Genomic DNA, 56346 nt, shown 5'->3' with positions numbered 1-56346 from the left:
AGGGCGCTGTTCCAGGTCCTAAGGGCGCAATCGTTCTCGTCCGTTCGGCAGTGAAGGGAGCCTGATAATTATGGCAAACGTAACTCTGAACGTCACTGATACTAAGGGCAATGCAAGCGGAACCGTTGAAGCTCCTGCTGAAATTTTCGGCATCTCCAACGAAGACGTTTTAGCTCACGGTCCACTGGTTCATCAGGTCGTAATCGCTCAGCTTGCTGCTGCTCGTCAGGGCACCCATGCTGTGAAGAATCGTGCTAATGTTTCCGGCGGCGGTAAGAAGCCATGGAAGCAGAAGGGCACCGGTCGTGCTCGCCAGGGTTCCATTCGTGCTCCTCAGTGGGTACATGGTGGCGTTGTTCACGGTCCAGTTCCTCGTAAGTACGATCAGCGCACCCCGAAGAAGATGAAGGCAGCTGCTCTTCGCTACGTTCTTTCGGATCGTGCAAATGCTGGACGTATTGCTGTAGTTGACTTTGGTATTAAGGATGTTCCATCCACCAAGACAGCTGTTGCAGCACTTACTCCTGTGACCAATAACCAATTCACTACTGTTGTTCTTTCTCGTGAGAACATCAATGAGTGGATGTCTGTACGCAACATTCCAACTGTTCACGTGATCTTCGCTGATCAGCTCAACACTTACGATGTTGTTACAGCTCAGTACGTCGTCTTCTCCAAGGAAGGCTTCGAAGCCTTCGTTGCTGCTAAGACCGAGCCTGTCGTTAAGGAGGCCTGATTTAAATGGTCGCAGTCCATAACCCAGCACATGACGTAATTCTTAAGCCAGTTGTTTCTGAAAAAAGTTACGCAGCTTCTGATCGTGGTCAGTACACTTTCGTAGTGGCTCCAGATGCTAACAAGGTTCAGATCAAGCAGGCTATCGAAGAAATCTTCAAGGTCAAGGTGACAAACGTTAACACTTTGAACCGCGCTGGCAAGTTGAAGCGCTCTCGCACCGGTTTCGGCCGTCGTGTGAACCAGAAGCGTGCTATTGTCACCGTGGCTGAAGGTCAAACGATTGACATCTTTGGTAACTGAAGGCTAGCCGAGAAAAGTAAAGGAATACTATATTATGGCTATCCGCGTTTATAAGCCGACGACTGCAGGCCGTCGTAACGCTTCGGTTTCGGATTTTGCCGAGATCACGCGTTCTACGCCTGAAAAGTCGCTGGTACGCAAACTCAGCAAGACTGGTGGTCGTAACTCTTACGGCCGCATGACTTCTCGCCATCGCGGCGGCGGTCACAAGCGTCAGTATCGTCTCATCGACTTCAAGCGTTGGGACAAGGATGGCGTGCCAGCAAAGGTCGCTCATATTGAGTATGACCCTAATCGTTCCGCTCGCATCGCTTTGTTGCATTACGCAGACGGTGAGAAGCGTTACATTATCGCTCCTGAAGGCGTTGCCCAGGGTGATGTTATTGAGACCGGCGCTCAGGCTGATATTAAGCCAGGCAACAACCTGCCTCTGAAGAATATCCCAACCGGTACCGTGGTTCACGCAATTGAACTTCGTCCACTTGGTGGTGCGAAGATTGCTCGTTCCGCTGGTGCCGCTGTTCAGCTCGTCGCTAAGGATGGTGCTTATGCGCAGTTGCGTATGCCGTCTGGCGAAATTCGTAACGTGGACGCTCGTTGCCGCGCTACTGTTGGCGAAGTAGGTAACTCCGATCACGCCAATATCGAGCTTGGTAAGGCAGGTCGCGCACGTTGGCTTGGTCGTAGACCAATCACCCGAGGCGAATCCATGAACCCTGTGGACCATCCACATGGTGGTCGCACCCGTGGTGGTAAGCCACCAGTTTCTCCATGGGGCAAGGGCGAGGTTCGTACACGTCGTCCAAAGAAGGCTTCGAACAAGATGATTGTTCGTCGTCGCCCGAATGGTAAGAACCGCAAGTAAGGGAGTGTCGAATAGATGACTCGTAGCATCAAGAAGGGCCCTTTCGTCGACGCCCACTTGCAGAAGAAAGTCGACGAGCAAAACGACAAGGGTACGCACAATGTCATTAAGACTTGGTCGCGTCGTTCGATGATCACTCCTGATTTCATTGGACACACCTTTGCCGTACATGATGGCCGCAAGCATGTGCCGGTATTCGTTACCGAAGCCATGGTTGGTCATAAGCTCGGTGAGTTCGCCCCGACCAAGACCTTTAAGGGTCACGTGAAGGACGACAAAAAGGCACGCCGCTAAAGGAGAGTTAGGACACATGGAAGCTAAAGCAATCGCTCGTCACGTTCGCGTGACGCCGCGCAAGGCTCGCCGCATGGTCGACCTCATCCGAGGCAAGCGTGCAAGCGAAGCTATTACCATTTTGAAGTTTGCTCCTCAGGACGCATCATTGCCGGTGCGCAAGGTTCTTGAAAGCGCGATCGCTAACGCTCGCGTTAAGGCTGAAAAAGCCGGTGAACCATTCCGTGAGCAGGACTTGGTCATCAAGGAAACCTATGTGGACGAGGGTGTAACGCTTAAGCGTTTCCGTGCTCGTGCACAGGGTCGCGCTGCGCGCATTAACAAGCGCACAAGCCATATCACTGTTATCGTCTCGCTTAAGGAAGGAGCCCGCTAAAGATGGGTCAGAAGATCAATCCTTTCGGCTATCGCCTGGGCATCACCGAGAATCATCGCTCTAAGTGGTTCTCTGACTCCAACAAAGCTGGCGAGCGTTATCGTGACTTCGTCCTTGAGGATGACAAGATTCGCAAGGAAATGAGCCATGACCTCGAGCGTGCTGGCGTATCTCGTATCGTTATCGAGCGCACTCGTGATCGCGTTCGTGTAGATATTCACACTGCTCGTCCGGGTATTATCATCGGTCGTCGTGGCGCTGAAGCTGAGCGCGTTCGCGCAAAGCTCGAGAAGCTCACAGGCAAGCAAGTACAGCTCAACATCTTCGAAGTGAAGAATGCTGCACTTGACGCTCAGTTGGTTGCTCAGGGAATTGCGGAGCAGTTGACAAACCGTGTTACATTCCGTCGTGCTATGCGTAAGGCACAGCAAGATGCAATGCGTGCAGGTGCCAAGGGTATCCGTATCAAGCTCTCCGGTCGCCTTGGTGGCGCCGAAATGAGCCGCTCTGAGTTCTATCGCGAGGGTCGCGTTCCACTGCAGACTCTTCGTGCCTTGATTGATTACGGCTTCTTTGAAGCTAAGACCACATACGGCCGTATCGGCGTAAAGGTCTGGATCTACAAGGGTGATATGACCGAGCGTGAGTTCGAAGAGCAGCAGGCTCAGCAGGGTAAGCGTGAAGGTCGTCGTGGTGGCGATCGTCGTCCACGTCGTGGCGCACGTCCTGCTAACCAGCAGAAGGCTGCTGAAGCACAGGCTGAAAAGCCAGCTGAAGCTGCAGCTGCTGAAGCTCCTGCCGCAACGGAAACGAAGGAGTGAGCAGATGCTTATCCCAAAGAGGACTAAATATCGTAAGCAGCACCGTCCTACCCGTAGCGGCATGTCTAAGGGTGGCACCGAGATCGCTTTCGGCGATTTTGGTATTCAGGCGCTGGCTCCGGCTTACATCACTAACCGACAGATCGAGGCAGCTCGTATCGCAATGACTCGCTACATTAAGCGTGGCGGTCGTGTGTGGATTACGATCTTCCCAGATCGTCCATTAACCAAGCACCCGCTTGGTGCGCGAATGGGTTCCGGTAAGGGTGCTCCAGAATTCTGGATTGCCAACATCCACCCAGGACGCGTAATGTTCGAGATCGGTGGTGTTTCTGAGGACATCGCTCGCGAGGCTTTGCGCCGCGCTATCGATAAGCTCCCAATGAAATGCCGTGTTATTGCGCGTGAAGGCGGTGACATCTGATGCCAGTCGGAACTGCAGACTACACCATCAAGAATTTGAACGAGAAGACAAATGCTGAGATCGAAGGCTTCTTGAAGAAGTCTAAGGAAGAGCTATTTAACTTGCGCTTCCAGGCAGCAACTGGTCAACTCGAAAACAGCGCTCGCCTCAAGGCGGTCAAGCACGACATTGCCAGGATGTATACTATCCTGCGTGAGCGTGAACTCGGCATCAGCCAAGAGCCTGGCGCCACTGAGGTCAAGGAGAAGTAAGCATGGCTGAGAACCAAGAGCGCAACTTCCGCAAGGTTCGTCGCGGCTACGTCGTGTCCGAGGCCATGGACAAGACAATCGCCGTTGAGCTGGAGCAGCGTTCGACACACCCGCTTTACGGTAAAGTCGTTCGCTCCACCCGCAAGGTCAAAGCCCATGATGAACACAATGAGGCACATATTGGCGACCTCGTGAGTATTATGGAAACTCGGCCACTGAGCAAGACCAAGCGTTGGCGTCTCGACTCGATTATCGAGCGCGCCAAGTAAACAAGTTCGGCAAGGCTCCGCGCTTCACCTGTGTCTGCTACTGTGGTAGACACAGGTGAGTGGGGAGAACCAGCTCGGCTAAGGAGAATCAATGATTCAGCAGGAAACGCGGCTTCATGTCGCCGACAACACGGGTGCTAAGGAGTTACTTGCCATCCGCGTGCTCGGTGGATCGAAGCGACGCTATGCCGGCATCGGCGACATCATCGTCGCCTCCGTCAAGGACGCGATCCCTGGCGGGTCGGTCAAGAAAGGCGACGTAGTTAAGGCTGTCGTCGTCCGTACTGTCAAGGAACATCGCCGTGTCGATGGTTCCTATATTAAGTTCGATGAGAACGCCGCCGTAATTCTCGGCTCCGGTCGTGAACCAAAAGGCACTCGTATCTTCGGACCAGTCGGTCGTGAATTGCGCGATCAGCGCTTCATGAAGATTGTGTCCCTTGCTCCGGAGGTGATCTGATATGGTAGCCAAGATTAAGTCCGGCGACCAGGTGAAGGTCATTCGCGGCAAGGATCGCGGTAAGGAAGGCAAGGTAGTTCGTGTACTAGCCGATGACCGTTTGATCGTAGAAGGCGTTCAGGTCGTTAAGAAGCACGTTCGCGCCACCCAGCAGGGTCAGCAGGCGGGCATTGTTTCGGTTGAGGCTCCAATCCATCGCTCTAATGTGATGGTTATTGATCCAGAGACCAAGCAGCCTACACGCGTTGGCGTGATTGTTAAGCAAGAGGCTCGTGACGGCAAGGTTAAGACCGTGCGCGTGCGTGTCGCCAAGAAGTCCGGAAAGGAGCTGGCATGACCGATACTACAGTTGAGTTGCCGGCAACTCCGCGCTTAAAGCAACAATACAAGGATGAAATCGTACCAGCCTTGGAGAAAGAATTCGGCCACACTAATCCTATGCAGGTGGCTCGCGTGCAGAAGGTTGTCGTCTCTATGGGCGTCGGCGCTGCAGCTCGTGATTCTAAGCTCATCGAAGGTGCGATTAAGGATCTCACTTTGATTGCCGGCCAGAAGCCAAAGGTAACTAAGGCAAAGAAGTCTGTCGCTCAGTTCCATTTGCGCGAAGGTCAGGCTATCGGTGCTTACGTAACTCTTCGTGGCGATCGTATGTGGGAATTCTTGGATCGTTTGCTCACTCTGGCTTTGCCTCGTATCCGCGATTTCCGTGGTATCAATGGCAACCAGTTTGACGGTCAGGGTAATTACAACTTTGGTCTTACGGAACAGTCTATGTTCCATGAGATCGATCCTGACTCGATTGATCATCAGCGTGGTATGGACATCACCGTGGTGACTACCACCAAGGACGATGTGGAGGCCAAGTCTTTGCTTAAGCACCTCGGTTTCCCATTCAAGGAGAACTGAAATGGCAAAAACCGCTCTGAAAAACAAGGCGGCCGCCAAGCCGAAGTTCAAGGTACGCGCTTATACGCGTTGCCAGGTTTGTGGTCGTCCTCACTCCGTGTATCGCAAGTTCGGTCTGTGCCGCATCTGCCTTCGTGAGAAGGCTCATCGCGGTGAGTTGCCGGGTGTTACGAAGTCCAGTTGGTAAATATCGACGCTGAAGGTCCACTGCTTGAAGACAAAGTTCTCATATAGAGGCGGTGGAAACCACGGCGAGAAAGGGCGTTAGCCCACATGACAATGACAGATCCAATCGCAGACATGTTGACACGTCTGCGTAATGCGAGCGCGGCAAAGCACGATACCGTGGAAATGCCGTACTCCAAATTCAAGGCGAATATCGCCGAGATTCTGAAGCACGAAGGCTATATTAAGGACTTCGCTGCTAAGGAAGCTAAGGTTGGACAGACGTTGGAAATTACGTTGAAGTATGGCTCCAATGGCCAGCGTTCTATCCAAGGCATCAAGCGCATTTCTAAGCCAGGCTTGCGTCGTTACGCAAAGTCTGATGCTTTGCCAATGCCTCTTGGTGGCCTCGGTATTGCTATTATCTCGACCAGCTCGGGATTGTTGACTCAGAAGGAATGCCTCGATCGAGGCATTGGCGGCGAAATCGTCGCCTACGTATGGTGAGAAAGGAGAGCTGAAGATGGCATCGCATATTGGTAAGCTCCCCGTCGACATTCCTGCAGGCGTGGAAGTAAAGATTGAAGGTCAGTCCTTCAGCGTCAAAGGCGCTAAGGGTTCTGATTCTTATGAAATTCCAGAGGGAATCACCGCAGCAGTCGCTGACAATCAGATTGTTCTGACTCCAGTTGACGATTTGCGCCCAACTCGTGCAAAGCATGGTTTGGCTCGCGCAATTGTTGCTTCTATGGTGAAGGGTGTGCATGACGGCTACACCAAGACTTTGGATATTGTCGGTACCGGTTATCGTGCAGTGATGAAGGGCAAGGGCATTGAGTTCTCGCTCGGTTATTCTCACACTATTACCGTTCAACCACCGGCAGGTATTGAGTTCGAGTTGCCAAATCCTAACCAGGTAATCGTAAAGGGCACCGATAAGCAGACTGTTGGCCAGGTTGCTGCTAACATTCGTAAGCTTCGTGCTCCAGAACCTTACAAGGGTAAGGGTATTAAGTACACCGATGAACGTATCCTGCGCAAGGCTGGAAAGGCTGGTAAGTGATATGAGCGTTAAGATTTTCGGTAAGGGTACCAAAGTCGCACGTTTGCGTCGTCACGCCCGTCTTCGTAAGCACATTGCCGGCACATCTGAACGTCCTCGTTTAGTTGTTTCCCGTTCTAACCGTCATATGGTTGCTCAGATTGTGGATGATACCAAGGGAATTACTTTGGTAAGCGCTTCCACTTTGACTGCTGACTTCGCTGGTTTCACTGGCACGAAGACTGAAGCTGCAACCAAGGTTGGCGAATTAGTAGCGGCTAAGGCGAAGGAAGCGGGTATCACCGCTGTAGTCTTCGACCGTGGCGGTAACAAATATCATGGTCGCGTCGCAGCAGTGGCTGAAGGCGCCCGTCAGGGAGGTCTGGCACTGTGAGCGACAACGAAAAGGAAACCCAAGTGGCTGAAGAAACTCAGAACACTCAGGCATCCGCTGAGGAGCGTAACGATGATCGTCGTTCTCGCCGTAACAAGGGCGAGGGTAAGCGCGGCGAACGTCGTAATCGTCGTGAAGAAAACCGTGGCGAAGAGCTTCTGGATCGCGTAGTTACTATTAACCGTGTTTCCAAGACCCACAAGGGTGGTCGTACCTTTAGCTTTGCAGCACTTGTTGTTGTTGGCGACGGTAAGGGCACTGTTGGTGTTGGTTACGGCAAGTCTCGCGAAGTTCCAGCTGCTATTGCTAAGGGTCAGCTTGACGCTAAGAAGCATATGTTCACTGTTCCACGCATTCGTGGTACCGTCACTCATCCAGTGCTCGGTCACGATGCTGCTGGTACTGTGTTGCTCCGTCCAGCTGCTCCAGGTACTGGTGTAATTGCTGGTGGTGCTGTGCGCGCTGTTATGGAATGCGCCGGCATTACGGACATCCTCACCAAGTCCATGGGCTCTGCAACTGCTGTAAACGTAGTGCGTGCTACTGTGGACGCTTTGAAGAAGCTCGAAGAGCCAGAAGAGATTTCTGCTCGTCGTGGTCTTTCTCTTGAGGAAGTCGCTCCTGATGCTTTGCTCCGTGAGCGTGCTGCCGGCATTGCCGAAGCTCGCAAGGCTCGCGAAGAAGCTCAGGCCGCCAAGGCATCTGAAGCAAAGGATGGTGAGTGATGTCAAATTTGAAGATCACTCTGGTGCATGGTTTAGTTCATACAACTGAGCGCCAGCGCGCGAATGTTCATACGCTCGGCCTTCATAAGATTGGTCACAGCGTAGTTCGCGAGGACACCCCCGTCAATCGTGGCTTGGTTATGGCCGTTCGCCACTTGGTGAGCGTCGAGGAGGTCGACTGATTATGGCTAACGAAGAACCAATGCTGCATATGCACACGTTGCGTCCAGCTCCAGGAGCTAAGAAGGATCGCATCCGTGTAGGTCGTGGTGAAGGCTCTAAGGGTAAGACCTCAGGTCGTGGTGATAAGGGCACAAAGAAGCGTTATCAGGTTCGTCCTGGCTTCGAAGGTGGCCAGCTCCCACTGTACATGCGCTTGCCTAAGTTGCGTGGCTTCAAGAGTCCTTTCAAGAAGGAATTCCAAGTCGTCAACGTTGCAGATCTTGCTGAACTTTTCCCAAAGGGTGGCGAGGTTACTGTAGCTGACCTTATTACTAAGGGCGCTGTACGTGATGGCTATCCTGTAAAGGTTCTTGGTGATGGTGAATTGACTGTTGCCTTGACTCTTAAGGGTATGAAAGCTTCTGCTTCTGCTAAGGCAAAGGTTGAGGCTGCCGGCGGCTCCATCAGCGAAGAGTAGTTAAAGGCTACTTAAAGCTTGATGCAGTTATAAATCTGTGATAGTCCCTCTAGCATTGTCTAGAGGGACTATTTTTATCACCAAAACTCACCAATAACCTATTTCAGTAGGTACCGTGGGTTAAACTATTGCCTCAGAGTTTGTTTTTTGCACTGTTGCGCCTAGGAGTGCGCGAAAAAAGGGAGGAAGACCCAGGTGAAAACGTTAATCCAGGCCTTCAGGACGAAGGAGTTGAGGAACAAGATCCTCTTCGTCTTCGCTATGATAATTATTTATCGTATTGGTTCATTTATTCCGATTCCGGGTGTGGACTATAAAGTTGTGCATGCTTGCACTGTTAAATTAGCTTCATCGAGCGAGAACTTTATTGGGTTAGTTAACTTGTTCTCAGGTGGCTCGCTGTTGCAGCTTTCTATTTTTGCTTTGGGTGTTATGCCTTACATCACTGCTTCCATTGTGATTCAGCTTTTGCGCGTGGTTATTCCTCGCTTTGAAGCTCTTCATAAGGAAGGTCAGTCTGGAGAAACAAAGCTTACGCAGTACACGCGTTATCTAACTATTGGATTGGCAATTTTGCAATCTACTACGATTTTGGTAACAGCACGTACGGGTGCTTTGTTTAATTATCAGTGCGGAAATAATATTATTCCAGACGGAAGCATGTGGAGCCTTATTGTCATGGTTTTGATCATGACTGGCGGTACTGGTCTTATTATGTGGATGGCAGAACTCATCACCGATAAGGGTATCGGTCAAGGCATGTCTGTCTTAATCTTTATGTCTATTTGCTCTGGCTTCTTGCCAAAGCTTTGGGAAATTGGTTGGGGCACCAACGGTTCTAATGGCGATTGGAATAAGTTCGCTATTGTTGGTGGCGTTTTGATTGTTATCCTCATATTTGTTGACTTTGTTGAGCTTGCTCAACGTCGTATTCCTGTGCAGTATACGCGCCGCATGATTGGCCGAAAAATGTATGGTGGCTCTTCGACTTATTTGCCATTAAAGGTGAATATGAGTGGTGTTATCCCACCAATCTTTGCTTCGTCAATTCTTGCTGTTCCTACTCTTATTGCCCAGTTTGGAGATAAGAGCAAGGCTTGGGTGAATTGGATTGAAGCTAATTTGGCTAATTCCACTTCTGCTTGGTATATTGCGTTTTACACAGTAATGATTGTGTTCTTCTGCTTCTTCTACACAGAGATTACTTTTAATCCTGATGAGACTGCAGATAACATGAAAGAGTATGGTGGCTTCATACCAGGCATTCGCGCTGGTAGTGCTACAAGTCATTATCTTAGCTATGTTATGAACAGGTTGAATACTGTCGGTGCTATTTATTTGCTCTTTGTTGCATTGATTCCTACCGTTTTGATTATGGCTTTGCATTTGAATACAAAATTGCCATTCGGTGGTACAACAATTTTGATTATTGCTGGCGTTGGTTTGGATACGTTGCGTCAAGCAAAGGCTCAGACTGAACAATTCCAGTATGCTGGTTTCTTGTTCAAGCATGATGAGCAAAAGCAAGTATCTAAGTAACTACAGTTAGCGAGCCAAGGAGATGAATATGCGATTACTAATTATGGGTCCACAGGGCGTTGGAAAAGGCACTCAGGCCGCTTTGTTAAGTGAGCATTATGGCATTCCAGCGATTTCTACTGGTGATATTTTCCGCTATAACCTTAAGAATCATACTGAGCTTGGAAAACAGGTTCAGGGATATCTTGACAAGGGCGAGTTGGTTCCAGATGAGCTGACTAACAACATTGTTAAGGATCGTCTTGCTCAAGATGATGCAAAGAGTGGTTGGATTCTCGACGGTTATCCTCGCAACGCGTCTCAGGTTCAAGCTTTAGATCGTATGTTGGAAGAGCTTGGCACTCCTCTTGATCACGTTGTGGCTCTCGAGGCTGAGCGCGATGTTTTGCTCGAACGCATGCAAAAGCGTGCAGTGGAGCAAGGCCGTTCTGACGATACTCCAGAAGTAATTGCTAAGCGTTTGGAAACGTATGAGAAAGAAACAGCTCCATTGCTTGATATTTATGATAGCCGCGGTCAGTTGGTTGAAGTAGATGGCGTTGGAGATATTAAGGAAATCAATAATCGCATTGTTGAATCACTTAATTAAGTAGTGCGTTTTTAAATTTAAAAAGTAAGATGCGTTCTGTTCGACACGCCGAGTGTTGAATGGGACGCATTTACTGTATTATAGAAGATTGGCGTGTCTTCGGATGCGCAAAGTAGTATGCCCAAGGAACGGAACGAGGCTCATGGCAAAAGACGGTGTGATTGAAGTCGAAGGCACGGTAGTAGAAGCACTACCAAATGCGATGTTTCGCGTTCAGCTTGAGAATGAGCACATTGTTTTAGCTACGATCTCTGGTAAGATGCGTAAAAATTATATTCGCATTCTTCCTCAAGATCGTGTAGTGCTAGAGATGAGCCCTTACGATCTGAATCGTGGGCGTATTACGTACCGTTATAAGTAAGGTACAAGCAAAGGAAAACCATGAAGGTCAGCCCTAGCGTGAAGAGGATCTGCGAAAACTGCCGCGTGATCCGCCGTCACGGCCGCGTCATGGTGATCTGCATTAACCCACGTCATAAGCAGCGTCAGGGCTGAGCAGATTTCCATCGCGGAATACAAAGAATAAGGCGCTAAGTCACAGCAGAAGCTGAACCCTGGGTGCGCAGGCCCAGGCCGCATTTAATTTATATTAATGCGGAAGACTTGGTGCACGACCTGCGTAACAGTAAAGGAATTACAATGGCACGTCTTGCCGGAGTAGATATTCCCAATGAGAAGCGCATTGAGATTGCCCTCACCTACATTTTTGGTGTTGGTCGTACTCGCGCTAAGGAAACGCTTGCCGCGACCGGTGTTAATCCGGACACTCGCGTCAAGGATCTTACGGATGAACAGCTGATCACCTTGCGTGATTATCTTGAGGCCAATTACAAGATTGAAGGCGATTTGCGTCGTGAGATCGACGCTGACATCCGTCGTAAGATTCAGATCAACTGCTATCAAGGCCAGCGTCATCGCAAGGGTCTTCCTGTGCGTGGTCAGCGTACCAAGACTAATGCTCGTACTCGCAAGGGTCCGAAGCGTACTGTCGCCGGGAAGAAGAAGGCCACCCGATAGTAGTCGGTGGTCGGCTCTAGGCCACGGATATATTTCCATCGTCTAGACATACCAACTCATTCGTCATTAGGAAACGAGGGTCAATGGCAGCTGCAAAGCAAGCCTTGCGCAAGCCGCGTCGCCGGGACCGCAAGTCGGTGCCGGTTGGGCAGGCGCATATTAAATCAACATTCAATAACACGATTATCTCCATTACCGATCCATCCGGTGCAGTCCTTTCTTGGGCTTCCGGCGGTGATGTCGGCTTTAAGGGTTCCCGTAAGTCGACTCCTTACGCTGCAGGTATGGCTGCTGAGTCTGCCGCACGCAAGGCAATGGAGCATGGCCTCAAGAAGGTCGACGTGTTTGTTAAGGGTCCAGGTTCCGGTCGTGAAACCGCTATCCGTTCCCTCCAGTCCGCGGGTCTCGAAGTTGGTTCTATTACCGACGTTACCCCGCAAGCGCATAACGGCGTACGCCCACCAAAGCGTCGCCGCGTCTGAGCACTCTTACGAATCCATCCATCCAACCCGCTTATGGGCGGCGAGTGCACCACCGACCAGAAGCTGAAAGGATACCAAAGTGCTTATCGCACAGCGTCCGACACTTACCGAGGAATCACTGAATCCCCAGCGTTCTCGCTTTACTATTGAGCCGCTGGAACCAGGTTTTGGCTACACTCTCGGCAATTCGCTGCGTCGTACCTTGTTAAGCTCTATTCCAGGTGCTGCCGTTACTTCGGTTCGCATCTCTGGAGCTCTGCATGAGTTTACGACTCTGCCAGGTGTTGAAGAAGATGTCACTGAAATTCTGCTGAACATCAAGGGCATCGTGCTCACGAGTGAGTACGACGAGCCTGTAGTGATGTATTTGCGCAAGAATGGTAAAGGTGAAGCCACTGCTGGAGATATTACTCCTCCAGCCGGTGTTACTATTGCTAACCCTGACTTGCATATTGCTACACTCGCAGAAGATGGTGAACTTGAAATTGAGTTTACTGTTGAACGCGGTCGCGGCTACGTGCCAGCTCAGATGAACAAGCAGGAGAACAGCGAAATCGGCCGCATTCCTGTGGATTCGATCTACTCACCAGTTTTGAAGGTGAGCTATAAGGTCGAAGCTACCCGCGTGGAACAGCGCACGGACTTCGATAAGCTCATCCTGGATGTGGAAACCAAGCCAGCTATTACACCGCGTGATGCAGTTGCATCTGCAGGCTCGACTTTAGTTGAGCTTTTCGGTCTTTGCCGTGAGCTTAACGTTGATGCTGAAGGTGTTGAAGTTGGTCCAGCGCCAACTCATGATGAAGCTGATTCTCAGTTGGCTATACCGATTGAAGATATGAATTTTACTCAGCGTAGCTATAATTGCTTGAAACGTGAGGGTATTCATACAGTCGGCGAACTGGTAGTTCACACTGAGCAGGATTTGCTCGATATTCGTAATTTCGGCATGAAATCCATCGATGAAGTTAAAGAGAAGTTGCAGACAATGGGTCTGTCTTTGAAGGCTTCACCGATTGGCTTCGACGCCAATAATCTCGAAGGTGGCACTTTCTTCTCGCCTGAAGACGAGTAAGTTCCGCCTGCAATCGTCGTAACGTTCGGATGTTCGGGTTGATGCCCACCTGAGCGATGCGACAATAAGGAGTAATAATGCCTACACCGAAACAAGGCCCTCGTCTGGCTTCTAGCCCGGCTCATGAGCGCCTGATGCTGGCCAATATGGCGACCAGCCTCTTCCAGCACGGTCGTATCGTAACGACGTTGCCAAAGGCAAAGCGTCTTCGTCCGCTTGCTGAGCGTTTGATTTCATTCGCTAAGCGTGGCGATTTACATTCGCGTCGTCGTGTGTTGCGTGTAATTCGCAACAAGTCCGTGGTTCACGTGCTTTTCACTCAGATTGCTGAGCAGATGAAGCAGCGTGAAGGTGGTTACACCCGCATCGTGAAGATTGCTCCACGTCGTGGTGATACCGCTCCTCAGGCAATTATTGAGCTCGTGACTGAGCCAGTAAGCCCAAAGAAGGCTGTTGTGAAGGAAGCTGAAGCAGCTACTAAGGTTGCAGCTAAAGAAGAAGCTGCCGAGTAGTTTATATTCCAGCTTTACGCATCGGTAAAGTGAATCTTAAAGCAAGCGTTTAATCGCTTCTTAAAGAATTGCTAAGACGAGTCGAGGTTAGTTCCTCGGCTCGTTTTTTATTTGTATTATTATTAAGTTATGCCGAATATTATTGATTTGTTGCGCAACGATTTCTCTACCTTCGCTCAGCGCAAGTTTAATGCCGTGGATGCGCTGATTTTGTGCGAGCTATCTTATATAAATATGCCAACTTCCGTGCCAAAATATTGCGATAATCCAAAGAATATTTCGACTGTATCTATTAACGAATTGTTTAGAATAGAAGACTATTCGTCAATGTTTGCTTCTGGGGCTCCTAAAGTAGATAAATTCCGTAGGAAGCTGCTTCTTGCTGTCGCTTCCAGCCCTAGGTATAGGGGAATTCGCGTAGGGGAGTATCTTGAGAGGTTTGATGAATCAAATATTGACGAATCATTAGAACAGCAGTTTGCTGGAGTTACTTTTGATCTTAGCAATTGCGAGGGGATTGATAATCCTCATACTCTTGTTATTGCGTATCGTGGCACTGACAATACGCTTGTTGGGTGGAAAGAAGATTTCAACATGGCTTTCCGTTGCCCAGTGCCAGCGCAAGAATCTGCTGCTGAATATTTGACTTCTGTAGCGCAAAGATATAGCAAATGTTATTCTAATAAAAACTTCTTTAATAAACTTTTTGCGAACAAACTTTTTGCCCGCTTTTCAAAATCTTCCGTAGACTTGCAAAATAATAATTCAAATATTATTGTTGTCGGTCATTCAAAAGGTGGGAACATGGCTGCTTATGCGGCTATGCGCTTAGATGCTACAAGTCAAAAACTAGGTGACCTTGTATCAAAAATTTATTCTATGGACGGTCCTGGTTTTGCGTCTGATGTAGTGGATACAAGCGTTTTTGCGAATGTTTCAAGTCGTATTGAAAAAGTAGTTCCGCAGTCTGCTTTTATTGGACTGATTATGGATACTGGGGTGCCGTATAAAGTCACGACTGCCGATTCTATTGGCTTAATGCAACATTTTGGCATGTATTGGCAAGTTAAGAATGGCGATTTTGATTACTGCGATTGCGTAACGCCGCGCGCGCTGGCAGTTTCTAAGGCAGCGAACGAGTGGATGATGAATTTGCCGTTTGAAGAGCGCAAGCGCAGGATTGACGCTGTTTATAAGATTTTTAGTAATTTGGGTTACCCAACTTTTGATGAAATGTCTTTGCATTGGTCGGAAGTTGTTCCTAAATTATTGAAGGTTGCGATGCATATGGATTCAAAGACTCATGAGCTGATTCGTAGTGTTATGAGCGCTTTTGCGCTTGTGGGCGGTTCGGATAAGAAAAGCTAGTGTAAAGTCTGTTTGGAAAGGTTTTTAAATGCGACTTCGCTTGGATTTGGCTTATGACGGCGGCGGATTTTATGGTTGGGCTAAGCAGCCTACTTTGCGCACTGTTCAAGGTGATATTGAAGCAGCATTGCATATGGTTTTGCGCGTCCCGGAAAATGATCCTACTGAATCGTTGCGTCTTACTGTTGCTGGTCGTACGGATACTGGCGTTCATGCATCTCATCAAGTGTGTCATTTAGATATTTCAGATGAAACATTGCAGCGTTGCATAGGGCATACTGGTTTAGATGGTGTTAGTGCGTTGGAGTATAGGCTGAGGCATGTGCTTCCGCAGGATATTGTTATACACAAGGTTAGTGTTGCGCCTTATGGCTTTGATGCTAGATTTTCTGCGCTAGAGCGCACATATGTGTATCGTATTGCTGATGGGTATTGCAAAGCTAAATATGATCCTCGTATGCGCGGCTTTGTTTTGCGTTTTGATTCAGAGCTTGATATTGATGCTATGAATCAGGCTGCGCGTCTTATGGTTGGTTTGCATGATTTTGGCTCATTTGCTAAGCCGAATCCTGGCGGAACTACTATTCGCGAAGTTAAGCAGGCTCGATGGCACAGAGTTGGGTCAAAGGATGCGCAGAATAGTACTGGATTTGTTCTTCCTATTGAACAAAGTTTGCTTGAATTTACTATTGTCGCTGATGCTTTTGCGCACAATATGGTGCGTTCTCTTGTGCAAGCTTGTGTGCAAATTGGTTGCGGAAAACGTTCTGTTGATTGGTTTGAGGAAAAGATTAATGTTCCTCTTCGTGAAGGCTCGACGGGTCCAATTGATCCTCATGGATTGACATTGGAATATGTAGCTTATCCTCCTGATGAGGAGCTTGCTTCTCGCGCTGAAAAAATTCGCGCTCGCCGTGATTCGTCTGAGTTATAACGTTTCAACGCACCATGGATTTTATATTCGCGGCATGGTTTACAATTGAAAAGTTGCGTTTGTGCGCGCTTGCAGTGCGACAAATTGCAAGTGGATGAATGTCCGAGCGGTCTAAGGAGCACGCCTCGAAAGCGTGTGAGGGTAAACTCCTCCGCGAGTTCGAATCTCGCTTCATCCGCGAATTAACCAAGCCTAAAGCATGTAAATTGCTTTAGGCTTTTTTAATTCGCCGAGCTTGCGTCAATAAAGACGCAGGCAGGGCAGACTAGTGTATTTCCGCGCAAGCTCAGCAGCAAGCGCGTAATCCGCGCGAACTTTCTCTCGTGTTTGGAGCGTTTTGTTTTGGAAATTGCTCCAAACGTGCGCAACTTATCTCGCGTTTGAAGTCAAGTCCTGTTTTGTGTGTAAAGGGGAATGCCGTATAGGCTAAAAGCACTAAGTTTAAGTTTTACTTCAAAATAAGTTTTGCATCAGTAGGATACCCAAGCTCATAAGCTCTTAACAGTCTAGATGTGATTAATTGCACAATTGCATTTTTAAGAGTTTGTTGGGCGCGCATTACAGAATCGTTATCATCGCTTTTTGCAGTAACGTTATTCTCGGATGCATTATTATTTTTTGACGTAATCGTTATTATTTGATTAAAAGCAGCTAGTTCTTCTCTAGCGCAATCCATGTAAGCTATAGCGGTAATCGGCAGATCTTTTCCGTTTACTGAATCATGTGTTTTTCCGCTTTCTAACGTCTCTTGAGGAATATCGTAAACTTTTTTGCGCAAGTCTGTTCCTTCTCCTGCAGCTCGCATAAGAGTTTGAGCATTTGTCGACGCCATATCGCTGTATTCCAATGCAATATTTTGCTCTTTTCGCGCTGCTAGTGTCTGTAAAATAAAAGCAAGTTTGTCTTCAGCTTCTGCAGCTTGAGCCAAGGGCTGATGTGTCCATTTGAAGTTTTTGTAATGATTTATTACTTCGATAAGATTCGCGTATGAATCGTGCTCCATTTGTTGCGCTGTTGTAGTTTTTGTATTTTCTGAGCTTTCGTTTCCGCTTTTATTGCTTACATTATTTGAATTTTCGTCACTATTTTTCTTTGAAAGCATTTCCCATTGAGCTTGCGTGCTGTATACAATGCTTTCGCTTAATCTTCCTGGGCATTGCTGAGCGACAGTTTTCCAATATTTCGCTGCGGTTTCAAAATCTTTAAGGGATGTGTTATTCTGGTTCTTTTTGATTTCGCGCTGCCTTTTTTGCGCAAGCCTGTATGCTTTAGCACATGCATTTTCTGGAGCTGCTGTGTGAACTGTATGCTCGACATGAATGTTTTGCAATGTTCCGCAAGCGGTTAAGAGTGGAGATATTAAAACGCATATAAGAAGCACGAGTGCTCTGGCAATACTGCGTTTTACTTGTTTGTGCATATCATTTAACAAAACATAAAGTGTCTGCATAATCTACTAAAATAGCCACTGACTGTGACCAATATCGATTTATTAATTTGGTATTTGTTCTAAGTCTGTAACAATTAAAGCTAACTGTTGTTAGAAGAAAAAATAAGTGTGCTCTAATAGTTACAATTAATAATCATAAATTAATGCGTTATAACGAGAGGACGTGCGCGATGGAATTGGATTTGGCGGGAATGCATCAGCTTGCGGCACAGCAGGGGATTAATGCCGAGGAGCTGGACGAGGCGCTCGCCGAGGCCTTGCGTCTTGCGTATATGAAAACCGCTCATCCTGCAAAGCATGTGCGAGTTGAATTGGACGAACGTGCAGGTTCGTTCACTGTGTGGGCTAGGGATGAAATTCCTGGTAAACCTACTGAAGATAACCCGTATCCAGCTCCAACGCTGGGAGAGGAGTATGACGATACTCCGCGTGATTTTGGTCGTTTAGCTGCTGCGACGGCTCGTCAAGTTATTAGTCAAATTTTCCGTAAAGCTGAAGATGATCGCGTATTTGGTGCGTTTTCTGGTCAAAAAGGCAAACTTATCAACGGCATCATTCAACAAGACGCAAAAGATAACACTAACATCCACGTTGCTGTTGGAGATGTTGAAGCTATTTTGCCGCGTCGCGAGCAGGTTCCAGGTGAACGTTACCGCCATGGTGAGCGTATTCGCGTATATGTCGTAAATGTTGCGCGTGGTCTGCGTGGTCCAGAAATTGTTGTTTCACGTTCACATCCTGAATTAGTTCGTCGTCTTTTTGAGCGAGAAGTGCCGGAACTTGTTTCTGGAGCAGTTTCTATTATGTCGATTGCGCGCGAAGCCGGTGCTCGCACAAAGATTGCTGTTAGAGCTAATACTGAAGGTGTGAATCCAAAGGGTGCTTTAATTGGTCCTGGCGGTTCACGCGTGCGTGCTGTAATGGAAAACTTGGGTCAAGAGAAGATTGATATTGTCGATTGGTCATCTGATCCAGCAAAGTTTGTTGCTGCTGCTCTTTCGCCTGCTACTGCTACACAAGTGCAAGTAGTGAGTGAAAAGAATCAAACTGCAGTTGCTTTTATTCATGATGCTCAGCTTTCTCTTGCTATTGGTAAAGAAGGTCAGAACGCTCGTTTGGCTGCAAAGTTGACTGGTTGGAAGATTGGTATTGAGTCTGCGGAAGAGCATGCTAAGAAGGTTGCTGCAGCTCAAGCACAAAATGCTCAGCCTGCTTCAGTTGATTTGAATAATAACGCATCTGCTGCTGAATAGATTGTTAATTGAGAAGTGCTAAATATTTTTTAGATTGATATTTCCGCAATGTTTAGCACTTCTTGATTGTTTATTTTGCTAGTGGTGTGCAAATAAAGTAGTCTCTCGTGTGGCATTTAGCGACACTCGAGCCAATCCAACGTTTCGAGTATGCTAAAAGCTGGAATCTGGGCGAAAGGCAATCGCCATCGTCCGGCGGGAGACGAGGTATAAGATCATGGTCGCACGATGATATATCGCACGATAATAAATAATAAGCTCGCAATAATGTAAAGTGGTCGCGTGTACTAGCGCTGCCACAGACAGAGGAGAACACTGAGTGGTTAAAAAGCGCGTGTATGAACTGGCCAAAGAATTTGGTGTAGACAGTAAAACCGTGTTGGAGCGTTTGAAGAGCATGGGCGAATTTGTTAAGTCTGCTTCTTCAACAGTTGAGGCTCCAGTAGTCCGTCGTTTGCAAACAGCGTTAGCATCTGACGGAAATAAGTCCGAAAAGGCATCTAGTGCAAGTAAGCCTGCTGCGCCAAAAGCTAAGCCTCAAGCTAAGCCGCAGGCTAAACCTCAAGCTAAAGATTCGTCACACAGTGATTCTGTAGCTGGCTCTTCTGCTAACCAGCCTGTGCATAACACAGCTTCTCATTTTGCTCCAAAGCCGGGTGCAAATCATACTCGTTCAAACAATACTTCGCGTTCTAATGCGTCTGCCGGCGAAAATAGAAAAAATGATCGCCGCAATGATAATCGTGGCGAATCGCGACAGCAAGCTCAAGGTCAATCTCACTCAGATCGTTCACAGATGCCTCCTCGCCCTCGTCCGCACCAGAATGCACAAGGTGCAGGTGCATCTGCTCCACGTCCTGGTAATAATCCGTTTAGCCGTAAGCAAGGTATGCGTGCTCCTACACCTGGAGATATTCCACGTCCTCATCCGATGTCTCGTCCTGGCGCTGAAAATGGCCGCGGTGGTCGTCCGGGTCAAGGTGGCTCTGGAGCTCAAGGTTCGCGTGGTGAACGTGCAGAACGCGGTGGTCGCTCACGTGGCGGTCGCTCTGGTCAAGGTGGCGCACGCTCATCGCAGTGGTCGGGTCAGCGTCGCGGTCAAGGTGGCGCAGGTGCAGGCTCCGGTTCATCTTCTCGCCCATCTGCAGAATCTCGTTTTGCGTCTCAAGGAGCTAGTTTCCAGGCTGCTGCAGCGGGCGCACCTAATGGTGGTCCATCGCGTAGTGGCGGTCGCGGTCGTGCAGGAGCTGCAGGCGCATTCGGTCGTCAAGGTGGTAAATCTTCTAAGGCTCGTAAGAATCGCTTAGCGAAACGTCGTGAATACGAAGAGCTTAAAGCACCAGTGATTGGCGGTGTGCGTATTCCTTCTGGTAACGGCGCTACGATTCGCTTGCGTCAAGGCGCAACTCTTTCTGATTTGGCAGAAAAGATCGATGTAAATCCAGCAGCTTTGGTAACTGTTCTCTTCCACTTGGGTGAGATGGCAACAGCTACACAATCTTTGGATGAGTCGACATTCCAAATTTTGGGTGAAGAAATTGGCTGGAATATCAGCATTGTTTCTGCTGAAGAAGAAGATAAAGAGCTTTTGCAGCAGTTTGACATCGATTTGGACGAAGAAGAGCTGCAAGAAGATGACGATTTGCAGTCTCGTCCGCCTGTAGTAACAGTTATGGGTCACGTCGATCACGGTAAAACTCGCTTGCTTGATACCATTCGTAAGTCGAATGTTATCGATCGCGAAGCAGGTGGCATTACTCAGCGCATCGGTGCTTATCAAGTAACTGTAAATCTTGAAGGAAAGCCTCGTAAGATTACGTTCCTCGATACTCCAGGCCACGAAGCGTTTACTGCTATGCGTGCTCGCGGTGCTGAGCTTACAGACGTTGCAATTCTTGTTGTTGCAGCAGACGACGGCGTGATGCCTCAGACTGTTGAAGCTATTAACCACGCTCAAGCTGCTCATGTGCCAATTGTTGTGGCTGTGAACAAGATTGATGTTGAAGGTGCTAACCCAGATAAGGTTCGCGGTCAGCTTACAGAATACGGTTTAGTTGCTGAAGATTACGGTGGAGACACCATGTTTGTGGATATTTCTGCAAAGCAGGGCACGAACGTCGATAAGCTTCTTGAAGCTGTGTTGTTGACTGCTGACGCTGAGCTTGATCCTAAAGCAAATCCAAATATGGATGCTCGCGGTGCAACTATCGAAGCTCGACTCGATAAGGGTCGTGGTGCTGTTGCTACTGTTCTTGTGCAGCAAGGTACTCTTCACGTCGGTGATTCTATTGTTGCTGGCACTTCTTATGGTCGTGTGCGCGCTATGCTCGACGAGAACGGCAAGCATTTGCAGGATGCGGCTCCTTCCACTCCTGTTCAGGTGCTTGGTTTGACTTCTGTTCCAACCGCTGGCGACTTGTTCTTGGTTACTTCGGACGACCGTTCTGCTCGTCAAATTGCTGAAAAGCGCGCAGCTACAGAGCGTGCAGCTCAGCTTGCTAAGCGCCGCAAGGTTGTGTCTCTTGAAAGCCTTAAGGAACAGTTCGCTAAGTCTGAAGTTGACATGCTGAACATCGTTATTAAGGGCGATTCTTCTGGTTCTGTTGAAGCTTTGGAAGATTCCTTGATGAAGATTGAGGTCTCTGAGGAAGTTGGCATCCAGGTTATTCACCGCGGTGTTGGTGCAATTACTCAGAATGATGTGAACTTGGCAACTGTCGATAAGGCTGTGATTATTGGCTTCAACGTGCGTCCAAACCGTCAGGTTGCTGATTTGGCTGAGCGCGAAGGCGTGGAGGTTAAGTACTACTCGGTTATTTACAAGGCAATCGAAGATATCGAAGCTGCTTTGAAGGGTATGCTTAAGCCAGAATTTGAAGAGGTTGTCACTTCTCACTCTGAGATTCGCGAAATCTTCCGTTCTTCCAAGTTCGGCAATATTGCTGGTGTTATGGTTCAAGATGGCGAAGTCAAGCGCGGTACGAAGTGCCGTATTTTGCGCGACGGCGTTGCTACAGTCAACGACTTGGAGATTTCCAGCTTGCGTAGGTTTAAGGATGACGTGCAATCCGTTAGCGAAGGTTACGAAGCTGGTATTAATCTCGGCAGCTTTAATGACATTGAGCTTGGCGATATAATCGAAACCTTTGAAATGAAGCAGATTGAGCGCAAGTAATTATGGCAGGAACGAATCCTAGAGCTGCACGTATTGCAGCATTAATTCAGCGCGTAATCGCTTCCAATATGGAATCGCATTTGCATGATAAGCGTTTGGCGAGTGTGACTATTACGGAAGTGCGTGTTACGAACGATTTGCAAATTGCAAAGGTTTACTGGACTCAACTTGGTCACGAAGGCAAAGAGCAGGGCGAGCGTCAGCGTGCAGCACAAGCTTTGCAGCAGGCTCACGGTCGACTGCGCTCTTTGGTCGGTGCAAAAGCTGGATTGCGTTTGACTCCTCAATTGCAATTCATTTATGACGAAGTGCCGTCTGAAGCGCACGAAATTGAGGATATTCTTGTTGCAGCTCGTCATCGTGATGAAGAATTAGCTAAGTTGCGTGAAAATGCTAAGTATGCTGGCGATGTCGATCCGTATAAGAAGCCGCGCGAAGTTGAAGAATCTGACGATGATTTCGATGACGACGACGATTTTGACGACGACGATGACTTTGAAGAGGGCGACTTTGAAGACATGTCTGAATCGTCTGACAACAATTAAATCTCAAAGCAAACTCAATGTGAATCGTATAGTAGCTAGATTTAACTTATGTGCATACCAGATTCAGGATTACTGCTTGTAGATAAGCCGCAAGGTGTTACAAGTCACGATATTGTTGCATGCGCTCGTCATTTGTTGCATACAAAGCGAGTTGGGCACGCAGGAACGCTTGATCCTATGGCAACAGGATTGCTAATCATAGGTTTTGGCAATGCAACGCGACTTTTAAATTACATGTTGGGGCACAATAAAACCTATGAAGCAGTAATCCGCTTAGGAGAAGCAACTACTACTGATGATGCAGAAGGTGAAATTCTTCCGAATGACGCATTAAATATAGGTCCGGGGGTTCACGTTGCTAATAAAGACATGTCTTTTGAAAAGTCACTGTCTTTTGAGCGAATTAAGCAAGTTGTTAGCGAAAATTTAGTAGGCAAAATTATGCAAGCTCCTACTGCTTTTTCTGCTATTAAAATTAATGGTCAACGCGCTTATGATTTAGCGCGCGAAGGAAAATCAGTAGAGATTGCTCCTAGAGAGATATTTGTTAGTGATTTTTCAGTGAGCAATCCTCGAATTACTAGGGGAGTGAGTGGGAAACTCGTATGCGATATATCTGCAAAAGTTTCTTGCAGTAGTGGAACATATATTCGCGCTTTAGCTCGTGATTTAGGTCGCTTACTAGGAGTTGGTGGACATCTTACTCAGCTTCGTCGCACTAGCGTTGGTGATTTTTCGGTTACTGATTCGCGAGTTCTTAAACTTCGCTCGCAAATGCGAGAATTTACTGATCGCAATGGAGTATTGCAGCATCGCTCAAAAGCAGTTCCTAGTGACGATTTTGACGCAAATAATATGCTTCCTAAAATTTGCTTAAATATGATGGATGCAGCTTCGCATTCGCTTCCAACTTTAAGCATTGATGAGAATCAAGCTAAAGACTTACGTTTTGGGCGCTGGATTGAGCTTAAATCTGGCATAAATTACGAAAATTATCCTGCAATAGCGTACGTTTCAAACGCAAATACTGAGGAATGTGACGTTGTTGCAGTAGTTGAATTGACAAAAAATATAAAAAGTAATCAAATCAAACCAATTGTGGTATTTCCGGCAAGCGAGAAGACTGGTAAACTAGATAAGTATTTAAAATAACGAATTGCGTATTTTGCGTAGTTTGCTTGAGTAATGCTTGAACGCGGATAGTAAGGATATCATGAAGGTCATCGACATTCGACCAGATGCCAACGGCATGATTAATTGGCCAACGTTAAGTGCAGAGCGTAAAGCGGTTGTTACCATTGGCGTATTCGACGGTATGCACAAAGGTCATCGCGAGGTTATTCGTCGTACTGTGGATCTTGCGCATCGTCATGGAGCGTTTTCAGTAGTGATTATGTTTGATCCGCGTCCAAGCGTAGTGCATGCTAATCCTGATTTATACGATGATTTTGGCGACGTTAATTCTAAACTTCCGGACGATCCGGATGCTCTTACAAGCGTGCGTCAACGTTTGCGCGTGATGTCACAGTTGGATGTTGATCATGTTGTGATTGTGCGCTACAGCCTTGCTTTTGCTGCAAAATCGTACCGTTTCTTCTTAGGTCAGCTCGTTGGAAAGCTTGGTATGCGAGCATTAGTTCTTGGCTCTGATGCTGCGCTTGGTGCTCGTCGTGCTGGTGATATCAAAGCAATTCGTGAGTTGTCTCAAGCAACTGGAGTTTTTGAGCTTATTGAAGTAGAGGATTTGGGTCCAGATGACGTTCGCGTGCCTGATCCTATTGTTCGTGAAATTCCACAGGAGCCTGGAGATCCTAAAGATCCTTCTGAGGGCATGAATAAAGCTGAATATCGTGCTTGGAGTAAGAGCATGCCAAATAAGAAAGTGCGTGCTTGGAGTTCTACAAATGTGCGCTGGATGTTGGCTACTGGTCGAGTCAAAGAAGCGCGTGAAATTTTGGATCAGCCGCATCGCGTTGAAGGAACAGTAGTTCATGGAGACGAGCGTGGGCGCGAGATTGGATTCCCAACAGTAAATCTTGGCGAAAAAATTGAAGGCTATGTGCCAGTTGATGGCGTGTATGCAGGTTGGGTTGTTGATTTAGATGCTGACAATAAGAACGATGTCAGACCATCGAAAAATGCTGTTCCAGATGTGAGTGTTTTGCGTCGTGATGAGCTTCATTTAGGCGTTCATTCTCCGTGGCGTTGGCCTGCTGCGATTTCTATTGGAACTAAGCCAACATTTAATAAAGATGGCGAAGAAGATGCAGAGCGCACTGTTGAAGCTTACGGATTGTTCGACGATTGGAAAGACTTGTACGGGCATCGCGTTTGCATTGAGTTTGCTAGTTTCTTGCGTCCGCAACAGGCTTTTGATTCAGTTGACGCGCTAAAAGATATGCTCAAAGCTAATGTTGAGCAAGTGCGCGAGATTACAGATGCTGAAGCTGAAGTCTGATTTTGATATTTGCGCTTAGTGGTTTTTAGTTGCGATTATTTTTGCTAGCTGCGTTTAGCTTATAGTCCAAGTGCTTTTAACGCTTCTCGCACTGTATTAACTTCAATAACTTCTAATCCTGGAATACTAACGCTTTTCCGCATATGGCAAACTATTGCGCGCTTATATCCTATTCGCGCAGCCTCACGCAATCGCGGCTCTATTCTTGGCACTGGGCGAACTTGACCAGTTAAGCTCATCTCGCCAATTGCGCAAGTTTTAGGAGTTACTGCTTTCCCGGCAGCAGCACTAGCTAAAGCTGCTACGATTGCCAAGTCGCAAGACGGCTCCTTTGCCAACGCTCCTGCAATAGTAGATACGTACAAATCTTTTGCAAGCAAATTAACGCGTCCGTGACGATACAAAACTGCTGTAAGCATTGCAAGACGGTTAGAATCAACACCAGAAACTGCACGGCGAGGAGTGGGCAGAGCCGATTGTGTTACAAGTGCTTGTATTTCAATCGGCAGGCTTCTGTGTCCTTCAAGTGTAAAAGTGACGCAAGTTCCGTCGTTTGTGCCATCTTGCGCATTTTTACCTTGATTATTGTTTTCTGTAGAAGACAAAAACAGTCCGGAAGGATCCGGCACTTCCTCAATTCCTTCACCGCTCATATCGAAGCAGCCAACTTCGTCTGTAGGTCCAAAGCGATTCTTTACAGCTCTTAGCATGCGTAGCGCTGTTTGTGTATCGCCCTCAAATTGACATACTGTGTCTACTAAATGTTCAAGCGTACGCGGCCCTGCTATTGAACCATCTTTTGTAACGTGCCCAACTAAAAGTATCGGAATATTGTTAGCTTTAGCAACGTCGATAAGTGCGCTCGCAACTTCTCTAACTTGTGTAGAACCGCCTGTAATACCATCTACTTCTTGTGCGGAAATCGTTTGTGCAGAATCGACAATAGCAAGCGTAGGGTGATGTGTTTCAATAAGATCTAGTACAGTGTCAAGATCGCCTGTTGTTGCAAGTAATAAATAATCGTTTACAGCGTTAATTCTAGACGCGCGCAATTTAACTTGTGCTGCTGATTCCTCGCCGGAAATATACAATACAGGGGGAGTGTTGCTTTCTTTTGATTGTTTAGATACGTAAGCTGCAGTTTTTAGAAGTAGTGTTGATTTTCCGATACCTGGCTCTCCTGCTATAAGAGTTACGGAGCCTGGCACAAGTCCTCCGCCTAATACGCGATCGAATTCGCTAAAACCAGTGTGAATGCGCATTGCGTCGTCTGCTTGAATTTCATTAATTGGTTGCGCAGATGTTGCTGAATCGAGAGTTGAATGTGCGATATTGCGATTAGAAGTAGTTATGCCATCCGGTGAATAGGTGCGCGATGCTGTTGTTGCGCGTGATGCACGTGTTGTACGAGATAATCCGCTAACTCGCGCCTCTCTAAACTCGTTCACTGTGCCCCATTCGCCACATTCAGGGCAGCGACCGTACCATTTTGAGCCGCTCCAACCGCATTCGGAGCATAAATAGTGAAGAGTAGATTTACTAGCCATATCTCGACGCTATACGCTTTATTAGACAATCATATTTTGTATTTGTTTTTGATTGTAAAGCGCTTTTGCGTACTAAAAGCGTCATCGCGATGTGACATAATGCAAGTATGTCGAAATCGAATGCTTCAAGTATGAATGCTTCAAAGATGGGTGCGTTGAATATGAATTCCTCAAGTGTCAATAATTCATCACACAGCAAATTATTAGTTGTGTTGACTTCAGCTGCAGTAATTGTGGTTTTGGCTCTAATTTCAGCATTTATGTGGCCAGGTTGGGCATTGAATCACGAAAATGTTGCGAGCAAAAATCATATGGTAATGCCTAAAACGCCTTCTATACCATCGAAACCTTTGCCAGCATCTTCTACGGCATTGCTTAAGGCTATGCCTGATAGCGTACTTGATTTCGCTCGTGTTGACGCTATACCTAGTGCAACTTGGACTGAATCGTCGCCTTTGGAGGAATATTCTGTTAAGTACTCAACTGGTCAGCCAGATGGGGAAGTGTCTGTAACTGTTGCTCAATGGTCGAATCGCGATTCTGCGAACAAGCAGTATGAAGCGTTAGTTGATGGACTTAAGGGTTCTGATATCGCAAGTGGAAAAATTCAAGTTTCTGGTAAGACTTCCGGTAGCTATGTGTTGCGAAATGATGAAAATGATAAATCACAGGCTAGTGCATTGTGGCAGAACGATACCGCTGTTTTTGAAGTGAACGGCGCAAAGCAAGCAGTAGAGCGTTTTTATCACAGATTCCCAATGTAAATGTTGTAAAAAATGATGTTCTTTGTAATATCACTCCACAAAGTCGTTAAAACGGTGTAACATTAGGCAAGTTGCACACTTTACATAGGAATGGAGGCTTCAGATGGGTTCTGTCATCAAGAAGCGCCGCAAGCGGATGAGCAAGAAGAAGCACCGCAAACTGCTGCGTAAGACTCGTCACCAGCGCAAGTAATTTTCTTACTATGCGTTGATGCGTGTCTGAACGTTTAGGCACGTAAGACTTTTTTGAAGCGTCGGTTTTTCTCCGGCGCTTTTTTATATACAAAAAAATAGAGCCCGCGTTTACGGACTCTACTTTCGTTTTGTTTAGTTGCGCTTAGTTTCGTTACTTATTTGGGTTTGTAAGCGTGCGAGGACCGTTTGGATCGCCAACAATCACCGTGTCAACCATATTCAAGAACAAGCCGTGTTCCACAACGCCAACAGTTTCAATCAAATCTTTCGCCAACTCCTGTGGATGCTCAATGCGCTCCATATGCAAATCAACCACGAAGTTGTTCTCGTCGGTGCGCACTTCCTTGCCGTCAGCATCAAGACGCAAAACTGGCTTATATCCGCGCTTTTCGAACTTACGAATCACCTGAGCAGATCCAAACGGAATCACCTCAACAGGAAGTGGGAACTTGCCAATCGTGTCGACTACTTTGCTTGCGTCAACAATCCACACAATGCGGTCGGAATTAATAGCCACAATCTTTTCCCAAAGAAGAGCTGCGCCGCCGCCTTTAATTCCGTTGAAATTCTTGTCAACCTCATCAGAACCATCGATTGTAACGTCAATGTGATCCACTTCGTTAATGTCGAGAATCTTAATGCCGTAGCCCTCTGCCTGCTCTTGTGTGCGACGAGAAGTGGTGACTCCTGTGAAGCTCAAGCCTTCTTCCTTAACTCTGCGGCCAAGCTCGTCAACTAAGAAACGCACTGTAGAGCCGGTGCCAAGACCAACCATCATTCCATTCTTTACAATCTTTGCGGCTTCAATGCCTGCTGCTTTTTTAAGCGCATCTTGTTGTGCTTTATCCATTATCCCTGCTTTCTTGTTTTTGTTATTCCCGAGTTCGCCGATGAACTTCCATCGCTATTTGCGGGAGAGGCTTTGTGTTTTTATGCGTGCCTCATTTTCGTACATTTCCATATTAACCTTTGCCAAGATTTTTAGGGCTATGTGCATCTTAGTTGCGTCGTCATTCATTCACGGGATATTCGTGTGGTAGAGATTTGAGATTTTTCGCACTGAACGAAGGACGCTCGCGCGGTTAACGCGCTCGCTACTGAGCTTGCGCTGAAAGCACACTGTGCTTTCAACTTGAGCAAGCTCACGCTCCGAGTTGCTTTCGCGCGCGCAATGCTGCGCGAAAGCAACTCGTCGCGCCCTCGTTTGGAGCGCAACACTAAACGAATTGCAAAAATAGCTATGAAAGGTAGAAGGCAGTTGGAGATAAATGCAAGGTGCCGTCGGGCTCTACGTAGCCGCTTACGTTGATTGTGCCGGAAATAAAACGCGCCTCGCCGTTAAAGCTTGGGCTTGTGTTTGGCGGGGGAGTAAACTGCAGCACGCCAGAAACACTTAATCCTTGAACTGGTTTAGATGTAGTTTGCGTAACATTTTGCTCTGTTTTTGGAACTTCTTGAACAATAGTTATAGCGTCTTGCTGGTGCATATCTTGTTTATTTTCTATTGATAGTGCATCTTTTTCGCTATCTTCTAACGTTTCACGCTTTGTTTCACGCATTTGTTCAGGCTTCGTTTCACATGCTGCTTCTTGCGCTTGTTTGCGTGCTGATTCATTTACAGATTCAGTTAGATCACTAGCATTTTTACTATTTTGTGCAGAAAAATCAGGATTAATATCTTCGCCAACTGTGCGTTCAAGATGATATTCTGCATTGGAAATTTTGCCATCTAAAAGCATTTTCGCATCACTTGGCACATTCGTACCTTTTGCATATTCAGAAGCAAGAAGCGACTTCCAGCCTTCTAAAGGCAAGTATCCGTCCTTCAAACCATTTCGGCAATCTTCCGCATATTCGCGCGCTAGTGTATCAACTTTTTCGTTTCCTTCGTTTCCTGCGTGACCCTTAACCCACACGAATTTTACGGCGCCTTCGCGCTTAGTAATTTCCGCGTCGATTGCTCGAATCAGCTCGGCATTTTTAACAGGTTCATTTTTAGAGTTTTTCCAACCGTTCTTTTTCCATCCGTGAATCCACGTAGTTGCGCAGTTTATAGCGTATTGTGAATCACTTTCGATTGTGAGCGGCTCACTTCCAGGATGTGCTCGTAAAGCTTCCAAAACTGCGCATAATTCGCCAATTTGATTTGTGCCATTAGTTGCGCCTCCAGCATCTGCATTGCCTGTGTGATGGTGTTCGTTAGAGCTACCAGACTCGTCAATGTGATCTGCCCACGCCCAACCCATTGAACCGTTTGGGTTTCCGAGCGCGGAACCGTCTGTTGAAACAACAATCATGACAAAACCTTTCAAAAATGCGCCGGCTGCAGATTGCAACCAGCGCAATTAGTAGATTCTTTATTTACGCAAGATTATTACGTTACGCTAAAGCCTTGTCGACTACAGCAGTAGCTTCCTCAAGCACCTTGTCAAGTGCTTCTGGAGAAACGAAGGATTCTGCGTAAACCTTGTAAATATTCTCGGTACCAGATGGGCGAGCAGCGAACCAGTTGTTCTTAGTCGTCACCTTCAAGCCGCCAATCTTTGCGCCGTTTCCAGGAGCTTCCGTAAGCTTTGCGGTAATATCTTCGCCAGCAAGCTTAGTTGCTTCAACGTCGCTGCCGCTCAAAGCTGCGAACTTCTGCTTTTGCTCAAGAGTTGTCGGCGTATCGACGCGCTTATACCAGCTTTCGCCAAAGCGAGCAACCTGATCCTGGTGAAGCTGAGCTGGGTTCTTGCCAGTCTTTGCAGTAATTTCCGCAGCGAGTAAATCAGGAATCAAACCATCCTTATCGGTGGTCCACACGCGACCATCTTTGCGCAAGAAGCTCATGCCGGAGCTTTCCTCTCCGCCGAAAGCAACTTCGCCGCTAAAGAGTGGGTCAACGAACCACTTGAATCCAACTGGAACTTCCACAAGCTTTGCGTTAATAGAAGCAGCCACGCGGTCGATCAAGGAAGAAGACACAAGCGTCTTGCCGATAGCAGTATTCTTTGGCCAATCCGGACGAGCACCGCCGAACAAATACTCCACGCATACCGCAATGTAATGGTTCGGGTTCATAACGCCCCAGTTAGGGCACACAATACCGTGGCGGTCAGCATCTGGATCGGTGCCGCCAACCAAATCGTACTTATCCCAAGCGCCAGCGTTAAGCTGATCAACTAAGCCCTTCATTGCGTAAGGGGAGCTTGGATCCATACGAATCTTGCCATCGTGGTCAATAGTCATGAATCGCCAAGTTGGATCAACTTCTGGACGCACAACGCCGATGTTCAAACCGTACTTTTCGTTCATAAGTGGCCAGTAGTTTACGCTTGCGCCGCCGAGTGGGTCAATTCCCAAACGCACGCCGCTAGAGCGAATCACATCGAAATCGATTACATTAGCCAAATCGCTAACGTAGTGTTCGCGGTAATCGAAGCCTTCAACCAAATCAGACTTGATTGCTTCCTCGAAAGGTACGCGCTTTACGGACTTGTAATTGTCGAGCAATTCGTTTGCGCGAGCTGCAATTGCGTTAGTTACTTCCGCAGGTGCAGGGCCGCCTGTTACAGGATCGTACTTAAAACCACCGTCGGTTGGTGGGTTGTGTGAAGGAGTGACGACAATGCCGTCAGCCAAGCCGTCGCCGCTAAAACGCTGAGTGCCGTCGGCTGCGCGATTATGCGTCAAAATAGCTTGAGAAACAACAGGAGTTGGCACGAAGTCGCCGCGAGAATCCACGCGAACGTGAACTCCGTTAGCAACTAAAACCTCAATAGCGGTTTTTTGAGCAGGCTCAGAAAGAGCGTGCGTATCGCGACCAATATAAAGAGGACCAGTTACGCCAGCTTTCTTGCGATATTCAGCAATAGCTTGCGTAATTGCCACAATATGAGCTTCGTTAAACGAAGTTTTCAAAGCAGAACCACGGTGACCGGACGTGCCGAAAATCACGCGCTGTTCTGGAATGTTGGAATTTGGAACTTCATCATAGTAAGCGCCAACCAAAGCGTCGACGTCGACTAGATCTTCTGGGGTGGCGGGCATTCCCGCATTTTTTGCTACCATAATTTTTTATTTTGCCACAGCGCTTGTATTTTATTTATTTTCTGGCACTCTTACGCACAATGCTTGCTTGTCAACAGTGAAGCGCAAATGTTTCGTATATCCCAAAATGTCGCCGTCTACTTGCACTGGAGCAGATTTTTCTAATTGCACTTCTGCGCTAAAACCTTGCGTTTGGTCAATTCTCGAGCCTGCAGAAAGCGAATCCTGCTGGAGTGCGCGCCCTGTTAGCGTTTGGTGTATTACTCCTCGGAACAAATTAGCCCAACCAATTAAACCGCCAGAAGTGTCAATAATCTCAAAATCAAGCACACCATCGTCGTACGCTGCTTCTGGCATAAGCGAAAACATAGGAATTTGACCGCAATTTCCAGCCATAAGTGTGCGGAAAGTCAATCCTTTTAGCACACTTTCGTCGCCATTTGAACGCTGTAAGGTAACGGTTGCGCGATATTTTGGCATAAACAAATGCTTTACACCAGAGACAAAATAAGCAAGCCAACTAATATTCTTTTTTAAGTTTGGATCAGTGTCGTCAATCATTAACGCGTCAAAACCAATGCCTGCAATAATTAAGAATGCGTGTCCATGATCTTCTTCTGGATTGTCGAGAATCGTTACGCGCCCAACGTCAACCTGCCTAGAGCCGTGAGAAGTTGCAACACGCAGCGCAGCATCCACGTCGTTTACTGGAATTCCCATATTTCTAGCAAAAAGATTGCCAGTTCCAATAGGAATAATTCCCATCGCATGACCTTTACCGCTTACTGCGCTCGCAACAGTACGAACCGTGCCATCTCCGCCGACTGCTACTACTACATTAGCTCCATTTGAAAGTGCTTCTAAAGCGCATTCGCGTCCATCTTTATCTAACTGTGTATCAATAATTTCGTAGGTTAAATTGCGTTCTTTGCAATAATTTTTAATACTTTCGCGATACGATTCCGCTTGTGGTTTTGAAGGATTAAGTATGAATGCGTAATGCACTGAGTCGCCGTGTCGTTGAGCAAGTTTTTCTGCCAAATGATGACGTTTTAAAGCGCGCGAAACAATCATGATGACGAATGGTGCGAGTACAAGCGCGAATACAATCATCATAAGAGCAATAGTCGCTTGAATAGGCATAGTTGGCATACCTCCTATTCTTGCACATTATTTTTTCTACAATACTAAATTTTGCTGCATATTGCGAATATTTACGTTTTTTACACATTTGTATAGTATTTATTGTTTTTATAAATATCGTTTATTGCTTGTATTAGATGTTTATTAGTTACTCATTAGCTGTCGGCTAGTTGCTAGTTAATTGTGCATTTTGCTGCTTTTGCTTGTTCTTTGCTCGTTTTTTAACGTGTATTATTCGCATTAATTCTGTACTAAATATTTAGCTAGTTATTTAGCTAGTTATGTAACCAGTTATGCTCTCATGTTTCGCTAATACTAATTTCGTGCGTCGCTAGTGGTAAACTGTGCAAGCGTGTCTGTCGCATACAATTATTGAGCAGAGGTTTTGAATATGGCTGAATTACAGCAAAATTTTGAGGGAGATGAATCCTTCAATATTACATCTAGTAATATGCCTGATGATGCTAGTGACGATACTGTTGCTTTTATGCAGGTTCCTCAAAGTCATGTAGAAGATCAAATGGCTGATAATTCTGTTAATTATGAGGGAACTCTTGCTGATAATTTAGGCGAAGTCGCCGATGAAGAAGATACTTCTGGAGACATTGTTGACGATATCGTTGAAGATATTGCCGGTAATAAGAAGAATGTGTTTGGCAATAATGCTACATCTTATGGCATGTATGCAAATGCAACTCCTGCCGATTCAACTGCAACCGATTCATTTAGAGTAGTAGAGCCGAAAGCAAAGAAACATCGTGCGAACCGTTCCGCATTGGCGTTGATGTATTCGCTTCTTATTTTTGTTATTTTGTTAGCTGCAGCATTTTTTGCACTTCATTTGTATTTCAACAATCGAGTTGCTCCAGGTGTTGATTTTGGTGATGCTTCTATTACGCGCAATCTCACTGGCTATCAGGAAGATTCTGTAAGCAAGACTGTTCAGAATGCTGTGGATCATAGCGAATTAGTAATTAGTGACGATCAAGGCAATAGTGTTGATGCAGATTTGAGTCAACTTGGTGTCAAGATTGATAAGAACGCAACTGTAAAAGCTATTATGAATGCTAAGCGAGATAATTTATTTACTCGTATTATGCCTTGGGTTCATCAAACCGTGAGCTTGAAAGCTGTACGTGATGATTCTGCTTTGGATTCGTACTTATTGCATAAGTTTATTCGTGAGAAGGATCGCGCTGTACCTTATAGTGCAGTTTTCGACAAGGATTCTGAATCTTACAAGGTAGAGGATGGTATACCTGGTCGCACTATAGAAACTATGTCTGTTCGTGAAGCAGTAAAAAAGTTAATTGCTCACCCTGGTAAAACAGTAAAAGTTTCTGTTACATCTCGACGCACTGACGCTCCTATTAAGCTTGATGCAGCGCAGAAACTTGTAGATGATTTAAATAAACTTCTTGAGAAAAAAATCACGTTTAATAACGGTGACGGTAAAGATTTTACGGTTCCAAAAGAAGCGATTGCGTCTTGGATCAGTATAAAAGCAGATACGACTCGCCGTAAGCTTTCTTACACAATTGATGCAGATAAAGCAGATTATTATTTGTCTCAAGTTCTTCCAAAAGAGCTTAATCAGCAAAAGATTAATCAGGAAGATGCAGTCAATAAAGAAGGCAAGTTTATTTTCACAACACTTAAAGGTTCTAATGGTGTTGAAATTAGCTATTCCGATAGTATTGCGAAAAAGGCTGTAGAATCTTTGCGCGATGGCAATGATTTCAAGATGTCTGTTCCTTCAAAAATCACTAAGTTTACCGTTGAAAAGAAGCTTGTTGAAATGCGCATTGTTGTTGACAAAACAACCCAAACGGCTTCTGTTTATAGGAATGATGAACTTGTAAAAACATTCCCTGTTTGCACAGGTAAGCGCGGTGCCGATGATTCAGCTTCTGGTACATTCTTTATTTACTTGCGTTATGCTTCACAAGATATGCGCGGTAGGAATGGCGATGGCTCTCCTTACTTCTCTCCTGGAGTGCGTTGGGTTAGCTATTACCATGGTGGAGAAGGCTTCCACACCGCTTCTTGGAATTATAAGGGTATTGCAACTGGCGATGCTGCAAATCACGGCTCTCATGGTTGCATAAATATGTATGAGCAAGATGCTCGCTGGATTTTTGAAAATTGCCCACGTGGCACTATTGTGCAAATTGTTGGCACGACTCCGGATGGTCCGGTACGCGAATGAGCGAATCTGTGGGTAACTCACTTAACAAAGATGAACGCGCCGAAGGACTTTCGCTTTCTGCGCGTTCTAATCTTGAGTATGTGCAAAGCCCACAATCTACTCCGCAATTAGTGGCGTCTAGACGGATTAGCAGTGCGCCAATTCCTGTGCATGTTACGGCAACATTGTTTGACGCTCCTTCTAAAGCTGAGCGTATTGACAATAAGCCATTGCTTGTGCGTTTTGGTCGCAGGCTCGTTACATCTATTGTCGGCATGTGGATGCGTCTTGCTGGTCGTGTTGCTCGTCGTTTTGGCTGGTTTCCAAGTGTTGAGCCATATATTGGGTATGGAACGCATAGATATGCTCGCTTGATTTGCAGAACTGTGTATGCTCCAAAGCTTGGTCATCATTCTGCTCTAAAACGCGGAATTTATGCGATGCTTGTTGTTCCTGCTGTGCGTGTGCGCGTGGCTTTGTCTATTGATGGTATTCCTGTAGAAACAGCTCAAATTGGCGATTCTGAAATATACGATAAGCCTGAAGGTTCACGCGATGGTAGTGCAGAGTACTGTATTTCTGACCGTGCAGGGTATTTAGATTTAATTACCGAACGCGCTTTAGAGCCTGGTCGTCACGTTGTTTCGTATTCTGTTAGTGACCGTGAGCCTGTAAAAGCGAGTTTATTTGCTATTGATGCAAATGTTCCTGTTGGTGTTATTTCGGACGTTGACGACACTATTATGGTTACTCAAGCGCCTTCGCCAATTCGCGCTGCTTATAATTTGCTTATTATGAATCCTGCTCATCGTTCGCCAGTTGCTGGAATGTCTGAGTTTTTCCAGTCTTTAGAGCGTTTGCGTGACGATATTCCATTTTTCTATCTTTCTACTTCTCCGTGGAATGTTGAGGCTTCAATTCGTCACTTTATTGATCGCGAAAAGTTTCCTGAGGGTCCTCTTCTTCTTCGTGATTTGGATCCGCGTCCTAAAACTTTTATTCCAAACGGACCGCAGCATAAATTAGAATTTGCAACTCAACTTATGGATGATTTTCCTGGCATGCGTTTTGTGCTTATTGGCGATGATGGTCAAAAGGATCCTTTAACGTATGCGAATATTATTCGTAAGCATCCAGGTCGTGTGCTTGCAGTAGGTATTAGGCAATTGCGTAAGCGTGCTACTGTTGAGGATTTTCGTCGTAAATTATCTCGTGATTTTGCTGTTGCTTTAAGTGCATCTAAACGTGCGTATGTTTTTTCGGATGCTCTTGATACTACGTGTGAAGATGCGCAAGAAATTCCTACTATGGCGATCGAAAAATTAAATAATGCTAACGAGTTTTCTGGTGATATTGATGATTTTGATGATGCTCAAATGCGCATAATTGAAGCAGAAGGTGCTGCTGGTACTTTGCAAGGCGTGCCATTTTTTGCAGCTCCTCAAGGCAAAGATTTAGCTAAAGTAATGCTTCCGTTTATAGAGGAAGCGATTGCGAAATAGTATAAAATAATTGCAAAATAATTTTGTAATATTAAAGAATTGCAGAAAATATTTCGTTACTAATATATAAGAGCTGAAGAAAATACTTAATGAAAATTAAAAGAGGTGTAGCTATGAATAATCAAGATTTTGCAAAGCCAAAAGCGGCAGAACGCATACCGTCGGCACGTGAATTCCATGGCGACACTTATATAGACGAATATGCTTGGATGAAAGATCGCAATAATCCTAAGCTTATGGAATACGTCAATAGTCAAAATGCTTATACTGAACAGCGTGTAAAGCACTTAGCAAACTTGCGTTCTACATTATTTGACGAGTTGCGCTCAAGAGTTCAAGAAACAGACATGTCTGTTCCTGTGCGCATGAATAATTACTGGTATTATGTGCGCACTGAAAAAGGCAAACAATACGCTGTGCAATGCCGTATGAAAGTCGAAAATAGTGACGATTGGAATCCGCCAACTATCGACAATTCTGCAAAACCTGGCACAACTGATGGTGAAGAAATTTTATTTGATGCAAACCTTGAATCTGAGCACTCTGGTGGCAAGTTCTTTAGAGTCGGTGGAATGGATTTGAGTACCAACGGTTTGAGAATGCTGTACGGTGTCGACACTCAAGGTGATGAACGCTTTAACTATTTTATTCGTGACTTTTCTACAAAAACATGTTCTTGGTTGCAGTTGGAAGAATCGTGGGAAAATCTTGCTTCTGCTTCACTTTCTCCAGATGGAAAATGGATGTTTTATGTAAAGCTTGATGATGCTTGGCGTCCTTATCAAGTTTGGAGGCATAAGGTCGGCACTAAAGTTTCCAGCGATGTAAAAGTTTTTGAAGAAACTGACGAGCGATTTTTTGTTGACGTGTATGAAAGTTTTGACGAACGATACATGATGATCAGTAGTAGTTCAAAGACTACATCGCGTGTGCTCATGCTTCCTTTGAGCAATCCTGAGGGCGAATTCCGTATGGTTATTGAGCCGGTTGAGGGAGTGGAATACGATATTTCTTTCGCTTGCTTCGAGAATGCTGGCGAAAATGGTGAAGATATTCCAATTGCGATTGTGTGCCATAACGCTAAAAATCCTAATTTTGAAATTGACATTATTGATATGAGAGGAAATTCCGGAAAGTTTGATGAGCATGTAACGTATAAGCTTTCGGATGGAGTATGTGTTGCTTCGGGTTCTCCTTATGGTTGCGAGCAAGGAGATGCTTGGCAAAAAGGTGCCGGAAGTGAGCCTATTACAAAGCCTTATAATTCGCCTCAAAATCCTGAAATATTGCAAAATGCAGTTGGATTGAGCATAAGCGGATTGTCAATGTACAAAAATTATGTGGCATTAGCTTACCGTTCTCAAGGTTTGCCGCATTTGGCTGTAATGAGCAAGAAGCGCGCTGTTGAAGATTTTTTGCAAGCAAAACCGTGGCGTTTTTGCGAAGTGCGACCGCTTTCTTCCCAGCTTGCGAATCAATTTACGGATCAACCTACGGATCAATTTTCTTCTCAACTTACGGATCAACTTGCGGATCAAGCGCAAGTCGAATCACGTGCTGCGCTCGCAAATATTTCACAAGAAGAAATCAACAATAATCGCTTATTTAGTATTTCTATGACTGGAAATCCTTCGTACGAAGCTCCGCATATGCGTTACGCTTTTGGCAGTTACGCAACTCTAGGTCAACTTCGCGAGTTGGATCCTTTAACAGGCGAAGATGTGTTGCTCAAGCAAGGTAAAATTTTAGGCGAATTTAATGAGCACAATTATGCTGAAAAGCGCGTTTGGATTACTGCTCGAGATGGTGAGCGTGTGCCAGTATCGCTTGTGTGGCGTCCGGATAAAATTTCTCAAACTGACTCAATGTTTATTACTGGTTATGGAGCGTATGAAGTTAGTTCAGACCCTACTTTTTCTGTCGGTCGCTTGAGTTTGCTGGATCGCGGCGTGTTATATGCGCAAGTGCATGTGCGAGGCGGTGGCGAAATGGGTCGCGCGTGGTATGAGCAGGGTAGGCGCGTTAATAAAAAGCATACTTTTGAAGATTTTGTTGATGCCACGCGTGCTTTGCAAAATGCTGGTTTTGCTTCCGCTTGCCATACTGTTGCAAACGGTGGTTCAGCGGGAGGCTTGCTTATGGGTGCTATAGCAAATATGGCTCCGGAATGTTATGCAGGAATTGAAGCAGACGTGCCTTTTGTAGATGCCCTTACGTCTATGCTCGACTCTTCTTTGCCGCTTACTGTAACAGAGTGGGATGAGTGGGGCAATCCGCTCGATGATTCTGAAGCTTATGCTTATATGAAATCGTATACTCCTTACGAAAATGTGCCTTGCGCAAAAACGGAAGATGGTCGCAAGAAGTTAGCTGATTTTCCGAAAATCTTAATCACATCGTCTATTCACGACACGCGCGTACTTGTTACAGAACCTTTGAAATGGCTCGCTAAATTGCAAGCTTCTGGGGTTGATGCAATTGCTCGTATTGAAACTGACGGTGGTCACGGTGGCACTTCTGGCAGGTACAGGCAATGGCAGGAGTTAGCTTATGAAAACGCATGGTGCTTGCATGTTATGGGAGTAAATAGTTAGTCGGAAGCGGCAGAAACTTTACTGCGTTGTAAAGTAAATGTCGTTTGTGTGCTAAAAGGCGGCAGAAACTTTACTGCGTTGTAAAAAAACGGTCGTTTGCATGCTAAAAAGCGGCAGAAACTTTACAGCGGCGTAAAGTAAATGTCGTTTCCTCGTCTTTCGTGATATCATAGGTCAGGTGATGTGCGTTTTTCGCTTACGTTTTTCGTTTGCGTTTGCGCTCATCCGCATACAGGTAGTTCAATGGAGATATCTACTTATTGCTTAATGAAGGGGTAGAGCAGCAATGGCAACACTCAGCGTTGACAGTGATGAATTTTCACTGCAACATACCGCATTGTTTAAGCAAGTTCCAGCTGATCAAGTAAAAGAATTGATGCAGTATTTGCAAGAATCGACATTTAAAAAAGGTTCGGCAATTTTTAATGAAGGCGATACTGACCATCGAATGTACTTGCTTGAGCGTGGAAGAGTAAAATTAGTTCGTCATTCAAACGACAATCGTGTGCAATTGTTAAGTATTCACACTCCTGGCGAAATTCTAGGCGAAATTCCCGTTTTTGATCCTAGCGGCGGTCCTCGTACAGCTTCAGCAATATCTATTACCAACAATACTAGAGTTTTATGGCTAGAAAATGACGTGTTATTCCATTGGCTAAACAATCACCCTAGCGTTGCAGTAGATATGCTTCAAGTGCTTGCAGCGCGCATGAGAGCAAATAATGAGCGAATTTCCGACTTAGTTTTTATGGATGTTCCTGCTCGTTTAGCGAAGACTTTGCTGAATTTAGCTTCAAGATTTGGCGAGCCTATGAGCGATGGCTTGCTTGTGCCGCATGATTTAACGCAAGAAGAGCTTGCGCAACTTGTTGGCTCTTCACGCGAAACAGTTAACAAAGCACTTATGGATTTTGCAAACAGAGGCTGGATTATGCGCCAAGGCAGGTCAATTATTATTTATAAGCCTGGCATGCTTATTCGTCGAGCTGAGCGTTAAAGTGCGAATGTTTATGATGCCAGTTTTCAAGTAGAGGCAAACCTTTAGAATAGTACGCATGCCGAAAAAGAATTCACTGACTGTTCGCCGTGTGCTAGCACTGTTCCTTACCTACATCACTTTGTGTGTTGCAGGAGGTGTTGCAGCAAGTATTATGTTTGTTCCTGGCGTAATGAGCGTGAATAGCATAGTGAAAACAGTAGTACCTTCACTTCGCGTTGACGGCATCGATTTTGATGTAACTGCTTTGCCGCAAAAATCGCGACTTTACGCTTCTGATGGCAAAACTATTATTGCAACTTTTTATGCTCAAAACCGCACTGTAGTGCCGCTCCGACGCATATCGCAATATATGCAGCGAGCAATGGTTGCTCGTGAAGACCGTCGATTCTTTGAGCATTCCGGCGTAGATATGCAAGGTGTTATTCGCGCATTCGTGCAAACATTCGTTAAAAAGGGAGATATGCAAGGTGGCTCTTCCTTAACTCAGCAATATGTAAAAAATGTGCTTATGATTAAAGCTCGCGAAAATAACGATCCTTTAGCTGAGTATCACGCTTCTGAAGGCACTATTGCTCGTAAATTGCGCGAAATGCTTATTGCAATTCAAATGGAGAAAAAATACTCTAAACTTGAGATTTTGCAGGGATATTTAAATATTGCGCAGTTCGGTAGCAATAATATTTACGGCGTAGAAACTGCAGCTCATCGCTACTTCAATACGAGCGCTGCAAAACTTAATCTTGTGCAATCGGCAACTATTGCTGCAATTACAAAGAATCCTTCGCGTTACGATCCTTCTATTGAAGCAAATCAGCCTGAAGCGCAAAAGCAGCGCAATATTGTACTTGATTTAATGCTTCGTCAAGGTTTTATTACTAAGAGCGAGCATGATTCCGCTGTTGCTATTCCTCTTAAAAGCACTCTTAACATACAGAGGGAAGTTTCTAAGATTGGATGCCAAGCTGCAGGTGATGCAGCATTCTTCTGCGATTATGTAACGAAGAAAATTTTGCATTCTCGCGAGTTTGGTAAAACTGCTGCCATGCGCGAAAAGTTGCTTACTGAGGGTGGTCTTGATATCTACACAACTATGGATTTGCGCGCCAGCAAGGCTGCTATGAAAGCTGCTAGAGATACGATTCCTGTAAACGATAAGAGCGGTTTTGAAGTTTCAATTGCGGCAATTAAGCCTGGAACTGGTGAAGTTTTGGCATTTGGCAGCAATCGTATTTATGATGCTACGGATGCTGCAAAATCAGATCCTACGCATACGGCTTTGAACTATGCTGTAGATGAGCGCGATGGTGGCGGTCTTGGTTGGCAGATTGGTTCTACGTGGAAGCCAATTAATATGGTTGCATGGATGCTTGCTGGAAAGTCGATTAATCAGCCTCTTCGCACTTCTATGCTTTACAACAATGCTGATTTTAATTGCAGCAAATTCCGCGGAGTTGGTAGTTGGTCAGTTCAAAACTCTGGTGGTGGCACAACTAATCCGGAAACTCCTTTGCAAGGTCTTGTGCGCTCGCATAACACCACTCAGGCTTCTATGGCTCAGCAAATTAAGCTGTGCTCAATCGCGGATGCTGCTCGCATACTTGGTTACCATAATTCGCCTCTTGGTCAGGAAAGTGTGTATTCTTCTAACTCGCTTAATCCGCCTATGACGATTGGTTCTGTGCAAGCTTCGCCTTTAACTGTGGCGAATGTGTATGCAACTATTGGCGCTGATGGCGTGGCATGCGATCCTATTGCTATTAAGCGAGTTGTTGACAAAAACGGTAAGCGTTTGAAAGTTCCTAGTGCGCATTGCCATCAAGCAATTCCAAAGGGAATTGCTCAAACTGCTGCTTATGCGCTGAATCAGGGTGTTGTGCAACCTGGCGGCGAGGCTTCAACTACCCAACTTGATGGTGGTCGCAAGACTTTCGCAAAAACTGGTACTAACGAACAGTACTACATGACTACAGCTGGTTTTGTGCCGTATCAAGTTGCTTCGTTTGTGGCAGTTGGTAACGCCGAATCACAAAAAAGCTTTAATGGCATGACTATTAACGGTCGTACAATGGCAGCTTGGTATGGTATGTATATTGCAACGCCAGCGTGGAAACAGTTTATGAATGACTATTTGAAAGCTGCTAACATTCCTGTTGACAACGATTATGGCAAGCCTGATCCAAAGTACACTGCCGGTGGAACTCTGCCTGGCATGCCTAAAAATACTGTTAAAACTGATCAGCAGAAGCGAGATGAAGACGCTAGAAAGCAGGCAGCACAAGAACAGCAGGAAGAAGCTAAGAAACAAAAGAACACGCAAGATCAGTACGGCACTGCTCGTCGCGACGACTATAGTAATTCAGAAACTGATAATTACTAAATGGTATTTGTTAACTCGTAATTGCTAGTTAACTTACTAAATACTAAGTTGTTTTGTGCTGTTCCTTACAAATAGACCCTTACTTATGCTACTTGATTGTGAGCAAAGTAAGGGTCATTTTTAGCGCAAATACGCACTGTACTAGTTCAAATCCGCACCAACTGCGTCTGTAACATGCTCAAAGCCGTCGCGTTTCAAAAGATCCGCAAGTCCGCGTTTCAGCGTTGTGATTTGCTGCGGTCCTCTGTACATAAGTGACGTAATAAACATAACCAAATCAGCGCCTGAGCGAATCTTCTCATATGCTTGCTTTGGCGTAAATACTCCGCCAATGCCTGCAATAGCAAAACGTTTACCAAAAGCTTTGCGCGTGCGTCGAATAAGCTCGTTGCTTGCGCTATAGGTAGGACCTCCAGAAAGTGCTCCTTGCCAATCTTCCGGAACATCAAGTCCTGCGCGATTCTTTTGCAAGTTCGCAATACTTACTCCGTCAACTTTATGTTCGGCAAGTACGTCAAGCAAAGATTTGAACTGTTCCCAACCACCGTGCAAATTAAGCGGCATCTTAACTAACGTTGGCTGAGGTCGCTTAATAGTGTCAAGATCGGTGAATAATTTGTCAAGTGCTTCCGGCTGACTAAATGGTTCACCCACACGCGTGTTCGGGCATGAAATATTTACTTCAATTATTGAGCTTTTTCCGGCTGCACGTTCCATAGAAATATGGTAGTCTTCAATTCCTTCTTCCAAGTCGCCAACTAAGTCGTCGTTTGTGCGCGCAATAGAAATAGACATATTCATAGACTTTGCATGCGTCCAGGCTTTCTCGGCTCGTGCAACAACGGCTTCGCTGCCATCGTTTGCTAGTCCTGCGTGTACAAGAATAGAGTCATATTCTGGAAGGCGATGATACCAAGGTTTTTGATTTCCTTCGCATGGTCGGCTTGTGGTAGAGCCAACTGTTTCAAAACCAAAGCCGGCGTTGTCTAGTACGGTCGCCATTTGGCAGTTTTTATCCAGTCCTGCACTTAAGCCAAACGGATTTGCAAAATCCACACCCATAACGTTAGTTTCTAGCACTGGGTCTGTGTAGTTAAGCATTTCGCGAAGAAGCCACATTAATCCAGGAGTGCGTTCGCTAAATTTGCAAAAATTAATCATGCGATCATGCGCTTCGTCTGGAGGAATGTTAAAAACAAAATGCGGTTTAATAATGTGTTTGTATGAGAATGTAAAAAGGTCGGTCGTTGCTTTATTGACGACATTGTGCAATGAGTGTTCAGAAACGTAATACATATTTATATAGTAGGGCATTATTGTTATATGCGCTATTACTTAGTGTATTTTGTGCGTTTTTTCTTGCCGTAGTTTGTGCGTTTTCTTCCTTAGTACGCGTTCGTTTTTGTGCGATTTTTCATAAAACTTGCTTTGCTTGACAACAAAATGTGCGTTCTTTTCGTTTTAATGCCCTGAAACGCTCAATTACGTTTGTTTTTTGCGTTTACGTGTGCGATAATGTTCGTATGATTTCTTCACAGCGTCAACATTTGATTTTAAGCCGTCTCCGTACGCGCGGTGCTGTTCGCATTACTGCGCTTTCTAAAGAACTGAACGTTTCTGCTATGACGGTTCGCAGGGATATCGCAGAGCTTTCGGATCGTGGGCTTTTAAAGCGCGTTCACGGTGGCGCAGTAACGACTAATACTCTGCTTTCGGAGCCGCTGTTTTCTGTAAAGTCGCAAATGGATATTGGTTTGAAGGATGCAATTGCGCGTTTGGCTGTGGATTATGTGTCTCCTGGAGATGTGATTGCTATTGGCGGCGGTACCACTGCTTATGTGTTTGCGCAACATTTGCTCGAGTCGCGCAGGGCTTCTGGTATTACGATTTTGACCAATTCGATTCCTGTTGCGGAGCTTGTGCAAGCTTTAGAGTCGAAGGATGTCGAGGTTATTGTTACCGGTGGCGTGATTACGCGTTCCAATTCGCTGGTTGGGCCTATTGCAGATAAAGTTGTTGCTTCTCTTCGTGTGAATACCGTTTTTCTTGGCACGCATTCTGTGTCTCTTCCTCGCGGATTCCTTATGCCAAATTCTTTGGAAGCTGCTACTGATATGGCGTTAATGGATATTGCGGATCGCACGATTATTTTGACGGATCATACTAAATGGAGTTGTACGTCGCTTTCGCTATTTGCTCGTTTTGATCAGGTTGATACTGTTATTACCGACGATGGTTTGGATGCTGATTCTCAGCTTCGTACGCGTGAGCTTGTGAAGGATTTGGTTTTGGCACCTGTTATTGATGAGCGAGATGTTCTTGATGCGTCTAATGCTGACGATTTAGTGAGTTCTGGAGATTCTGACGATTTGCTTGATTAGTATTTTTGCGAATATTTTTGCAAAGTTTAATTTTGCGCGCTGATGATTTTAATGCCCGAGTGAGTTGTTTACTCGGGCATTTTTGGTTTTTCTGTTTGGTTTTGCTTCAAGTGTGTCGATGTTTAAACAAATTTCGCCGATGGTTAAATATTGCGTTTTTCTTTGTTTTATAAGGCTGTTAAAGAAATCGCAAAACTCAAACCTTAAAGAAAGCTGAAAAAACGTTAAAAAAATCCAGTATATGGCGTGTCGCGTAATTTTTATTAAAAAATACAGAAAAATGTCGTAAATATTTCTGCTTTTTAATGAATATAACGAATATTTACTAAGATTTTTGTATTTTTGGCGCTTAGAAATCTGAATTTTAGTGTTGAGTTTTCTGAGAGCTTGCGGTAAGTTTTAACTCAGTTACCGGTTGAATCCCTAGTTCACTGGTACGAGCGGGAAACCGCAAATGGCAAATTTTTCTTCGCATACCCTAGTGCGAAGGAGAAGAAGAAAGGAAAATATTATGTTGAATAAGAAGGCTATCGCCGCATTCGCTGCCGGCGCCACCCTCCTCTCTGGTTTCGCTTTTGCTGCACCAGCAATGGCTAATGTTAACGTTCCAGATTGCCCAGTAAATAGGGAAGAATGGAATCTTAAGAGCGAGAATGAGTCTATCGCTGCTTTAGCTAAGAAGGCTTGGGATGATGCAAAGGCTGATGTCCCAGCTGTTCCACAAGAGCCACAAGAGCCATCTAAGGCTGAAGTTAAGGCTTTGTATGTGGCTGATGGCAATGATGGCAAGCTTAAGATGGTGACTCCTCTTCCTAATGACACCAAGCCAGAAGATGCTGCAGCTGCTCAGGCATATGTAAATCAGAAGAACCTGTATGTTGCCAACAAAGCCAACTACGATGCTAAGCTCGCTGCTGCTAATGATGCTCATGCCCAGTATCTCAAGGCTTTGGACAACGTTAATAACTGCTCTAACCCAGATCCAACTGAGGATCAGGTTAAGAGGGCTCTTATTAACAAGGTTCGTCTTGCTAAGATGAACTTGGACAACAAGGATGATGAACTTGCTGTTGCTAAGAATAAGTTCAATGATGCTTATAAGGCTTTGGTTGCTGCTATTGCTGAGTACAATGCTCGCATGGATGCATTCAGTGCTGCTAATGGAAAGCTCAACGCATTCTTGGCTTCTGGCGTGAATGATTCTGCTACCCTTACTCGTTTGCGTGATGCTGCAGATCGTGCTGAGGCTCACCTTAAGCGTGCAACTCTTGCTCTTGCCAAGGCTAAGGCTGCTTATGATGATGCTCTGGCAAAGGATTTGGCTGCTGTAGCTGCTTATAATAAGGCTTTGCAGACTTACAAGGATGTTTACAATGAGGCTGTTGCTGCTGGTGTGAACCCAGCTTTGTTGCCACCAGTTGTGACTTCTGATCCTTTGGATCCAAAGGTTCCAGCTGTTCCTGGTTTGAAGCATGCTTATGCTTCTGCTATGAGCGGTAAGTTTGGTAAGGAAGCTAAGGCTGCTGAGGCTGCTGCTAAGCAGGGTAAGGATACCAAGGCTTCTGCTCAGCAGAACAACAATGCTAACGGTGCTGCCGCTGGTGCAAACGGTGCCGCTGCTGCTGGTTTAGCTAAGACTGGTGCTGCTGTAGCTATGGCTGCTGTTGCTGCTTCTGTGCTTGCTGGCATGGGTGCTGCTCTTCGCAAGATCCGTCACTAAGCTGAAATCTGATTCAGTGATGAATCATTTGGGCTTTAGCTTACTGGTTGATCGTTGAGTCGATTTTACTGTGAATTACTTAGTCTAGTGTGCTAAAAGGTGCGCTAGACTAAGTTTTTTTTTATAGCAATTTTGAGATCTGTACGCTTGTATTTACCGCGTTCGTTCTCATCCATTAGTTGCATTAAGTTGCTATTCTTACCTTTCTGAATATAATTCAAACTATAAAATCGGTTTATTGTATACTAATAAAGGTTATGATGTCAATTCAAAAGAATAATAAAAAATATGATGAATCTAAAGGTATTCTATATAAACTAATAGATTGTTCAATTGTATTACTTGGCGTGATATTATCTGTTGGATTAGCGCTGTTTGCTACTTTTGTTATGCATAGAACTAATTCTTGGATTTCGATAGTAACTTGTTCTGTCGGTGCACTATTTGCTATTGCTAGATGGTTATGTGATAGAAAAGCAATCGAAGCAAGTTGTGGAACAGATTGCAAGTATGATGATGAAGAAACAGCGTATAAACTGATTAAATCTACAATTGAAGGTTGCTTACTAGTATTTACCTTTGTCTGTGTATTATGTGGATTAGATAGAATATAGAATGTTTATTCCGCATTAATTGGAAAATGTCGGTAAAAGTACTTTAGCATTTTGGGCTTATAACCCGAAATTCGATTTCTTAGATGTGTTTTCCGTGGTTCTGCGACCTTTCCTTTACTCCCGTGTAAAGTTTTTGCCGTTTTTTCGCGCCTAGCCGACCGTTTCTTTACGCCGCTGTAAAGTTTCTGCCGTTTTTTCGCGCCTAGCCGACCGTTTCTTTACGCCGCTGTAAAGTTTCTGCCGTTTTATCGCGCGCATCCGACCTTTCCTTTACACTCGCGTAAAGTTTCTGCCGCTACCTGCCAATTCCGCACCTTCTTTCCGTACCTTTTATCCACAATGCAAGAAATTTATTTACGCATGAATAATGCTTTAATAACCTTGCATTATGAATAATTTTTATATAAACGATTTATTTTCGAATAGCGAACAAAATAAGTGTTGCTTCGCCCCGAAAACTAATGCTGAAAGAAAAGCAGTTCAAAGGTCATCGCAACGTGGAGAAGCTGTGCGCGTGTACAAAAATCTTTACATGCGTAAAGAATATTGGAATAGTCTTTACGAAGCTGAAAAAATACGTCATATTGCGTTATCTATTATTGAATCGCACCCCGATTGTAAATTAACAGCTTCGACTGCCTCGGCACTTCTTGGGTATCAAGTTTCGAAAGATTATGACAGCGAAAAAAATTGCTATGATAATGCTTTTCTTAGCAAAAAGAAAAATTGTGTGGACGCAAGAGATACTAAAATTTATATTCGAAGCAACAAGCGAAAATCAAACAAGTATAACAATCAACTAAAAGTTATTCCTTCCGTAGGTTACGAACAGAATGGTATGAGCGATGATGTCCGCATTTTAACGCGTGAGAATAACAGTACTGGACAATTAATAAAGCTTCCGCATGCAAGCGATTGCGTGACTGAAGAAATAAAAAGTCACTTGGTAGATAAAAGCACTATGTTGTTTGACGTTGCTAATAATTACTCATTTAGATTTGCTTTGCCTATTTTCGATTCAGCAGCGCGAGATAATGTGAATTTAAACAGAGTGATCGAAATTTGCAAAAGCCGATACTGCGATTGCAAGAATAACTTGAGTGGCGTCGATTGTAATAGTGAGATTGCAAATAATAAAACGTGTGCGAATAGCAGTTTACACAAAAACCAACGTCATTATACAAGGGATTACGCTTATTTGGATGACTTGCGAAACTATGCAAAAACGAATGGTGGGACTAATTTTTCATTGTCTTTTAAGCAAATTTTTGAGTGTGAACAAAAAAAGTTGGCTAAATTATGTAAGCTTTGCTTCTTTGCAAATAGTCTTAGCGAGAATGCTGGTGAATCCTTAGCTCGGGGAACAATGATTAATTTGGGATTTATGATACCAGAATTACAGCGTGAGTTTGAGATTCCACATATAAATTTGAAGTATCGTTGCGATTTTTTGTGGAGTCTGAATAATGGGGAGTTGATTGTTGGGGAGTTTGACGGGTATTCGAAATACTACATTGATACAGATGATGCGCAATATAAGAATGTGAATCTTAATTCTTCAGAAGACAATAAAAATTTATTCGAATCGCGAAACCAGAGTGTTATTCATAAGAATATCGACAAACAAGCGGAACGTGAGGTATTGCTTATGAAGGAATGTGGCGTAAATAAAATCGTGCGCTTTAATTACTCGGATATCCTTGATCCTAGGAAGCTTGAGAAGAAACTTGCAGCTGTTGGAGTGCCTAGAATTATTGGGAAATAGCCGATGCGTGCGTGTGCTGCGGAACTTTGCGCTTGATTCCGACCAAAACTTTACTCCTGTGCAAAGTTTTTGCCGTTTTTTAGCACGAAAACGACCTTTTCTTGACAACGCTGTAAAGTTTCTGCCGCTTTTTAGCACGAAAACGACCTTTCCTTTACTCCCGTGTAAAGTTTTTGCCGTTTTTTGGCGCGTAGCCGACCGAAACTTTACGCCGCTGTAAAGTTTTTACCGTCTGACACCATCGTTTAAGCGCGTAACTCTCGTCGTCACGAGCGTGCTGTAAAATAGCAAAGTTGTGTGCGGTTTTGGTGCTTGTCATCAAACATATCGCGCATATTTTGCAAACACACTCCTGCTGTGGAAGGTCCACAGCCGATAGTCCGAAGGAGGTGGGTGATGTCTGCACATAAGTATGAACTGATGTTCATTGCAAATCCTGAGCTGGATGAGCACGGTCTTAAGAAGTTGACCGAGCAGTATCTTGAGCTTGTCACCAACGAGGGCGGTTCCGTTGACGGTACCGATTACTGGGGTCGCCGCAAGTTTGCCTACGAAATTGAAGGCAAAACCGAAGGTAACTACGTTGTGGTGAACTACACTGCCGAGCCATCTGTAAGTGACGAACTTGACCGTGTTTTGAACCTTAACGAATCTGTAATCCGCACGAAGATTCTTCGCAAGGACGCTAAGTAAAAACTAGCAAAACTAAGTAAGCTCTAGTGAATTAAATAAAAACTAGTTAAGCTAAATAAATACGTAAACAACCGCGCATAAGTTGCGCACAAAATTGCCAGTAATTGCTAACTAACATGCGATTACGAGTAAAGCGAGAAAGAAAAGGCACGATATGGCAGGTGAAACAATTATTACCGTCGTGGGAAATCTCACTTCGGATCCTGAATTAAGGGCACTTTCCAACGGTGCTTCTGTTGCGAGCTTTACCATTGCATCCACACCTAGAACGTTTAATCGTAATACGAATCAGTTCGAGGATGGGCCTGCATTATTTATGCGTTGCTCAGCGTGGAGAGACTTGGCAGAACATTGTGCAAACAGCCTTTCTAAAGGCATGCGCGTGATTGCTCAAGGCAGGTTGTCGCAGCGTTCGTATCAAGCGCAAGACGGCTCTAATCGCACAGTTGTTGAACTTACAGTTGACGAAATTGGTCCATCTTTGCGTTATGCAACTGCGCAAGTTAACCGCCAAAGCTCTTCAACAGGTTTTGCTGGTGGCTCGCGTGCAGCAAATGCTGCTGGTGCAGGTTATGCTGGCGGAGCAAATTATGCTGCTAGCCAGGCCGCTTCTCAGCATGCCGCAAGTTCTTCAGCGGCTGATCCGTGGAGTGCTGCTGCGCCAACAAACGATAGTTTTTCAACTTTCGGTGCCAATTCTGATTTTGGTGGCGATTCTGAAGAACCTGAGTTCTAGCGTTTTAGTTGAGCTATAGATAGCGTATTTATTTATTTATGCACTTATTTACGCGCTTACTTAATCCTTATAAATACATCATCAGTTACATGTTATGCGAACAAAAAGCATAACGGATTTGAGAGAGGACATCTTATGTCACGCAAAAGGCCGCAACCACCGGTCAAGCCTTTCAAAAAGAAGCCAAATCCTTTGAAGGCTGCCAAGATTACTGAAATTGATTATAAAGACGTTGCTTTGCTGCGCAAGTTCGTTTCTGACCGCGGCAAGATTCGTTCCCGTCGTATCACCGGCGTAACCGTGCAGGAACAGCGCAAGATCGCGAAGGCAGTGAAGAATGCTCGCGAAATGGCTTTGCTTCCTTACGCCACTACCGGTCGCTGATTGAGAGGATAGGAATATGGCTGAAACCAAGGTTATTCTTACCAAGACTGTTGCCAACCTCGGTCACTCTGGTGACGTTGTTGAAGTTAAGGCTGGCTATGCACGCAACTACCTGATTCCTCAGGGTCTTGCTTTTGCATGGAACAAGGGTGCTGCTTCCCAGATTGAAGCAATGCGTCGCGCTCGTCTTGCCAAGGCTGTTGCCACTCGTGAAGAGGCAGTTGCAGCTAAGGCTCAGATTGAAGGCACCGTTGTGGAGCTTTCTGCTAAGGTTTCCGAATCCGGCAAGCTTTTCGGTGGCGTTTCTGCCGATAAGATTGCTGCTGCTTTGGCTTCCAAGGCTCAAGTTGAGGCTCGCGCAATTAAGGTTGCTACTATTAAGACCACTGGTGAGTTCCCAGCAACCGTAACGTTGCATCCGGAAATCACCGCTTCCTTCACTGTTAAGGTTGTGGCTGAGTAAGTAGCTTTGTGAATTTTACAAAACATGTTGCAGCAAGCAGATTCTTGCTTTTAGTGGTTTTCTGCTTGTAATACATGTGGATTGAACTTAAGCATTAGCTCTGCGTTTGCGTTGTATTGAGTTTTCTCATTGCGATGCTGCGCAGAGTTTTTTTATGCTGCAATATTTTGAAAATGTGAATGTGTTGTAAGTGTCACGTGCGTAACGTAGTTTTTTAAGTTTTACTCGACTAAATTAGAACAGTTGGAAAATTGCGAAATTATAAAGGAGATGCAAACTGTGCTGGAAAGCAAATATGAACTGGCTGACGAGCTTAGTATGAACGCAAAAGCGCAAGATGCCAACATATCTGCTATTCGCAATGACGAAGAGTATGCTTGTAAAAATTCCGTAAGCGCAAATCTTGAAAACGCAATAAAATACAGCAATCACAAAGGTTATGGCGAAACTTGCGCGAAGGTTATTCTTTTTGGCGAACATTCCGTGGTCTATGGCCATTCTGCAATAGCTTTGCCGCTTAAAAACTTGCGTATGCGCGCTGTCGTAACTAGTTGCAATGAATCTTTAGCACCTGCATCAAGCGAATCTTTAGCACCTGCTTCGTGTGAATCTTTATCTTCTACATCAAGCGAATCTTTAGCATCTACGACGAATCTCGATTCACATATAACTCTTTCATGCCTTGACTTTACTGGCAAACTTTCCGAAATTCCTACGCGCTTTAATAGCATACGAACAGCAATTCGCGCGTCGCTAGAGTTTGCAGGGTGGAACGGTGAGAATTTGCACATTTTTACCGAGTCTGATTTTCCAGCAGAACGAGGTCTTGGTTCGTCTGCGGCAGCTGCTGGTGCTGTAATTCGTGCGATTCTTGACTATTATGGCGTTGCAGCTAGCAATGATGAGATTTTTAAGTTGACGCAGACTGCTGAGTGTGTGGCTCACGGACGTTCTTCAGGCTTGGATGCCACTGCAACTGCTGCTTCCTGGCCTGTGCGTTTTAGTCGTGGCTGTTTTGATCGCATGGAAATTAACATGCCTGCGTGGCTTGTTTTGGCGGATTCTGGATGCAAAGGAATGACTCGCGAAACAGTTGAAGCTTTGCGTTCTCGTTTAGAATCGAATCCTGTTGAAGTTGGAGCGCAGCTCAATAAATTGGGGGAGATTGCGGCTGTTGCAGAAGATGATTTGGCGTTTGGCCGTATTGAAAATATGGGTAAGCAAATGACTTTCGCACACCGTATTTTGGCGGATTTGGGCGTAAGTACTGCAAAACTTGACGCCTTGGTAGATGCTGCTTGTCAGCATGGCGCGTTGGGTGCAAAACTTACCGGTGGAGGTGGTGGAGGATGTGTCATTGCGCTGGCTGATAGTGAGGATGCTGCTAAGCGAGTGAGTGAAGCTTTTAAAAATGCCGGTGCTTGCGATACGTGGGTTGTAAATATAGGTGATTCTGCAATAAATTGAATCTTATTTTTACTTGAAATGTAGCATAAACTTTACAGTTGTTTAAAGAAAAGAAGCTTGTGCGCACTGTTTTGCTAAAATATTGCTTAGCACATTAACAAACGAGAATTACTTATCTGCCGCAAAAGGAACAGCATGCAAAATGTTGAAATTCAGCCAAAAATAACGTTTGACGCTAGTCTTTCACCCAACTCAGCTTTTGCTAAAGCAAACGCGAATATTGCGCTGATTAAGTATTGGGGTAAGCGCGATGAAAAGCTGATTTTGCCTTATACTTCCTCGCTTTCGCTCACCCTTTCGGATTTGTCTACAACTACAAGCGTAAGTTTTGCGAATAATCTTGAACAAGATACTTTTACTTTAGATAATGAAAAGATTTCGCCGTCTGCCAAAACTTTTCGTCGCGTAGTCGCTATGCTCGATTTGGTGCGTGAAATTGCAGGAATTTCAACGAAAGCAAGCGTTATTTCGCATAATATTGTGCCAACTGCTGCTGGTCTTGCGTCGAGTGCGTCTGGTTTTGCAGCTCTTGCGTCTGCTGCCTCGTACGCTGCTGGATTAAACCTAACTCCACGAGAACTTTCTAGACTTGCAAGACGTGGTTCTGGTTCAGCTTGTCGTTCGATTTTTGGAGGACTTTCAATTTGGCATGCAGGTTGCGACGACGAAACGTCTTATGCAGAGCCTATTGAAAACGCACAAGTTGCGCTTAAAAATTTAAACCTTGCTATGATTGTCGTCACTTTGGACGATAGCAAAAAGCCGATTTCTAGCCGAGAAGCGATGCGCAGAACGGTTGAAACTTCGCCAACGTATATGCAATGGGTTGAGCAGTCGAAGGACGACCTTGAAATTGCTAAAAACGCAATTCAGCGAGCAGATATTGAGCAATTGGGTGAGGTTGTTGAACGCAATGCTTTTGGAATGCACGAAACTATGCATAATGCTGTTCCATCGGTGAATTATTTGACTAGTAGCACGCATATTGTGCTTGAAGCGGTTAAAAATATGCGAAAAGATGGTTGGCTGGTGTGGTCTACGATGGATGCTGGTCCGAATGTGAAGGTGCTTACTTCTGGAGATGATGCTTATCGTGCGATGTGTCAGTTGCGCTCGCGAGTTGAAGATGGTTTGCGTAATTCTAGCGTTTTTTGTAATACAGAATATTGCGAGCCGAAATTTGCGATTGCGCTGCCAGGTGACGCTGTGACGGTGAGTACGAGTTTAAAATAGGCGGATAATATGACTCAAGTGCGCTCTAGTGCCCCAGGAAAGCTTTATATTGCGGGCGAGTATGCTGTTGTTGACGGCTGTGCTGCAATTGTTGCTGCTGTTAATCGTTATGTGACGGTTAGTGTAAGTGATGAAACTTTAAACGAAGAGTTACGCGAAAATTTGCAGAAAAATGCGCCTAGTAGCAGAAATTATTGTGGTGTGATTACCTCAGATGGCGAAAAATATAAACCGCTTCTTTGGTCGCGTGCATCCGACGGAAGTATTGAAATACAAAACGACGGAAAATATGCTTATGTGCTCGCTGCAATGTGCGTAGTCGACGCTTATGCTAGTGAGGAATGTGCGCCAAATATTAACCGAAAAAGTTACAATGTGCATATTTCTAGCGAACTTGATGACGCAAAAACCGGTAGAAAATACGGTCTTGGATCTTCTGCTGCGGTAACTGTTGCGGTTATTCGCGCGTTGTGCAAATGGTATGATTTGAATCTTTCGACTCCAGAAATTTGCAAGTTAGCGTTAATTGCGTCGTCGAGTGTTAAAAAATCCGGAAGCGGTGGAGACGTTGCTGCCAGCTCTTATGGCGGTTGGATTATGTATCGCGCGTATAACCGCGAGTGGCTTGAAGCTGAGCTTACGCTAGTAAAATCCGGATGCTCTGATTTCAGTGAGTTGTTGCACAAAAAGTGGCCGCGACTGGAAGTTAAGCGTTTAAACGTAGATAAGTCGCTAAAACTTTTAGTCGGCTGGACTGGTTCTCCTGCGTCTAGCGCAAAGCTAGTAAGTAGCGTAGAAAGTAGCGTTAAAACTAGTACGGAAAGTAGCGTTGAAAGTAACGCTGAAAATAACGTTGAAAGTAGCGTCGAAACTAGTGCTTTTGACAAAAAAATTAAATCTTTTACTTACGAAGATTTTTGCAAACAAAGTGAGATTTGCGTGCAAAAACTTGCGCGCGCAATTGAAAAGTTTGAAATAAGCGAAATCTATAGCGGTTTTGCTCAAAATCGTGCGTTGTTGCAAAAATTAAGTGCTCTTACTGGAACTGTTATCGAAACGCGTGAACTTACAAAATTTATTGAAATTGCGACTTGTGCCGGTATTCCTGCAAAAACTAGCGGTGCAGGCGGAGGAGATTGTGCAATTGCGCTGTCGACAATTTATGACAATAATGTAATTGAAACTATGAAATCTACTTGGGAAGCCAATGGAATAAAGCCATTGAATATTGATGTTACGGAAATTTTTGGAACTGGTAAGCCTTCTGAAAATATTGTATTAGACGCGTTTGCTAAGCGTAACGAGCTTAATATGCAATCTGCTCAATCTTGCATAATACAAAACCGAAAAGACGCGCATATTGCGCTTGCGGACAAGCAGTATAAAACTCGTGCAGATTCAGATTTTGACAAAGTGCGTTTTGTGCCGAATGCTTTGCCGCAAGTCGCGCTTGAAGAAATTGACGCTAGCGTGAGCGTGCTAGGAAGCGAAGTATGCGATTCTGTGCATTGGTGCTCGCCGATATATATTAACGCAATGACAGGCGGAAGTGATGCTGCTAAAAAAGTGAATGCAAGTCTTGCTAGAGTTGCTGCAAAAAATTCTGTTGCTATGGCGAGTGGATCTTTGAGTGCTGCTCTTCGAGACGAAACTTTACTCAGCACTTTCAGTGTCATAAGAAGCGAAAATCCACACGGATTTGTGATGGCAAATGTTAGCGCTGGAACTAGCGCGTCTGATGCATTGCGTGCTGTAAACATGATTCATGCGAATGCGTTACAAGTGCATTTAAATGCTGCACAAGAGTTGGTTATGCAAGAAGGCGATCGCGATTTTCGAAATTGGTTGCGCAATATTGAGTCTATTGTCAGTGCGTGTGAAGCTCTAAAAGTGCCTGTGATTGTGAAGGAAACTGGATGCGGAATTTCTGCTAAAGATGTTCAGTGTCTTAAAGATGTTGGAGTGCGCACTGTAGATGTTTCTGGTCGTGGTGGAACTAATTTTGTAACAATAGAGAATGCTCGCAGGAACTTAGGCGACTGTGATTATTTGGCTGATTGGGGTCTTACTACTGTTGAGTCGCTGGTTGACATACGCAAGTGTGATTCGTTAAAAAATATGGAAGTTTTCGCAAGTGGAGGAGTTCGCACGCCTTTGGATGTTGTGCGCGCGTTGGCTTTGGGTGCTTCTGCAGTTGGTGTCGCTGGCGAGTTTTTGCATACGCTTATGCATGAAGGTGAGGACGCGCTTTCTTTGCAAATTGATAACTGGAAGAAGCAAATTAGGGTGATTATGGCGCTTCTTGGATGCAAGACAGTTAAGGATTTACAAGAAAAGACTGAGTTTGTGCGTGCGGATTGTCTTGGTAAGTGATATACTTGTGTAGTTGTGCGTTCAAGCGTGCTTATTTGTTTATGCAATGTGCGTAAGTAATTTGCGTAAGTAGTTCGTGTGTTTGAATGACGCAAGACTTGCAAGTCA

At 45.4% G+C, this 56346-nt stretch carries 59 protein-coding genes, 1 tRNA gene and 2 pseudogenes (1 of these 62 only partly in view); 55 read left to right on the top strand and 7 right to left on the bottom strand.

The features are described 5' to 3' along the window. The 31 genes from rplC to HXT26_RS05010 form a co-directional block, all read left to right on the top strand. Nucleotides 1-65: the end of a 50S ribosomal protein L3 gene (gene rplC / locus HXT26_RS05160; protein WP_004105519.1), read on the top strand. Its footprint begins 586 nt before the window's first position; 65 of the gene's 651 nt are visible here — the last part of the coding sequence; its start codon lies off the left edge, out of view; it ends in the stop codon at nucleotides 63-65. A gap of 5 nt (nucleotides 66-70) precedes the next feature. Continuing rightward, nucleotides 71-736 (top strand): 50S ribosomal protein L4, encoded by a 666-nt coding sequence (gene rplD / locus HXT26_RS05155; protein WP_004105517.1) that lies wholly within the window; start codon nucleotides 71-73, stop codon nucleotides 734-736. Between the two features lie 5 nt (nucleotides 737-741). After that, nucleotides 742-1038, top strand: a complete 297-nt coding sequence (rplW, locus tag HXT26_RS05150; protein WP_004105515.1) for a 50S ribosomal protein L23 — start codon at nucleotides 742-744, stop codon at nucleotides 1036-1038. A gap of 34 nt (nucleotides 1039-1072) precedes the next feature. Next, nucleotides 1073-1903, top strand: a complete 831-nt coding sequence (rplB, locus tag HXT26_RS05145) for a 50S ribosomal protein L2 (protein WP_004574091.1) — start codon at nucleotides 1073-1075, stop codon at nucleotides 1901-1903. A 15-nt stretch (nucleotides 1904-1918) separates the two neighbouring features. After that, entirely contained in the window at nucleotides 1919-2197 is a 279-nt protein-coding gene (gene rpsS, locus HXT26_RS05140; protein WP_004114357.1) for a 30S ribosomal protein S19, read from the top strand. 16 nt (nucleotides 2198-2213) lie between these two features. Continuing rightward, nucleotides 2214-2573, top strand: coding sequence for a 50S ribosomal protein L22 (gene rplV, locus HXT26_RS05135; protein ID WP_004105510.1), 360 nt, complete (start codon nucleotides 2214-2216; stop codon nucleotides 2571-2573). A 2-nt stretch (nucleotides 2574-2575) separates the two neighbouring features. Then, nucleotides 2576-3394, top strand: coding sequence for a 30S ribosomal protein S3 (gene rpsC / locus HXT26_RS05130; protein WP_004574090.1), 819 nt, complete (start codon nucleotides 2576-2578; stop codon nucleotides 3392-3394). A 4-nt stretch (nucleotides 3395-3398) separates the two neighbouring features. Beyond that, nucleotides 3399-3818 (top strand): 50S ribosomal protein L16, encoded by a 420-nt coding sequence (gene rplP / locus HXT26_RS05125; protein ID WP_004109684.1) that lies wholly within the window; start codon nucleotides 3399-3401, stop codon nucleotides 3816-3818. Beyond that, entirely contained in the window at nucleotides 3818-4069 is a 252-nt protein-coding gene (gene rpmC, locus HXT26_RS05120) for a 50S ribosomal protein L29 (RefSeq protein ID WP_004105502.1), read from the top strand. Before rplP ends, rpmC begins: the two co-directional genes overlap by 1 nt. Nucleotides 4070-4071: 2 nt before the next feature. Next, complete coding sequence (gene rpsQ / locus HXT26_RS05115) at nucleotides 4072-4338, top strand: 30S ribosomal protein S17 (protein WP_004114365.1); 267 nt, start codon at nucleotides 4072-4074, stop codon at nucleotides 4336-4338. A 91-nt stretch (nucleotides 4339-4429) separates the two neighbouring features. Next, on the top strand, nucleotides 4430-4798 hold the full coding sequence (gene rplN / locus HXT26_RS05110; RefSeq protein ID WP_004574089.1) for a 50S ribosomal protein L14: 369 nt from the start codon (nucleotides 4430-4432) through the stop codon (nucleotides 4796-4798). A 1-nt stretch (nucleotide 4799) separates the two neighbouring features. Then, nucleotides 4800-5135 carry a 50S ribosomal protein L24 gene (gene rplX, locus HXT26_RS05105; protein WP_004105501.1) on the top strand — a complete coding sequence of 112 codons (336 nt, stop codon included), beginning with the start codon at nucleotides 4800-4802 and terminating at the stop codon, nucleotides 5133-5135. Then, nucleotides 5132-5704 carry a 50S ribosomal protein L5 gene (gene rplE, locus HXT26_RS05100; protein WP_004109679.1) on the top strand — a complete coding sequence of 191 codons (573 nt, stop codon included), beginning with the start codon at nucleotides 5132-5134 and terminating at the stop codon, nucleotides 5702-5704. Before rplX ends, rplE begins: the two co-directional genes overlap by 4 nt. Nucleotide 5705: 1 nt before the next feature. After that, complete coding sequence (locus HXT26_RS05095) at nucleotides 5706-5891, top strand: type Z 30S ribosomal protein S14 (protein WP_003808046.1); 186 nt, start codon at nucleotides 5706-5708, stop codon at nucleotides 5889-5891. A gap of 86 nt (nucleotides 5892-5977) precedes the next feature. Then, nucleotides 5978-6376, top strand: coding sequence for a 30S ribosomal protein S8 (rpsH, locus tag HXT26_RS05090; protein WP_004105495.1), 399 nt, complete (start codon nucleotides 5978-5980; stop codon nucleotides 6374-6376). 16 nt (nucleotides 6377-6392) lie between these two features. Next, the gene (rplF, locus tag HXT26_RS05085) at nucleotides 6393-6932 is read left to right on the top strand and encodes a 50S ribosomal protein L6 (protein WP_004105494.1); all 540 of its coding nucleotides are present in this window, start codon (nucleotides 6393-6395) and stop codon (nucleotides 6930-6932) included. Nucleotide 6933: 1 nt separating this feature from the next. Further along, nucleotides 6934-7305, top strand: coding sequence for a 50S ribosomal protein L18 (gene rplR / locus HXT26_RS05080; protein WP_004109670.1), 372 nt, complete (start codon nucleotides 6934-6936; stop codon nucleotides 7303-7305). Further along, nucleotides 7302-8030: a 30S ribosomal protein S5 gene (gene rpsE / locus HXT26_RS05075; RefSeq protein ID WP_004574087.1), complete on the top strand. Its 729-nt coding sequence runs from the start codon at nucleotides 7302-7304 to the stop codon at nucleotides 8028-8030. The genes rplR and rpsE overlap by 4 nt, the downstream gene beginning before the upstream one ends. Next, on the top strand, nucleotides 8030-8212 hold the full coding sequence (gene rpmD / locus HXT26_RS05070; RefSeq protein ID WP_004105491.1) for a 50S ribosomal protein L30: 183 nt from the start codon (nucleotides 8030-8032) through the stop codon (nucleotides 8210-8212). The genes rpsE and rpmD overlap by 1 nt, the downstream gene beginning before the upstream one ends. A gap of 2 nt (nucleotides 8213-8214) precedes the next feature. Further along, complete coding sequence (gene rplO / locus HXT26_RS05065; protein WP_004105490.1) at nucleotides 8215-8670, top strand: 50S ribosomal protein L15; 456 nt, start codon at nucleotides 8215-8217, stop codon at nucleotides 8668-8670. Nucleotides 8671-8865: 195 nt separating this feature from the next. Next, complete coding sequence (secY, locus tag HXT26_RS05060; RefSeq protein ID WP_004574086.1) at nucleotides 8866-10209, top strand: preprotein translocase subunit SecY; 1344 nt, start codon at nucleotides 8866-8868, stop codon at nucleotides 10207-10209. A gap of 28 nt (nucleotides 10210-10237) precedes the next feature. Next, entirely contained in the window at nucleotides 10238-10798 is a 561-nt protein-coding gene (locus HXT26_RS05055; RefSeq protein WP_004574085.1) for an adenylate kinase, read from the top strand. 142 nt (nucleotides 10799-10940) lie between these two features. Then, nucleotides 10941-11159 carry a translation initiation factor IF-1 gene (gene infA / locus HXT26_RS05050; RefSeq protein ID WP_004105485.1) on the top strand — a complete coding sequence of 73 codons (219 nt, stop codon included), beginning with the start codon at nucleotides 10941-10943 and terminating at the stop codon, nucleotides 11157-11159. A gap of 20 nt (nucleotides 11160-11179) precedes the next feature. Then, nucleotides 11180-11293 (top strand): 50S ribosomal protein L36, encoded by a 114-nt coding sequence (gene rpmJ / locus HXT26_RS05045; protein ID WP_003842636.1) that lies wholly within the window; start codon nucleotides 11180-11182, stop codon nucleotides 11291-11293. Nucleotides 11294-11437: 144 nt separating this feature from the next. Beyond that, complete coding sequence (rpsM, locus tag HXT26_RS05040) at nucleotides 11438-11815, top strand: 30S ribosomal protein S13 (RefSeq protein ID WP_004105472.1); 378 nt, start codon at nucleotides 11438-11440, stop codon at nucleotides 11813-11815. An 83-nt stretch (nucleotides 11816-11898) separates the two neighbouring features. Beyond that, entirely contained in the window at nucleotides 11899-12297 is a 399-nt protein-coding gene (gene rpsK, locus HXT26_RS05035; RefSeq protein WP_422111962.1) for a 30S ribosomal protein S11, read from the top strand. Between the two features lie 79 nt (nucleotides 12298-12376). Further along, nucleotides 12377-13372 carry a DNA-directed RNA polymerase subunit alpha gene (locus tag HXT26_RS05030; RefSeq protein WP_004105465.1) on the top strand — a complete coding sequence of 332 codons (996 nt, stop codon included), beginning with the start codon at nucleotides 12377-12379 and terminating at the stop codon, nucleotides 13370-13372. 77 nt (nucleotides 13373-13449) lie between these two features. Then, nucleotides 13450-13884, top strand: coding sequence for a 50S ribosomal protein L17 (rplQ, locus tag HXT26_RS05025; RefSeq protein WP_004129014.1), 435 nt, complete (start codon nucleotides 13450-13452; stop codon nucleotides 13882-13884). 129 nt (nucleotides 13885-14013) lie between these two features. Next, complete coding sequence (locus HXT26_RS05020; RefSeq protein WP_117008583.1) at nucleotides 14014-15252, top strand: Mbeg1-like protein; 1239 nt, start codon at nucleotides 14014-14016, stop codon at nucleotides 15250-15252. A 28-nt stretch (nucleotides 15253-15280) separates the two neighbouring features. Beyond that, complete coding sequence (truA, locus tag HXT26_RS05015; RefSeq protein ID WP_004574082.1) at nucleotides 15281-16186, top strand: tRNA pseudouridine(38-40) synthase TruA; 906 nt, start codon at nucleotides 15281-15283, stop codon at nucleotides 16184-16186. Nucleotides 16187-16278: 92 nt separating this feature from the next. Then, a tRNA-Ser gene (locus tag HXT26_RS05010) sits at nucleotides 16279-16364 on the top strand. Between the two features lie 270 nt (nucleotides 16365-16634). Here the strand turns inward: HXT26_RS05010 and HXT26_RS05005 are convergent. Next, on the bottom strand, nucleotides 16635-17636 hold the full coding sequence (locus HXT26_RS05005; RefSeq protein ID WP_004105452.1) for a hypothetical protein: 1002 nt from the start codon (nucleotides 17634-17636) through the stop codon (nucleotides 16635-16637). A gap of 170 nt (nucleotides 17637-17806) precedes the next feature. Here HXT26_RS05005 and nusA point away from each other — a divergent pair, with 170 nt between their 5' ends. The 6 genes and pseudogenes from nusA (at nucleotide 17807) to ribF (ending at nucleotide 25067) form a co-directional block, all read left to right on the top strand. Continuing rightward, nucleotides 17807-18889, top strand: a complete 1083-nt coding sequence (gene nusA, locus HXT26_RS05000) for a transcription termination factor NusA (protein WP_004105450.1) — start codon at nucleotides 17807-17809, stop codon at nucleotides 18887-18889. Nucleotides 18890-19208: 319 nt separating this feature from the next. Then, nucleotides 19209-19356 (top strand): annotated as a pseudogene (locus HXT26_RS04995) (translation initiation factor IF-2 N-terminal domain-containing protein); the annotation flags it as partial. Nucleotides 19357-19532: 176 nt separating this feature from the next. Next, nucleotides 19533-22064: pseudogene (gene infB, locus HXT26_RS04990) on the top strand (translation initiation factor IF-2); the annotation flags it as partial. Nucleotides 22065-22066: 2 nt separating this feature from the next. Then, nucleotides 22067-22609, top strand: a complete 543-nt coding sequence (gene rbfA / locus HXT26_RS04985; RefSeq protein ID WP_004105446.1) for a 30S ribosome-binding factor RbfA — start codon at nucleotides 22067-22069, stop codon at nucleotides 22607-22609. 48 nt (nucleotides 22610-22657) lie between these two features. Then, nucleotides 22658-23761, top strand: a complete 1104-nt coding sequence (gene truB / locus HXT26_RS04980) for a tRNA pseudouridine(55) synthase TruB (protein WP_004105445.1) — start codon at nucleotides 22658-22660, stop codon at nucleotides 23759-23761. Between the two features lie 61 nt (nucleotides 23762-23822). Then, nucleotides 23823-25067, top strand: a complete 1245-nt coding sequence (gene ribF / locus HXT26_RS04975) for a riboflavin kinase (RefSeq protein ID WP_174191490.1) — start codon at nucleotides 23823-23825, stop codon at nucleotides 25065-25067. Between the two features lie 59 nt (nucleotides 25068-25126). On the opposite strand, the gene radA is transcribed toward ribF, so the two are convergent. Then, nucleotides 25127-26614: a DNA repair protein RadA gene (gene radA, locus HXT26_RS04970; protein WP_116442593.1), complete on the bottom strand. Its 1488-nt coding sequence runs from the start codon at nucleotides 26612-26614 to the stop codon at nucleotides 25127-25129. 107 nt (nucleotides 26615-26721) lie between these two features. Between radA and HXT26_RS04965 the strand changes: the two genes are divergently transcribed. Next, nucleotides 26722-27378, top strand: a complete 657-nt coding sequence (locus tag HXT26_RS04965) for a hypothetical protein (protein WP_004109607.1) — start codon at nucleotides 26722-26724, stop codon at nucleotides 27376-27378. A 103-nt stretch (nucleotides 27379-27481) separates the two neighbouring features. Next, nucleotides 27482-27571: a 30S ribosomal protein bS22 gene (locus HXT26_RS04960; RefSeq protein WP_004268639.1), complete on the top strand. Its 90-nt coding sequence runs from the start codon at nucleotides 27482-27484 to the stop codon at nucleotides 27569-27571. Nucleotides 27572-27724: 153 nt separating this feature from the next. On the opposite strand, the gene rpiA is transcribed toward HXT26_RS04960, so the two are convergent. The 4 genes from rpiA to HXT26_RS04940 form a co-directional block, all read right to left on the bottom strand. After that, nucleotides 27725-28423 (bottom strand): ribose-5-phosphate isomerase RpiA, encoded by a 699-nt coding sequence (rpiA, locus tag HXT26_RS04955; protein WP_004105437.1) that lies wholly within the window; start codon nucleotides 28421-28423, stop codon nucleotides 27725-27727. Between the two features lie 388 nt (nucleotides 28424-28811). After that, nucleotides 28812-29918 carry a ribonuclease H family protein gene (locus tag HXT26_RS04950; protein ID WP_421791747.1) on the bottom strand — a complete coding sequence of 369 codons (1107 nt, stop codon included), beginning with the start codon at nucleotides 29916-29918 and terminating at the stop codon, nucleotides 28812-28814. Between the two features lie 34 nt (nucleotides 29919-29952). Beyond that, entirely contained in the window at nucleotides 29953-31626 is a 1674-nt protein-coding gene (gene pgm, locus HXT26_RS04945; RefSeq protein ID WP_101885886.1) for a phosphoglucomutase (alpha-D-glucose-1,6-bisphosphate-dependent), read from the bottom strand. Nucleotides 31627-31656: 30 nt separating this feature from the next. Continuing rightward, complete coding sequence (locus HXT26_RS04940; protein WP_004105433.1) at nucleotides 31657-32757, bottom strand: diacylglycerol/lipid kinase family protein; 1101 nt, start codon at nucleotides 32755-32757, stop codon at nucleotides 31657-31659. Between the two features lie 382 nt (nucleotides 32758-33139). Between HXT26_RS04940 and HXT26_RS04935 the strand changes: the two genes are divergently transcribed. The 5 genes from HXT26_RS04935 (at nucleotide 33140) to HXT26_RS04915 (ending at nucleotide 42409) form a co-directional block, all read left to right on the top strand. Next, nucleotides 33140-34957, top strand: a complete 1818-nt coding sequence (locus tag HXT26_RS04935) for a L,D-transpeptidase (RefSeq protein WP_004105432.1) — start codon at nucleotides 33140-33142, stop codon at nucleotides 34955-34957. Beyond that, entirely contained in the window at nucleotides 34954-36438 is a 1485-nt protein-coding gene (locus tag HXT26_RS04930; RefSeq protein WP_004105429.1) for an App1 family protein, read from the top strand. Before HXT26_RS04935 ends, HXT26_RS04930 begins: the two co-directional genes overlap by 4 nt. Before the next feature lie 89 nt (nucleotides 36439-36527). Continuing rightward, a complete protein-coding gene (locus HXT26_RS04925; protein WP_174164230.1) occupies nucleotides 36528-39032 on the top strand; it encodes a prolyl oligopeptidase family serine peptidase in 2505 nt (834 codons plus the stop codon). Nucleotides 39033-39318: 286 nt separating this feature from the next. After that, nucleotides 39319-40029, top strand: a complete 711-nt coding sequence (locus HXT26_RS04920) for a Crp/Fnr family transcriptional regulator (RefSeq protein ID WP_004105425.1) — start codon at nucleotides 39319-39321, stop codon at nucleotides 40027-40029. 58 nt (nucleotides 40030-40087) lie between these two features. Next, nucleotides 40088-42409, top strand: coding sequence for a transglycosylase domain-containing protein (locus tag HXT26_RS04915; protein ID WP_004574072.1), 2322 nt, complete (start codon nucleotides 40088-40090; stop codon nucleotides 42407-42409). Nucleotides 42410-42550: 141 nt separating this feature from the next. On the opposite strand, the gene HXT26_RS04910 is transcribed toward HXT26_RS04915, so the two are convergent. After that, a complete protein-coding gene (locus tag HXT26_RS04910; RefSeq protein ID WP_004105417.1) occupies nucleotides 42551-43705 on the bottom strand; it encodes a quinone-dependent dihydroorotate dehydrogenase in 1155 nt (384 codons plus the stop codon). Nucleotides 43706-43932: 227 nt separating this feature from the next. Between HXT26_RS04910 and HXT26_RS04905 the strand changes: the two genes are divergently transcribed. From HXT26_RS04905 to fni, 11 genes are all read left to right on the top strand, one after another. Next, on the top strand, nucleotides 43933-44790 hold the full coding sequence (locus HXT26_RS04905; protein WP_004105415.1) for a DeoR/GlpR family DNA-binding transcription regulator: 858 nt from the start codon (nucleotides 43933-43935) through the stop codon (nucleotides 44788-44790). 511 nt (nucleotides 44791-45301) lie between these two features. Beyond that, on the top strand, nucleotides 45302-46510 hold the full coding sequence (locus HXT26_RS04900; RefSeq protein WP_422111961.1) for a hypothetical protein: 1209 nt from the start codon (nucleotides 45302-45304) through the stop codon (nucleotides 46508-46510). Between the two features lie 257 nt (nucleotides 46511-46767). Further along, nucleotides 46768-47124: a hypothetical protein gene (locus HXT26_RS04895; protein ID WP_410299489.1), complete on the top strand. Its 357-nt coding sequence runs from the start codon at nucleotides 46768-46770 to the stop codon at nucleotides 47122-47124. A gap of 532 nt (nucleotides 47125-47656) precedes the next feature. Then, on the top strand, nucleotides 47657-48889 hold the full coding sequence (locus tag HXT26_RS04890) for an AMP-dependent synthetase (RefSeq protein ID WP_422111960.1): 1233 nt from the start codon (nucleotides 47657-47659) through the stop codon (nucleotides 48887-48889). A gap of 396 nt (nucleotides 48890-49285) precedes the next feature. Continuing rightward, the gene (gene rpsF, locus HXT26_RS04885) at nucleotides 49286-49582 is read left to right on the top strand and encodes a 30S ribosomal protein S6 (RefSeq protein ID WP_004574062.1); all 297 of its coding nucleotides are present in this window, start codon (nucleotides 49286-49288) and stop codon (nucleotides 49580-49582) included. A gap of 154 nt (nucleotides 49583-49736) precedes the next feature. Further along, nucleotides 49737-50318: a single-stranded DNA-binding protein gene (locus HXT26_RS04880; protein WP_004105402.1), complete on the top strand. Its 582-nt coding sequence runs from the start codon at nucleotides 49737-49739 to the stop codon at nucleotides 50316-50318. A gap of 135 nt (nucleotides 50319-50453) precedes the next feature. After that, the gene (rpsR, locus tag HXT26_RS04875) at nucleotides 50454-50702 is read left to right on the top strand and encodes a 30S ribosomal protein S18 (RefSeq protein ID WP_004105399.1); all 249 of its coding nucleotides are present in this window, start codon (nucleotides 50454-50456) and stop codon (nucleotides 50700-50702) included. Between the two features lie 16 nt (nucleotides 50703-50718). Next, on the top strand, nucleotides 50719-51165 hold the full coding sequence (gene rplI / locus HXT26_RS04870) for a 50S ribosomal protein L9 (RefSeq protein ID WP_004105397.1): 447 nt from the start codon (nucleotides 50719-50721) through the stop codon (nucleotides 51163-51165). 318 nt (nucleotides 51166-51483) lie between these two features. After that, nucleotides 51484-52632 carry a mevalonate kinase gene (gene mvk / locus HXT26_RS04865; protein ID WP_422112102.1) on the top strand — a complete coding sequence of 383 codons (1149 nt, stop codon included), beginning with the start codon at nucleotides 51484-51486 and terminating at the stop codon, nucleotides 52630-52632. Nucleotides 52633-52767: 135 nt separating this feature from the next. Then, nucleotides 52768-53865, top strand: a complete 1098-nt coding sequence (gene mvaD / locus HXT26_RS04860; protein ID WP_004105394.1) for a diphosphomevalonate decarboxylase — start codon at nucleotides 52768-52770, stop codon at nucleotides 53863-53865. A gap of 9 nt (nucleotides 53866-53874) precedes the next feature. Further along, a complete protein-coding gene (gene fni, locus HXT26_RS04855) occupies nucleotides 53875-56238 on the top strand; it encodes a type 2 isopentenyl-diphosphate Delta-isomerase (RefSeq protein WP_422111959.1) in 2364 nt (787 codons plus the stop codon). The last annotated feature ends 108 nt before the right edge of the window (nucleotides 56239-56346 follow it).

It is taken from the genome of Gardnerella sp. DNF00497B, assembly GCF_049262725.1.
In the GTDB taxonomy this organism is placed as follows: Bacteria; Actinomycetota; Actinomycetes; order Actinomycetales; family Bifidobacteriaceae; genus Bifidobacterium; species Bifidobacterium leopoldii.
The sequence above is the reverse complement of the archived record's forward strand: the minus strand, read 5'-3'. Positions and strand labels throughout refer to the sequence as shown.

Coding starts and splice junctions, on each gene's coding strand:
- rplD (WP_004105517.1), top strand. CDS start 71: ATGGCAAACGTAACTCTGAACGTCACTGATACTAAGGGCAATGCAAGC.
- rplW (WP_004105515.1), top strand. CDS start 742: ATGGTCGCAGTCCATAACCCAGCACATGACGTAATTCTTAAGCCAGTT.
- rplB (WP_004574091.1), top strand. CDS start 1,073: ATGGCTATCCGCGTTTATAAGCCGACGACTGCAGGCCGTCGTAACGCT.
- rpsS (WP_004114357.1), top strand. CDS start 1,919: ATGACTCGTAGCATCAAGAAGGGCCCTTTCGTCGACGCCCACTTGCAG.
- rplV (WP_004105510.1), top strand. CDS start 2,214: ATGGAAGCTAAAGCAATCGCTCGTCACGTTCGCGTGACGCCGCGCAAG.
- rpsC (WP_004574090.1), top strand. CDS start 2,576: ATGGGTCAGAAGATCAATCCTTTCGGCTATCGCCTGGGCATCACCGAG.
- rplP (WP_004109684.1), top strand. CDS start 3,399: ATGCTTATCCCAAAGAGGACTAAATATCGTAAGCAGCACCGTCCTACC.
- rpmC (WP_004105502.1), top strand. CDS start 3,818: ATGCCAGTCGGAACTGCAGACTACACCATCAAGAATTTGAACGAGAAG.
- rpsQ (WP_004114365.1), top strand. CDS start 4,072: ATGGCTGAGAACCAAGAGCGCAACTTCCGCAAGGTTCGTCGCGGCTAC.
- rplN (WP_004574089.1), top strand. CDS start 4,430: ATGATTCAGCAGGAAACGCGGCTTCATGTCGCCGACAACACGGGTGCT.
- rplX (WP_004105501.1), top strand. CDS start 4,800: ATGGTAGCCAAGATTAAGTCCGGCGACCAGGTGAAGGTCATTCGCGGC.
- rplE (WP_004109679.1), top strand. CDS start 5,132: ATGACCGATACTACAGTTGAGTTGCCGGCAACTCCGCGCTTAAAGCAA.
- HXT26_RS05095 (WP_003808046.1), top strand. CDS start 5,706: ATGGCAAAAACCGCTCTGAAAAACAAGGCGGCCGCCAAGCCGAAGTTC.
- rpsH (WP_004105495.1), top strand. CDS start 5,978: ATGACAATGACAGATCCAATCGCAGACATGTTGACACGTCTGCGTAAT.
- rplF (WP_004105494.1), top strand. CDS start 6,393: ATGGCATCGCATATTGGTAAGCTCCCCGTCGACATTCCTGCAGGCGTG.
- rplR (WP_004109670.1), top strand. CDS start 6,934: ATGAGCGTTAAGATTTTCGGTAAGGGTACCAAAGTCGCACGTTTGCGT.
- rpmD (WP_004105491.1), top strand. CDS start 8,030: ATGTCAAATTTGAAGATCACTCTGGTGCATGGTTTAGTTCATACAACT.
- rplO (WP_004105490.1), top strand. CDS start 8,215: ATGGCTAACGAAGAACCAATGCTGCATATGCACACGTTGCGTCCAGCT.
- HXT26_RS05055 (WP_004574085.1), top strand. CDS start 10,238: ATGCGATTACTAATTATGGGTCCACAGGGCGTTGGAAAAGGCACTCAG.
- infA (WP_004105485.1), top strand. CDS start 10,941: ATGGCAAAAGACGGTGTGATTGAAGTCGAAGGCACGGTAGTAGAAGCA.
- rpmJ (WP_003842636.1), top strand. CDS start 11,180: ATGAAGGTCAGCCCTAGCGTGAAGAGGATCTGCGAAAACTGCCGCGTG.
- rpsM (WP_004105472.1), top strand. CDS start 11,438: ATGGCACGTCTTGCCGGAGTAGATATTCCCAATGAGAAGCGCATTGAG.
- rpsK (WP_422111962.1), top strand. CDS start 11,899: ATGGCAGCTGCAAAGCAAGCCTTGCGCAAGCCGCGTCGCCGGGACCGC.
- rplQ (WP_004129014.1), top strand. CDS start 13,450: ATGCCTACACCGAAACAAGGCCCTCGTCTGGCTTCTAGCCCGGCTCAT.
- HXT26_RS05020 (WP_117008583.1), top strand. CDS start 14,014: ATGCCGAATATTATTGATTTGTTGCGCAACGATTTCTCTACCTTCGCT.
- truA (WP_004574082.1), top strand. CDS start 15,281: ATGCGACTTCGCTTGGATTTGGCTTATGACGGCGGCGGATTTTATGGT.
- HXT26_RS05005 (WP_004105452.1), bottom strand. CDS start 17,636: ATGCAGACACTTTATGTTTTGTTAAATGATATGCACAAACAAGTAAAA.
- nusA (WP_004105450.1), top strand. CDS start 17,807: ATGGAATTGGATTTGGCGGGAATGCATCAGCTTGCGGCACAGCAGGGG.
- rbfA (WP_004105446.1), top strand. CDS start 22,067: ATGGCAGGAACGAATCCTAGAGCTGCACGTATTGCAGCATTAATTCAG.
- truB (WP_004105445.1), top strand. CDS start 22,658: ATGTGCATACCAGATTCAGGATTACTGCTTGTAGATAAGCCGCAAGGT.
- ribF (WP_174191490.1), top strand. CDS start 23,823: ATGAAGGTCATCGACATTCGACCAGATGCCAACGGCATGATTAATTGG.
- radA (WP_116442593.1), bottom strand. CDS start 26,614: ATGGCTAGTAAATCTACTCTTCACTATTTATGCTCCGAATGCGGTTGG.
- HXT26_RS04965 (WP_004109607.1), top strand. CDS start 26,722: ATGTCGAAATCGAATGCTTCAAGTATGAATGCTTCAAAGATGGGTGCG.
- HXT26_RS04960 (WP_004268639.1), top strand. CDS start 27,482: ATGGGTTCTGTCATCAAGAAGCGCCGCAAGCGGATGAGCAAGAAGAAG.
- rpiA (WP_004105437.1), bottom strand. CDS start 28,423: ATGGATAAAGCACAACAAGATGCGCTTAAAAAAGCAGCAGGCATTGAA.
- pgm (WP_101885886.1), bottom strand. CDS start 31,626: ATGGTAGCAAAAAATGCGGGAATGCCCGCCACCCCAGAAGATCTAGTC.
- HXT26_RS04940 (WP_004105433.1), bottom strand. CDS start 32,757: ATGCCAACTATGCCTATTCAAGCGACTATTGCTCTTATGATGATTGTA.
- HXT26_RS04935 (WP_004105432.1), top strand. CDS start 33,140: ATGGCTGAATTACAGCAAAATTTTGAGGGAGATGAATCCTTCAATATT.
- HXT26_RS04930 (WP_004105429.1), top strand. CDS start 34,954: ATGAGCGAATCTGTGGGTAACTCACTTAACAAAGATGAACGCGCCGAA.
- HXT26_RS04925 (WP_174164230.1), top strand. CDS start 36,528: ATGAAAATTAAAAGAGGTGTAGCTATGAATAATCAAGATTTTGCAAAG.
- HXT26_RS04920 (WP_004105425.1), top strand. CDS start 39,319: ATGGCAACACTCAGCGTTGACAGTGATGAATTTTCACTGCAACATACC.
- HXT26_RS04915 (WP_004574072.1), top strand. CDS start 40,088: ATGCCGAAAAAGAATTCACTGACTGTTCGCCGTGTGCTAGCACTGTTC.
- HXT26_RS04910 (WP_004105417.1), bottom strand. CDS start 43,705: ATGTATTACGTTTCTGAACACTCATTGCACAATGTCGTCAATAAAGCA.
- HXT26_RS04905 (WP_004105415.1), top strand. CDS start 43,933: ATGATTTCTTCACAGCGTCAACATTTGATTTTAAGCCGTCTCCGTACG.
- HXT26_RS04900 (WP_422111961.1), top strand. CDS start 45,302: ATGTTGAATAAGAAGGCTATCGCCGCATTCGCTGCCGGCGCCACCCTC.
- HXT26_RS04895 (WP_410299489.1), top strand. CDS start 46,768: ATGATGTCAATTCAAAAGAATAATAAAAAATATGATGAATCTAAAGGT.
- HXT26_RS04890 (WP_422111960.1), top strand. CDS start 47,657: ATGCGTAAAGAATATTGGAATAGTCTTTACGAAGCTGAAAAAATACGT.
- rpsF (WP_004574062.1), top strand. CDS start 49,286: ATGTCTGCACATAAGTATGAACTGATGTTCATTGCAAATCCTGAGCTG.
- HXT26_RS04880 (WP_004105402.1), top strand. CDS start 49,737: ATGGCAGGTGAAACAATTATTACCGTCGTGGGAAATCTCACTTCGGAT.
- rpsR (WP_004105399.1), top strand. CDS start 50,454: ATGTCACGCAAAAGGCCGCAACCACCGGTCAAGCCTTTCAAAAAGAAG.
- rplI (WP_004105397.1), top strand. CDS start 50,719: ATGGCTGAAACCAAGGTTATTCTTACCAAGACTGTTGCCAACCTCGGT.
- mvk (WP_422112102.1), top strand. CDS start 51,484: ATGAACGCAAAAGCGCAAGATGCCAACATATCTGCTATTCGCAATGAC.
- mvaD (WP_004105394.1), top strand. CDS start 52,768: ATGCAAAATGTTGAAATTCAGCCAAAAATAACGTTTGACGCTAGTCTT.
- fni (WP_422111959.1), top strand. CDS start 53,875: ATGACTCAAGTGCGCTCTAGTGCCCCAGGAAAGCTTTATATTGCGGGC.